The sequence below is a fragment of the Pseudovibrio japonicus genome, from assembly GCF_014651595.1.
GTDB classification, from domain to species: Bacteria; Pseudomonadota; Alphaproteobacteria; order Rhizobiales; family Stappiaceae; genus Pseudovibrio; species Pseudovibrio japonicus.
The window spans coordinates 227,411-284,101 of the sequence record NZ_BMXE01000005.1; the positions used below are offsets into that span (position 1 = coordinate 227,411).

Here is a 56,691-nt window from a genome sequence, read left to right on the forward strand (position 1 = left end):
GCTTGGGGCTGACTATGTGATCAACTACCGTGAAACCGACTTTGTGAAAGAGATTGGCAACATCACCAGCAAGCAGGGTGTGGATGTCATTCTGGATATGGTTGGTGGTGATTATGTCGAGAAAAACTGGATTGTTGCAGCCATTGAAGGGCGTATCTGCCAAATCGCGACGCTCCACGGCCCTTCGGAAAATGTCAACTTCAGCCGGTTAATGATGAAGCGGTTGACGCATACCGGTTCTACGCTTCGGCCACGGACGAACGAGTATAAAGGCCATCTTGCTGAAGCGCTTCGCGCCAAGGTCTGGCCGTATCTGGAAACAGGCCGGGTTAAGGTGGTTTTGGATAAAGTGTTTGATTTCAGCGAAGTGAGAGCTGCGCATGAAAGGATGGAAGGCTCCGGTCATATTGGTAAGATCATCCTCAAAGTCGCCTAGGGAATGTGCATAGGTTGGTTTTGAATTCTCACAGGTTTCATGAGGATGGTGGAGGCAGGTGCTGAACTGGTTTGCTTTTGAGGAAATGTGAGCGTATAGTGCGCTCAAGTTTCCCCAAAAACTCTTATGGAATTCGGCTTCGCCTCCTTTGATTAGGCTGTGGAGCACACAGGAGGGATTTATACAATGTCCAACGCACCGCTTATGCCAAAGGCAACAGCCGTATGGTTGGTAGACAACACCGCTCTGGGCTTTGATCAGATTGCTGCGTTTTGTAAGCTGCATCCGTTGGAAGTGAAGGCGATCGCTGATGGTGAAGCTGCACAGGGCATCAAGGGTATGGACCCGGTTCTTGCAGGTCAGCTGACCCGTGAAGAGATTGAAAAGGCTCAGAATAATCCAAGCTATCGGATGCAGCTTTTTGAATCGAAGGTTCGTGTTCCTGAGAATAAGCGCAAAGGGCCTCGCTATACTCCGGTTTCTCGCCGTCAGGATCGCCCGAACGCAATCTTGTGGCTTGTTCGGTACCATCCTGAGCTGCTTGATGCTCAGATCATGCGTCTTGTTGGTACAACCAAGCCGACAATTGAGGCTATTCGTACCAGAACCCATTGGAACTCTGCGAATCTTGAGCCGATGGATCCTGTGACGCTGGGGCTGTGTTCCCAGATTGAGCTGGACATTGAAGTCGAGAAAGCTGCGAAGAACGCTCCGAAGCCTATGGAAGGTGAAGAGCCGCAAACCCTTATGCCTGTTGACGAAACAACAAGCGAAGAGGCAATTGCAGCAGCGTTTGCAACTCCTGCGCCTAAGACTCGTGAGGAAGAAGAGGAAGTGGATGCAGATGCTGTGTTCGCGAACTTCAAGTCTAGCGATGATGAGAACGAAGACGAGCGCTAAGATCGTCCCTCCGACTGTCTAGGTCAGAGTGTCCTTCGGTTCGTCCGAGTACGAGAAAATTCGAGAAGCCGCTGCCAGCTTTGGGAGCGGCTTTTTGTTGTTTGCGTTGGTTTGAGACAATTTGCGCGACTTTGCGTTTTTCCCGCGTTGCTTTGCGTTGTTATGTGGCGATCGACCTTCAAAGCAGCGCTTTCTGCTAAGCTGCATGCCAGAGTGGGTGGCTCTGCAAACTCGGCGGGCATAATCTCACGGACGAAACTCGGTCAGCTTGTTTTCGGGGGAGTTACTCCCCTTGCTGTGGCTCTGGTTTATACTCTAAGTTCGATGCAATTCTTCTTGGTGCTTTTCTGTCAGGTCGGTTCTTTCATGCGGATTTTTTTCGGGGCTTTTGTTGTGCTGATGCTGGCCTGTGGGGTGTCCTTGGGCGCTTCCGGGCTGAAGAATGAAAACCTGTTGGTGAGTGTGCCTGTTGGTTACAAGATTGCTTTTTCTGATCGCAAGCCAGGGCTTCTAGTCTCCGAGATGATCCCTGATGCCCAGTCTTTGGAAGACTGGAAGGATATGCTGACTGTCCAGATTTACTATTCTCGCCAGATGAAAATGAGTGTTCTGGAGGCCGCGTATACGCAGACGGCCAATCCGGCTTGCAAGGAACACAACGGCGCCCTGGTCGGTAAAGGCCATGAGAATGGGTATGAATACGGCTTATTCATCTCTTCTTGCAGCACGACACCTGCTTCGAAAAGTGAAACGGTGCTGACCAAGGCGATCCTTGGCGAGGATAGCACGTATTTCATCATCAAATCCTGGCGCTCGGTGCCTGATAAGGATGAGATCGTGAAATGGTCTCGCTACATGAAGGGTGTGAAGGTGTGCGACAGCCGAATTGCGGAGAGAGCGTGTCCGTGAGTGTTAGTGCTGTGTAGGTTGCTTGTGGGCTGCTACTGAATGCAGGCTGATCGGCTTGGGGGTATGGGGGCCGGGATGACATCAAGCGGGGCGCACTTTCATGATCAGTCCAAGGGGCGGGTATTCATAGTGCAGCTGATGTGAGGTGCTCGCAAAATACAGGATTCTGCTGGTCTTCAAAGCGGAGTGCTGTTGCGATGCGTTAAACGTGCTTTTGTTGTGCAGTGTGGGGCTTGGGTGCCTATGCTGGCTAATGTTTTACTTCACATACAAAAGGCAGCTGCCTGATTTGAGATCAAGCGAACTGCCTTTGTTTGTTTTGTCTCCTCGCTCCTCAGTACTCCTGCACTTAGGAGAGCCGTCCTTACCGCTGTGTCAGCTTTAGCTCGATGCGGCGGTTTTTGGCGTTGGCTTCGGGGCTGGTGCCTTGTTCCAGTGGCTGGTATTCACCAAAACCGGCAGCGACCAGGCGGTCAGGTTCAACGCCTCTGGCGATGAGGTACTTGACCACGGAGATTGCGCGGGCTGCTGAGAGGTCCCAGTTGTCGCGCAGGCGACCGGTGCCGGAGAGGGGACGGGCATCGGTGTGGCCATCCACGCGCAGGACCCAGTTGATCTCTGGCGGGATTTCTCCTTCAAGTTCGATAATAGCACTTGCGAGGATATCCAGCTGGTTCTTACCTTGCGGGTTGACCTCGTCATCACCAGAGGAGAACAGCACCTCTGACTGGAACACAAAGCGGTCGCCGACCACTTCAATATCGGAGCGCTGGGCGAGGATTTCGCGCAGGCGACCAAAGAAGTCGGAGCGGTATCTGGAAAGTTCCTGCACACGCTGGGCGAGGGCCACGTTGAGCCGCTTGCCAAGATCGGCAATGCGGGTCTGGCTTTCTCTGTCGCGGGTCTCAGATGCTTCCAGCGCATCTTCGAGCACGGCGATCTGGCGGCGCAGGGCGCTGATTTGCTGGTTGAGCAGTTCTACCTGTGCCAGCGCCTTGTCGCTGATCTGCTGTTCGCCTTCCAGTTTTGCCTGAAGAGCGGCCAGTGCGCCACCTGCCTCATCGATCTGCCCTGAGCGGTCGTTGAGCAGGCTCTGAAGACGATCCCGTTCTTCAGAGGTCTGGTCCAGACCCAGTTGTAAGGAGGAGATGGTGGATTCCAGATCTCCCACATTGGCTTTTTCCAATGCCAGAAGCTCTGTGAGTTCAGCGATTTGCTGGTTGAGGCGATTGAGCACCTTATCCCGCCCAGACAGCTGCTGGCTAAGGAAGAACTGCGCAATCATGAAGATTGAGAGCAGGAAGATGAACACCAGCAGCAGCGCGGACATGGCATCCACGAAACCCGGCCAGTAATCCTCTGAGTTGTTTTGAGACCTGCGTGAGCGTACACCAGCCATGCTTTAATTCTTCTCCCGCTCTACCTCTGTGGTGAGCGTTTTCAGGAAGCGTTCAATCCGGCGCTGTTGCATGGATTGTGCCTCGGCCCATTCGCGCATCATTTTCTGCTCGGAGCGTACGTGTTGGACGAGGCCCTGAATGCCTTCTGCAAGTTTGCTCATGGCGGCGTTGGAGCTGTCGTCCGGCTCGGCGCCCTTTGCTTCCATGGACTTGCGAAGCTTATCCAGTGTGATGCGCAGGTCTGCTGCCATATCGGCGGATGTGCCGTTGCCCAGCTCGTCCGGATCGATATCGGTCAGGGTGGAGAGCCAGTCTTCCAGTTCCTGATAAAAGCGGTTTTGGGCTTGTCCTGCCTGCAGGTCGAGGAAGCCCAAAACGAGGGAGCCGGTCAGACCAAGCAACGAGGAGGAGAATGCAATGCCGAGGCCGGTCATCTGTGCGGTGATGCCGGAAACCAGATCTTCAAAGAGCACGTTTGCATCGCCGCCTGCCGCGTTCAGCGTGCTGACGGTGGTTGCCACGGCGCTCACGGTTTGCATCAGGCCCCAGAAGGTACCTACAAGACCGAGGAAGATGAGCAAGCGCGTGAGGTAACGTGAGATCTCGCGGCTTTCATCCAAGCGCATGCCGATGGAATCAAGCATGGAGCGCATGGTGGTTGGCGAGATGCTCATGTCGCCTGCTTTGTTGCTCAGCAGGGTTGCCATGGGTGCAAGAAGTACCGGTGGGCGGCGGACCTCAAGGCGTGGATCGCCGAGGCGGAAGCCGTTTACCCATGAAACTTCTGGAAAAATTCGCAGGACCTGGCGGAAGGACAGTAAGATACCCAGTGTGGCGACGCCCACGATCAGGCCGTTCAATGCCGGGTTTGCCATGAAGGCGGCTGTAATTTGCCCAATCAAGACGAAGGCGATGAAGCCCGCCAGGACTAGAAAAATAATCATGCGCCACAGGTAGACCTGTGGGCTCGACAGACTGTAGGGATCGTAGTCGCGTGCCATTATCCTGCATACATCTAAAGCAAAGCGGATTCCTTTGTCTGGCCAAGGCCATTCAACGCGGCGCCCACTTTATAGTGAATGATGTCTTTAGATAACGCGATTTTCGGCCAATAGGAAACCGCAAATCGCCGAGATCGCGTAAGAAACCCGTAAGTTTTTAAATAAGTCGCATTTTCGCGCCCCTGATGCCGTGTTTTGGACGGGATGTGGTCACGTTGGGGAAGCTCTGATTAGAATTGGGCTGCGGATGACTTGAGTTGCTCACCCCGAATATGATTGAACTTATGGCTAAAGCCTCGCGCTTTCTTATGTGATTGTTTTTTGTATTCTGTTGTATACAATTGTGGAGTGCCATCGAATTGGATGTCTATATGAGTGAACAGCGCTCCTTTGTACGAAAAGAGAGAAGACCGTAGCAATGAACGACTTGAGGACTTTTTCGGAATTTTCGACCTGCAACTACGCGGATTTTCTATCGCCGACTGCATTTATGGATCGGGGAATCAATAATTTGTGGTCCGGTGGGCCAAGGCTGGTCGGTCCAGCGTTTACGGTGAAATGCGAGCCCGGTGATAATCTGATGATGCATGCTGCGATCTATGAGGCTCCGCGTGGTTCTGTTGTGGTTCTGGATGCAGGCGATGATAAATTTGCGGTGGCGGGCGGCAACGTCTGTGCAGTTGCCAAGCAGCGGGGTATCGCGGGTTTTATTATTGATGGTGTCATTCGGGACATAGCTGAGATTCGCGATATGGAATTTCCGGTTTATGCGCGCGGGGTGGTCCCTAAACCGGGCAAAAAAGCGAAACTTGGGGAGTTGGGTGGCTCAGTTACGTGCGGGGGCATTACTGTTCAGACTGGTGACATTGTAGTTGCTGACGAAGATGGAGTTGTGATCATTGCGTGGGATGAGGCTGTTCGTGTTTTTGAGCAAACGCGGAAAAAAGTAGAGCAGGAGCGAAATCAGTCACTGGAGGAATGGCAAGGCACCCATTCGCGGAAAATTAGAGAATTAGTTTCTGAGCTTAGGGCTAGATCCCAGGCAGGCGCTTTGCTGTAAAACTTGGCTTCCCACCTTTACGCGATTGCTAGAGGTAAGCACGAAAACCTCCGATGATATTGAGCGGGAGTGTGGGAAGTTCGGCGAGGTCCGCATTAAATTGACTGCCACGGCTGGACCCCGCCACTGGTGTCATCCCGGCCACCGAGCCGGGACCCATGATGAGGTCTCGCAAATGGGAGTGTACGAATTAGGTGGGGGCGGGCGCGTTTCGGTTAAGCGTCTTCTCTTGGGGGATGCTTTTTAATATTGGATGATTGGGCGTGTGGCTCTGGGTCCCGGGTCTTCGCCCGGGATGACACTCGGGGGGAGGAGCGTGTGCTGGCGGGGTCCCAACAGCGTTGTGCTTGGGGCGTTGTCGATGGTTGTTGGGCTTCAGCGGTTGCGGCACACACCAATGCCATCCCAGCCAATGAACCGGAATTTATGATGAAATCCCTGAAATGATGATGGTGTGTTTGGGTGATTGTGGGAGCTTGTTGGGCTGGTCACACTGCTCTCATGTTTTACTTCATGTATATTTTGGCGAGTAAGCCGCGGGGGACGCTTTATACTGGCGTGACGAATGATCTTGCGCGGCGGGTTTATGAGCATAAGAACAAGATTGGGTGCCGGTTTACAGCGCAATACGGTATCTCCAAGCTGGTTTATTTTGAGGAGTTCAGAGACATAAATGATGCGATCCGTCGGGAAAAGCAGGTGAAACGGTGGCGGCGGGATTGGAAGATTGATGCGATCGAAGGCTTTAATCCGAAGTGGGATGATTTGTATCTGCGGTTTAATCACTGAGTGTACCTATGATGAATAGGTGAGTGGCTTTCAGTAATAACCTCGTTGCTGTGTATAGGCGTTACCTGTGGGTGGGGATGATGTCGAAGAGGTCCCAGTCGTCGGTGGTGGCGGTGATGAACTTCATGTCGCTGCCTTCCAGAACGGCGCAGGTGAGGCGGCCGGAGGCGTAGGCTTCGGTGTCAACGTCCATCCGGTTGGTACGGCGGTCGATGTGTTCGACAGGGGTGTGGCCGTGGACGACGAAGACGCCGAAGTCCTCCTCGTAATTGAGGAAGGGGCCGCGGATCCACATGAGCTCTTCAGGGTCTTGCTCTTTCAGCGGGACCTCGGGGCGGATGCCGGCGTGGACGAAGAGGTAGTCACCGCATCTGTATTGGAGTTGCAGGGATCTGAAGAAATCTTCGTGGGTCTTGGGCAGGTTGTCCCAGAAGAGGGCCAGAACGCTTTCTGCATCAGAAGCGCCGAGGAGTTCGTGTTCGGAAAGGCCGTAGGACAGCAGGGTTTCGAAGCCTCCCAGATCTTCCTAATGGTAGAATGTTGGTGGGTTTACCAGAAACTTCAGTAATGTGGCTTCGTGATTGCCTTTCAGGCAGATTTGCCGTGGGCTACGCTGGTGGTGATTGAGGAGGAACTCAATGACATTTCTGCTGTCCGGACCGCGGTCAATATAGTCGCCGAGGAAGATTGAAACGGGGTCCGCTACGGGCCGGTTGGCTAAATCGCTTTCTATGGCTTTGCTCATGACTTCCAGCAGGTCGTATCGGCCATGAATGTCCCCAGTTGCGTAAATACGGGTCCCTTCTGGCAGAGTTGGATAGGGGTTTTGCCTGGTGTTCACGTTGCAAATACCTGTCTGTTGCGCGGTCATTGGTGGGATCAATCTACTTTAAGAAAACGAATGAGGCGCAAACTGACAGGCTCAATTTGTTGGTTTTGCGGGTGGTTAGGATTGGGTTGGTTGGGATTGGTCGGATAAAATAGTTCGATATCGTACTTGTCTTATGTGAGTGCATGTGTTTATAGTGCGATATCGTACTAAATGGAGTTGAACGATGAACCTTTCCAGACGCAAGATGATTGGCCTTATGGGTGGTGGTGTGGTTGTGGCGGCGACTGCCTCTGCTGGTGGATTTTTGGCAACTCGCCGTCCAACGCGGGCGCTGGCTCCTTGGGCCGATGCGGGGGCCTACACTGAGCCGCGGATGAAGGCGCTATCCTACGCATTGCTTGCGCCCAACCCTCACAACCGTCAGCCATGGGTGGCAGAGCTGCGCGGCAGTGAGATGCTGGTCATACACCGCGACAAAACACTCAACCTGCCAGCGACTGATCCGTATGATCGTCAGCTAACCGTTGGCATGGGGTGTTTTCTGGAGCTTTTGCGCATGGCGGCGGCGGAAGATGGATATGATTTGCAGACGGAGTTGTTTCCACTGGGAGAAGATGGGCCAGTTGCAACAGCTTACTTTGCGAAGGGGGGCACCCCCGATCCGCTGTTCGCGCATGTTTTTGAACGGCATACCAACCGCAAGGCTTATGAGGATGTGCCTGTATCAGCAGAGGCGCAGGCGGTCTTGGCTAATTATGCCACGATCAAAAGCGAAAAAGCGGAGGTCGCAGCACTGCGGGCGCTAACATGGGCCGCTATGGATGTTGAACTAACAACGCAACATGTGTGGATGGAAAGCGTTGATTTGATGCGGTTTGGCAAAGCCGAGATTGAAGCGAATCCAGATGGCATATCGCTGAGTGGTCCATTTTTGGAAAGCCTGATGCAGGTTGGCATGTTGAGCCGCGAGGATCAGGCTGATCAGACCAGTTCAAGCTTCAAGCAGGGACGGGACTTAATCAGGAATGAGATGAACGCAACACCGGCCTATGCTGTGATCACCAGTCCGGGGAACTCGCGGGTCGACCAGATTAGAGCGGGCTACGAATGGATCAGGCTGCAGCTTGCGGCAACGCGGTTGGGCCTTTCCATGCAGCCGGTTAGTCAGGCGTTGCAGGAGTATCCTGAAATGGCAGAGCATTATTCTGCGGTGCATGAAATGCTCGCAGGTCCGGGTGAGACTGTTCAAATGCTTGCACGGTTGGGCTATGGTCCCCAAATTGATCCCAGCCCGCGCTGGCCTTTGGAAACACGAGTGACGAATGCCTGATGATACTCTCTCCCACGACCTGACACCTTATTTTTCCATGTTCGTTGAGGTGGGGATTATCAACCAGATTGGCTCGGCGTTTTTGGAAGCGCGGCTGCCAAAGGGCCTTCTGGTTTCGCATTTCGGAGTGACCAGTCACTTGAGCCGTGGGTTTGATGGTGCCACGCCGTTGGAGCTGGCTCGGGCGTTTCAGGTGGCAAAAACGACTATGACGCACACGCTTGGTGGGTTGGAGAAGCACGGCTTTGTGGAGCTGCGCCCCAACCCGGATGACGGACGGTCTAAGCGGGTGTGGTTGACACCGGCGGGGCGTGAGTTTCGCGATGATGCTGTGCGGCAGTTGGAACCGCTGTTCCAAAAAATTGCCGAGCGATTTCCGCCTGATCAAGTATCTGCGTTTCTGCCAGGGGTGAGTGAGTTTCGTGCTGTGATTGACCAGCTACGGGATGAGGAGAAGTAGCAGCACGTGCTGCTCTCCCTATCTTAAGATGTTGCCCCGGTTGTTTGCAGCAGATTGAGGCACAGTCCGGTGAGGTAAAGACCCAGCCCGAATGATAGATGGGCGATCAGGCTTCTTATTCTGGCGATCTTTGGGGCAGGCGTTTTGGCGGCGGCTATGCCAAAGCCAAAGGCAGGCTGCATAAGGAAGAAGGGGATGGCGAGGGAGAGCACACCAATCATTAGCGGCATCTGGATGGTTGGGTTTTGTAGCCAGACCGGTCCGGCCACCGCAAGCAGAATGAATGCAAACGCAACACCGATGGCGTAATGGCCAACCCAGCCGAGGGAGCGTTCAAAAGGTTGCGACGGGCTTTGCATCATGTTCTGGTGGTTGGAATTGCCCGAGAGGTATGCACAGCAGCCAGCGGCCAACCAAGCGATAATCCAGAGATGGGATTGAGAAGTAGCGTAGGCGCACCCAGGCGACCAGATCCATGAAAATTGTAGCGCCGATGCCAAGCAGAAGAGCGTTGAGGAGAAGAGTTGTGGTGAGCACGGGTTTGCCTTTCCTGATTAGGTTTTGGCGGCTACCGTGCCACTTCAAGTCGACTTGAGGTCAAGGGATCAGTATTGAAATTTAATGGATAACTTTTTTCGAAGTTTGGGTCTCACGCGGTGATGGCGGACGCGTTCATTTGGCGAGTATATGGGCGCGTGCAGGGAGGCTTTGAAACGGTTGGTGGTCCGCTGGTGCTGGCAATGTAGTTAGTTGATGCGCAGCAGGCGTTTTAACTTTGTCTGGAGGCCGCCGCGTTTTTCCTTTCGGGCCAGTTCTTCCTCTGAGATCAGGAATGTGGTTTGCACCACATAGCGTTCGCCCTTGTAGGAGGGGTGACCGTGCCAGCTGGATTCTGAGCGTTTGAAGGCGAATACGTTGCCGGCGAGGGGGGCGACTTCCTCTGCGTAGTCGTCCATGTCTGTTTTGCCGTTAAGGGCGCGGATAGCGCCGCCTTCTGCATTGTCCCAGTCATCGTTCAGGTAGATCAGCATTGTGCAGATCTTGGACTTGGAATCGTTGTGAATGCGGCCATCGCCGTGTTTGGAGAGGCGGCGGACGGTGATCATGCGGGGCTTATCCATCAGGTCCAGACCCAGCTTTTCTGAAAGGATTTCGGCAAGCTCCGGCTTTTGCAGGTCGTCAATCAGTCGCTTGAAGGCGCCGGTTGCTTCCAGCTTGGACAGGGGGAGGTATCCAGTCTGTTTGATCTTGGGGTAATCCCTGCGCACATCGGCGGCTTGCTCTTTGGTGATCACATTTTCGCTGACGATATATTGGTAGGGACTGGTGCGGGTGCTAGAGGCCCTGAGAGCATCGAAATTGATCATGTTCTGACTTCCCCGAAAACGTGCCTGCCAAGATGGTAGAAAATAGGAGTGCAAGCTGTAACACGTGGTCGGAGTGCCGAAAATTGTCAGTTCTTGGTGCAGAAAAATAGCGTTTGAGTTTTAGAGGAAGACCGGCTGAGGGCGTGCCGCCAACAAAAAAGCAGCTTGCCGGGATGTCCGGTGCAAGCCGCTTTTCAAGATTCTTGGGTGCTGGGCCTGATGGCTCAGCTAGTCAGCACTTATGCTTTGGCTTTTGCCAGAAGTTCACGCAGCTGAAGGTGGGTGAACTCGTTGCCTGCAATGATGGTGCGGGATTCGAACATGTTGTCCTTGCCGTTGGCGTCGGAGACAAAACCACCAGCTTCACGAACCAGCAGAATGCCTGCTGCCATGTCCCATGCATGCAGACCGTTTTCCCAGAATGCATCGAGGCGGCCAGAAGCAACCCATGCCAGATCCAGTGCTGCTGCACCAGCGCGGCGGATACCTGCAACTTCGCCCATGACGTGGCGGATTTCCTTCAGGGCGCGGCCATGGTCGCCAACACCGATGAATGGAATGCCGGTGCCGATGAGGCAGTCAGTCAGGTCTTTACGCGCAGCGACGCGGAGGCGGCGGTCATTACAGAATGCGCCGGAGCCTTTTTCTGCGGTGTACAGCTCGTCCATGATTGGGTTGTAGATCACGGATGCTACGATCTGACCTGCGCGTTCCAGAGCGATGGAGACACCAAAGATCGGAATACCGTGGAGGAAGTTTGTGGTTCCGTCGAGCGGGTCAATGATCCAGCGGTGCTGGCCATCTGTGCCTTCGATTTCGCCGGCTTCTTCCATCAGCAGGCCGTAGGTCGGGCGTGCTTTTTGAAGTTCTTCACGAACGATTTTTTCTGCTTTGTGATCTGCCTGGGAGACAAAGTCACCTGGGCCCTTGCGGGATACTTGCAGGTTTTCGATTTCGCCGAAGTCCCGTGCCAGAGAGCGACCAGCTTTAGTCGCAGCCTGGACCATTACGTTAAGTAGGGCCGTACGTGCCATTTTAGATTCACCGTTCCTGAATGGGAAACGAGGCAGCCGTACGCTGCCTCATCATTATTGTTTTTGACTTATTTCTCTGCGCGACGCACGTACTCAACAGTGTCGGTGTCTACAACGATCTTCTCACCGGAGGTGATGAACGGAGGCACCATACAACGTACGCCGTTTTCCAGAACTGCAGGCTTGTAAGAGGAAGACTGGGTCTGGCCTTTTACAACTGCGTCTGCTTCAACGATTTCCAGAGTGACGTGGGTTGGGAGGGAGATGCCGATTGGCTTTTCTTCGTGCAGCTCAACAGTCACGGTCATGCCGTCTTGCAGGAATGCTGCGCGCTCACCAACGAATTCTTTCTGGAGTTCCAGCTGCTCGTAGGTTTCGTTATCCATGAATACCAGCATTTCGCCTTCTTCATAGAGGAACTGGAAGTCTTTCTGCTCAAGGCGAACACGCTCAACGGACTCAGTTGCGCGGAAGCGTTCATTCAGTTTGCGACCGTCGATCAGGTTTTTCATTTCGACCTGTGCGAACGCACCGCCCTTGCCTGGCTTCACGTGCTGAACTTTAACTGCCGCCCAAAGTGTGTCCTGGTGCATAAGCACGTGACCTGGCTTAATTTCGTTGCCATTGAGTTTCATAGAACTACCAATCAGTTTGATCTGTTCAGAAGATGGCGCGTTCATTCATGGTGACGCGTCATATTCCAAACTTTTGTTTCCATACGTATCCCGATGCGAAAACCGGTTTCCACTATTCGGGTGTACGCTTTTGCAGAGGCCGACACGGATTGGCGCTGAGCCTAGGGTCGCAGCCTGTCTTGCGGTCTGTGCAACATAATTTCGCGCGATTTTCAAGGAAAAAGAGCGCATTGGGTGTCCAGAACTGGTTTAGTCCATGTTTCCACAGCCCGTTCATTATCACGGGTGGAATCCAGAGGGCTACTGCTCTGCCTGCATGACTGGAGCGGCGCCGATCTTAACGCCGATTTCAGCTGCGCGTTTGCTTGCCTCTTCTTGCTGCTCCAGAGAGAGTGAGTTGGACATTTCTTCCAAGGCACTGTCGAGAATACCTTGCCGACCTGCATGGAACTGCCATGCTGAGGCTTCAACGAGATCAATCGGACGACCGCGGCCATTGGCGTAAATGCGGGCAAGACGGTTCATGGCAATCGGGTTGCCCTTGCTTGCGGCGCGCTCGAACCAGTCGGCAGCTTCGGCCTCATTGGGGACAACGCCTTCGCCCTTAAACAGCAAGGTTCCGTAGTAGATTTGAGCCGGGACCAGCCCGCGGCGGGCGGCACGTCCCATCCAGAATGCGGCGCGGCGGTCATCGCGGATTTCATCCGGGCCGTCCTTTAGGTAGATGCCAAGGTCCAGCATGGCATCGACGTCACCGGTTTCAGAAGCCCGTTCCAACAGCGTTTTGATTTGCTCGGGATCATTGGGGAGCACCTGGCCTTCCTGATGGAGGAGGGAAAGATTGTAAAGGGCTTCCGGGATGTCGGCTGCAGCTGCTTTTTGCAGCTGCTCGGCTGCCTTTTTCTTGTCAGCCTCAACGCCAGCGCCGGACAGATAGAGCAAGCCAAGGCGCAGCGCTGCCTTCGGGTCGCCATCGTCAGAGGCAAGCTGGTACCAGCTGGCAGCCAGCTCCAGATCCTGTGGGATTCCCCTGCCGGTCTCGTAAAGAACGCCGAGCAATGTTTTGGAGCTGGTTATGCCTGCTTCAGCCTGCTTTGTGGCTAGCGAAAGAGCTGTCAGATACCATCCGCGCTGAAACGCACCATATGCGGGATCACCCTTTATGGTCTCCGGTGTCGGTGCGACCTCAGGGAGGAGAGGAGGTATTGCAAGTGTTGAGAGCAGAAGTGGTGTTCCGTTCGGATTATACGGATCATTAGATCTGGCACCTTGAGGTATGGTTCCACTGCTCGGATCTGTTTGTGCAACAGCGATGCCCTGCAATCCGAGCAGGCAGGTCATTGCTGTGACAGTTACGAGTTTTATAGAACCAGACAACTTCAATAGATTAGTCCTCAACTTCCGCCAGATTGTGCGTTGAGAGGATTGCGTTTGCCTGCTCAACGGCCACTTTTGGCCCTTCAGGGTGATTCCAGACAGCTTCGCGTACTGCCACAAATTCAGCGCCAGTTTGCGCTGCAGTGTCAACTGAGGAAACTGAGGTACCTGCCAAAACGACACATGGCGTTTCAAATACCTCAGACCACCAGCTGCCGAAATCCAGTGATTTGCGATGTGGCTCTTCTTCCTGCTTGAGTGAAAGCAGACCGAAGAACATGTAATCGACGCCCATAGAAGCAACGACCATCGCGTCGTGCCGGGTCTTTACACCTGCGTGGCCGATGATGCGATCTTCCGGGAAAGACTGCATGATGTCTTCCAGCGTTGCATCAGAACCGGACACGTGCAGACCATCCGCGCCGGAGCGGCCCATGATCTGGGTGTTGTTTTCAATCAGAACAGCAACTTCCTTGGCCTGTGCCAGCGGCACCAGACGCTTTGCAGCGGCCTGTAGCTCACCTTCGTTTGCGTCCGGCATGGTTATCAGCAGGCTCGCAATGTCGCCACCTTCCAAAGCTTGTTTGAGTTGCCCTTCGAACTCGTCGAGGTCAAAGGTTGGTGGGGTGACAAGATACAGACGCGGATGCACTTAGGTTGCTCCTAGTAAAATTCCGATAAAAAGAGATCATGGCCGTAGTGTAACCTACGCCAAGCCTCCGGCCCATTCATTGGGATTAGTTCTAAACAGCGTCTTGCTCTCTTTTTCAAGTGGCTGTGTCAAATTCTAGGCAAAAGCGAGAATAAAACGAAAAGAGGGACCAAAAAGGCCCCTCAAATCGAATTTATCTGAGAAAGAGCTGTTTTAAGCTTCCAGAGCAACAACGCCTGGTAGTGCCTTGCCTTCGAGCCACTCAAGGAACGCGCCGCCAGCGGTGGAGATGTAAGAGAAATCTTCACTCGCTTTTGCGTGGTTGAGTGCTGCAACGGTGTCACCGCCACCTGCAACAGTCTTCAGCTTGCCTTCTTTGGTGCGCGCTGCTGCGTGCTGGGCTGCTGCAACGGTTGCCTTGTCGAATGGTGCGATTTCGAACGCGCCGAGCGGACCGTTCCAAACGAGGGTCTTCGCGGTGTCGATCTTTTCTTTCACAACTTCGATGGAGGCTGCGCCAACGTCGAGCATCATTGCGTCAGCTGGGATTGCATCGAGAGCAACGGTCTCATTCTTGGTGTTAGCTGCAAATTCCCAAGCAACAACGGCATCTGCTGGCAGAACGATTTCGCAGTTTGCTTTTTCAGCGGCTGCCATGATGCGGTTTGCTGTGTCAGCCAGATCGTGCTCGCACAGGGACTTCCCAACGTTCACGCCTTTTGCTGCGAGGAAGGTGTTTGCCATGCCGCCGCCGATGACCAGAATGTCCACTTTCGACACGAGGTTTTCGAGCAGGTCGATCTTGGAGGACACTTTTGCGCCGCCGACAACTGCCAGAACAGGACGCTCTGGCGTGGAGAGCGCGGAACCGAGTGCTTCCAGCTCTGCCTGCATGGTGCGGCCTGCGAATGCAGGAAGCAGCTTTGCAATGCCTTCAGTGGAACCGTGGGCGCGGTGTGCTGCGGAGAACGCGTCGTTTACGTACAGATCGCCGTTTGCAGCCAGTGCTTTTGCGAATTCAGGGTCGTTCTTTTCTTCACCAGCGTAGAAGCGGGTGTTTTCCAGAAGCAGAACGTCGCCGTCAGCCATTGCGTCAACAGCAGCTTTCGCCACATCGCCGGTGCAATCATTGGCAAATGCAACTGGTTTGCCGAGCAGGTCTGCAACAGGGCCTGCAACAGGGGCAAGGCTCATTTCTGCGACGACTTTGCCTTTTGGACGGCCGAAGTGCGCAAGAAGGATGACCTTGCCGCCAGCCTCGGAGATTTCGCGGATGGTTGGCAGGACGCGCTCGATGCGGGTCGCATCGGTTACCTTGCCATCCTTCATTGGAACGTTGAGGTCTACGCGGACCAGAACACGTTTGCCGGAAAGTTCGGCGTCGCTAAGAGTTTTGAAAGACATAAAAATCTCCGGAATTTCTGTCTGTGACCTTATGCTGGTCGAATTCTTTACAGAAAGACTTTGCGGAGTTCGTGATCAAATCTATGGGAGTCTTCGCACTAAATGGTGCGGCTCAGGGTTTGGATCACTCCGCACTGGTATATGTGAAAAAAAGGGCCGCTTCTCAGCGGCCCCTTTCTGATTAGATGAGCTTTGCCATCGCAACGGCGGTGTCCGCCATGCGGTTGGAGAAGCCCCACTCGTTGTCGTACCAGGTGAGGATACGAACCATTGTGCCTTCCATGACCTTGGTCTGGTCCATGTGGAAGATGGAGGAGTGTGGGTCGTGGTTGAAGTCGATGGAAACGTTTGGCACGTCGGTGTAACCGAGAACGCCCTTCAGTTCACCGTCAGCTGCAGCGCGGATTGCTGCGTTGATTTCTTCAACGGAAGTGTCTTTCTTCGCGGTGAAGGTCAGGTCAACAACGGAAACGTTTGGAGTAGGTACGCGGATTGCAACGCCGTCCAGTTTACCAGCCAGCTGAGGCAGAACCAGGCCAACAGCCTTTGCAGCACCAGTAGAGGTTGGGATCATGGAAAGAGCTGCTGCGCGGCCGCGGTACAGATCCTTGTGCATTGTGTCGAGAGTAGGCTGATCACCAGTGTAGGAGTGAATGGTGGTCATGAAGCCTTTTTCGATGCCAACAGCCTTGTCCAGTACAGATACAACTGGGGACAGGCAGTTGGTGGTGCAAGATGCGTTGGAAACAACCAGATCTTCAGAAGTCAGGGTGTCGTGGTTTACGCCGTAAACGATTGTTTTGTCAGCGCCTGCTGCAGGAGCAGAAACCAGAACGCGCTTTGCGCCAGCTTCCAGGTGCAGTGAAGCTTTTTCTTTTGCGGTGAAGATGCCGGTGCATTCCATCGCGATGTCTACACCCATTTCACCCCAAGGCAATTCTTTAGGGTCACGGACTGCAGTTACTTTGATTGGGCCACGGCCAACGTCGATGGTGTCGCCGTCAACTGTCACTTTTGCAGGGAATTTGCCGTGTACGGAATCAAACTGCAGCAGGTGTGCGTTTGTTTCAACTGGGCCGAGGTCGTTGATTGCTACAACTTCAATGTCGGTGCGACCGGATTCAATGATTGCGCGAAGAACATTACGACCAATGCGACCAAAGCCATTGATGGCTACCTTGACTGCCATTTAAGAACCTCTTTCGGTAGGGCGTTTCATAACGCCCGCGTTTTTATATTCTGCCAGCTCTTGCCGGCCGTCTTCCGAGAGGCCTCTGGCTGAGAGGAGCCAGAAGCTTCGTATCATCAGCTTTAGGCGTCTTCGTTTACGCCAAGGCGCTTTTCAGCCTCTTGGACCACTGCATCTGCAGTAATCCCGAAATGCTCATAGAGCTCTTTGTATGGGCCTGAGGCTCCGAAGCCTGTCATGCCGATAAATCCACCATCGGAACCGACAAAGCGATCCCAGCCCATACGAACACCCGCTTCAACAGCGATCTTCACTGGACTACCACCAATAATGGAATTCTTGTATGCGTCAGATTGTTGCTCAAAGAGTTCGAAGCTAGGAACGGAGACCACACGAGTGGCAACTCCCTTGCCGTCGAGCTCTTTTTTCGCTTCCACTGCGATCTCAACTTCGGAGCCGGATGCGAACAGAGTAACGGTTGCGTCTTCTTCGCAGTCAGCAATGACGTATGCGCCTTTGGCACACAGGTTTTCGCTTTCGTAGTGAGGGCGAAGGGACGGCAGGTCCTGACGGGTCAGAGCCAAAACGCTAGGATTATCAGCGGCTTTCATTGCCAGCTGCCAGCATTCCAGGGTCTCTGTGATGTCCGCTGGGCGGAAGAACAGCAGATCCGGGATACAACGTAGAGCCGCGAAGTGTTCCACAGGCTGGTGGGTTGGACCATCTTCACCCAGACCGATGGAGTCGTGGGTCATCACGTGGATGACGCGCTGTTTCATCAGAGCTGCCAGACGCAGGGATGGACGGCAGTAGTCGGAGAAGATCAGGAAGCCACCAGAGTAGGGGATAAGTCCGCCATGCAGTGCCATACCGTTCATTGCTGCAGCCATTCCGTGTTCACGGATGCCCCAGTGGATGAAGCGACCGGAGAAGTCGTCCGGAGTGATTGGTGCGGTGAACTCGGTGTTGGTGTTGTTGGAACCGGTCAAGTCAGCGGAGCCGCCGATGGTTTCAGGCACAACACCTGTGACTACTTTCAGAACAGCCTGTGACGCCTTACGGGTCGCGATCTTTGGCTGGGTTTCTGCAAGCTCTTTCTTATAGGCGTCGATTGCTGCGTCAAAGCCAGCTGGCAGGTCGCCACGGTTCCGGCGTTCGAATTCGCCGCGCAGTTCCGGGTTGGCTTCGTTGAAGCGCTGTTCCCATTCTTTGCGCGCGTTTGCGGAACGCAGACCAGCGATGCGCCATGCATCGAGAATGTCGCTTGGTACTTCAAACGGCTCAGCGGACCAGCCGAGCGCTTCGCGGGTTGCCGCGATTTCTTCTGCGCCGAGAGGAGCGCCGTGCACTTTGTTCGTGCCGGACTTGCTTGGAGAGCCGAAGCCGATTGTGGTCTTGGCCGCAATCATGGTTGGCTTGTCGCTTGACTGAGCTTCGGTCAGGGCAGCTTCGATTGCTTCCGGATCATGGCCATCCACTGCGATGGTGTTCCAGCCGGAGGCCTTGAAGCGTGCGATCTGATCGGTGCTGTCAGCCAGATCAACGGAGCCATCAATGGTGATGCCGTTGTCGTCCCAGATGAGGATCAGCTTGTTCAGCTTGAGGTGGCCTGCCAGGGAAATCGCTTCCTGAGAGATGCCTTCCATCAAGCAACCATCACCTGCCAGAACGTAGGTGTAGTGGTTTACCAGATCTTTGCCGAAACGCTCTTCCTGCATACGTTCAGCAATTGCCATGCCGACTGCGTTTGCAAGGCCCTGGCCGAGAGGACCAGTGGTGGTTTCGATGCCTGCGCCATGACCATATTCCGGGTGGCCGCATGTGCGTGCGCCGAGCTGGCGGAACTGCTGAAGCTGCTCGATGGAGAAGTCTTCGTATCCCAGAAGGTAGAGTGTGGAATACAAGAGCATCGATCCGTGGCCGGCGGAGAGCACAAAGCGGTCGCGGTCAGCCCATTTCGGGGAGTTTGGGTCAAATTTCAGAAATTTGGAAAACAGGACCGTTGCGATGTCAGCTGCACCCATTGGAAGTCCAGGGTGGCCAGATTTTGCTTTTTCAACGGCGTCCATTGAAAGAAAGCGTATCGCATTCGCCATGCGAGAGTGCTTTTCGAGGTCGGTCATCTTATTCCCGCTGTCGACCCGGATGGGCAGCCGGTTCTTTACTATTAGCTAGTGTAAATTCGACGACAGTTGCCATAGTCTTTGCCCCAGACTAATGCAAATTGGCAGTTGTCTACGAACGAATAACGGAAGGAGACATAGCAGGTCAGAGAGTTGAGTCAATGAAACTGAGCTCCTCCGAAGCTGTTTATTGCGTAAGTTGAGCGCTTTTGAGTTTTGAATAACATTTGTCAACACAAGTTATGTTGCCAAGGTCTACTGAATGAGGGGATTTGCTTAGCGTAAAATACGCGTAGATTAGATTTTTGTGGTGGTGACGCTTGTATTTTGTTCATGAATGTTGCGTCGGGGAGAATTTCGAGTCGCACTCATTCTTGAGTTCGGTAAGTGCCGCTAAATGAGGTGGTTCGCACCTCTTCCTAATATATGGTGTGAATAACGGTCGACGATTCCGCCGAGCTGATGGATAATTGTCCTCCGCTTCCCTAGACGGGATAGGGTCGGGTTGCCATTTTGCGTGGCGACTGATGTTATGTGAGTACGGAAACAGGTAGATGTCAGAGGTGAAGATGGATAGTGGGCAAGATCTGGATCAGGCGCTGGATCGTATTACTGCCTCCATCACGAAGCTTGAAGGAGCGCTTCATCGCAGAACGTCCCGTGACAAGACCATTGATGCGTTAGAGAACGACTTGCAGAGAATTGGCGAGGATCGCACGCAGCTGGCTTCCAAGCTTGATCAGGCCGAGGCGCATGGTTCGCGACTTGAAGATGTTAACAAGGATGTTTCGCGTCGCCTTGTTGCTGCCATGGAATCCATTCGTACTGTTCTCGAAGGACAGGAGAGCTAAGATCAATGGCGCAGATTACAGTAACAATCAATGATCGCAGCTTTCGCATGGCGTGTGACGATGGTGAGGAAGAGCGTCTGCTCGGCCTTGCTCAGCGTTTTGACGACAGCATCAACAGCTTGAGAGAGAACTTCGGAGAGATCGGCGACCAGCGCTTAACCGTGATGGCAGGCATTATGGTGACCGATCACCTTGCAGAGGTTGAGCGCAAGCTGAAGGCTGCTGAAGCACGTATCGAAGAGCTTGGTAAAGCCGAGGCTTCTGTTGAGGAGCGTCTGGCTGCGCAGGAACAGCGCTTCTTGAGCCGTATTGAAGCGCTTGAGGAAGAGCACCGCGACAAGGAAGCCAGAATCGTGACGCGTCTGCTGGAGAGCGCAGACAAGATTGAGAAACTCGGCACAGATATCGACAACGAGCTGCGCGAGGAAGAAGAAAGCGCAGCTTAAGTTCGGTGCGTCGTTGGTTCTGGGCTAATCTTTATTTCATTTGGATTTGAGGCGTGACAGGAGTTCCTGAAAGCGTCCGGGTAGTGTGGGATCGGGCTTCCATTGAATGTCTTGCCCATCTCCTTTACTGCGCGGCACGATGTGAAAGTGTAAGTGAAAAGCATCCTGCTGCGCCTCGGCCCCATTGCTGCTGATGATCTGGACGTTGTTGATGTCTAGTTTTTCTTTGTAGATCAGACATATCTTCCGAATGGCACTGGTGAGCTTGACCAAGTCATCTTCTTCGACATCATAGATGTTGGTGGAATGCTGCCTCGGGATAACCAGCGTGTGGTACGGGGCGATCGAGCCGCGATCAAAGAAAGCAACTACGCTTTCATTTTCGAAGACGGTCGCATCAGGCTTCAATCGGCCTTGTGCAATTTCATAAAAAGTACAGTGTGCCATAATGTCAGGATAACCTAAGCTTGCGCGCTTCGCTATCGGGTTGGGTTAGGCGCACGGTTCTCAGTCTTTTCAGATCTGTTGTGCTTTTGGTAAAAAATGTGAGAGCGTGATGGGAAGTGCTGGTAATTCGATCCGCTCTGGCCTATATCAGCCTTTGCGTTGCTGCGCGGTTCGTCAGGAGACACATATCCCCGGGGCCTTACGCATTCCTTAGGGAGCTGTTCCTTCCCTCGCTCGTGGGCTTGGGGACACGGCGCCCACCTACATAGTAGGTTCTCCGGGATTGCACATTCTCCAACGGCTGTTGTGGCACGCCCTTTCTTTTTTGTCAGCGCCGGTTTCCCTTGGGGCGCAGACAATACCCATTCTCGGACAATTTGGTTCAGCTGGTTTTCTGAGCGGACATGCCTAACCTTGACGATTGGTGGGGGTGCAATGAGCATTTTCATGCAATTGCTTATGGGCTTCTGAAGAGAACGCCTTTTGATCAAATTGTTTATTGAATTGTTGAGATATCAACGCCTAAAGAACCCGATCAAACAATAATAATCAGGCGTTTTACTCATGAATACTCTTGGTATCATTAAAGTTTGTTGTCTTGGTGGCTTTCTAGCTGGCTGTATAGGCGTGGGAGGAAGCGAATTGGCACAAGCAGATGTTACAGGACAGTTGGAAAATGGGCGCGAGACCTTCACTGGCCAAGTGGTGGGTGGTGACTTGACCCTAAGGGGTAGCAGTGGCCGCACCTGCCAAGGAAGTGTAGACAATCTTTACTACGCGATTCTTGTCAGCTGTAGTGATGGAACGTCTGGATCAATATCAATGCAATTTGTCACTGCACGCGATCAGGGAGCGATTGCTACAGGCACCATTGGCGACCAAAATGTAAACCTGTCGGTTGGTCCTTTTTCCTGCCCTAATGCAGACGGCATCGTGACTGGCTGCACTTTGGCGGTCGCGGATCGCTATGGTAATCGCACGGTAAATATCATTGGTGGTTAAAGCAGTGCTTATTCGCGCTAGATTCGAGCAAAGACCTCAAGGCATAAAAAGTGGCGCTCCGGCAATCGTGCGCGTCAGAAAATGACTTCCGAAACGAGACCGTTGATAACGGGTTGAATACTCGGCCTTTCTTTCTGTCAGCTTCGATTTTGGCCTTGGGGCTCAGACAACGCCAATTCAAAGACTATTTGGTTCAGCTGGTTTCTTGATCGGATATGGTGGACACTTAGATTTTGCTGGCGGCTTAGTTGCAATGAGATACTGTTGATCATTGCTTTGCGCTTTTTGAGGGCGTGAAAGGCAAAGCGGTATTGCTGCCACGGCCAATCGATGTTGCCGGGTGGTAATTCTGGCCGTGTTTTGCCCCTATGTCGCCAAGGCCGAGAGAACAGCTGCCACGCTCTGATCCATTCAGGTGGATCTAACCAGATGACGCAGTCTGCTCTGGGTAAAGCGTGATGGAGCAGGCTCGGGCCGCCTTCGAGAATCCATTGGTCCTTTGCAATTGTGCTGAGCAGTGCTTGTTCGATTTCTGGTTCTGAGCGCTGCACCCAGTTTTGGGTTAGCTTTATTGAATCGAACGAGATTACCGGCAGGTCCGGCCGCTGTGTTGCAAAGCGGTGGGCTAAATGGCTTTTGCCTGTACCGTTTGCGCCAGTGATGATGACACGTTGCAAAGGCTCTCTCAATAAATGATATGTGCTTTGGGAAACTAGCCCTCCCGAACGAGTATTTCCAGCCTTCATCTATAAGTGCCGAGAGTAAGTGGCGCTGAGGAGGCTTTCTTTCTCCCCTCCGCTTGTGGCAAGATACCTCCCGGAATCTTTGGAAATTCAAGTGGAAACGAGTGGGTTTTGTCAAAAGCAGAGAATGTTGCCGGATCGCTGGTTGAGGTCAAAAAGGCAGTTCGTAAGGCTGGGCTTTCGGCGCGAGGGACGCTTTCGCCTGTGGAGCGGATTGAACACTCGCTGGGTCTTGTTGAGTTTGTAGCTGAGCTTGAGGTGGAACCGGGGTCTGTGGTTGCAGGGTTCTGGCCTATCCGGGATGAGATTGATCCGCGGCCTTTGATGGATGCGCTCGCGCAGGCCGGATGTTCTTTGTGTCTTCCGATTGTTCTTGGTGATGATCTTGAGTTTCGCCTTTTGCAAAAGGACGGTCCATTGGTGCCTGCCAGCTTTGGAAGTATGGCACCGGGGCCGGAGGCGGAGGTGGTGCATCCCAACTTTGTGCTGGTGCCGCTCTCGGCGTTTGACCGGCGTTGCAACCGGATCGGCTATGGCAAAGGTTTTTACGATCGTGCATTGAGTGAGCTGGAAAAACTTACCAATCTCACCGCGATTGGGGTTGCATTTGCTGTTCAAGAGGTAGAAGAGGTTCCGATGGAACCGCATGATCGTCGGCTGGATGGCATCCTGACAGATCGTGGGCTTCTAAGAACTGGTGATTAGAGCGACTTGCAGGGGTTTGAGCATCAGCGTTTCTTTTAAGAAACCAGCGCGATGTCTGAGCCTCTTGTTTTATGGTCATCCTTATCCGCAGGACCGTTGGGCACTTGCGGGGGATTGGCTTTAAAGCTGGCGGGGCTGCTTTGGTCCAATAGATGTGCGCGTATTCTTTCATCATTGAGCTTTGGGTCTGGAGTACGCGGCGGAGCATGTCTGCGTTTTTGTGAAATGACGCGTCATGCTCCTCGTTTTGTTTTATGCGTATCCTGATAGAAAGCCGAGCGGGCGTTTCGGGGGTACGCTTGAAAGGGTTTATAGATGCAGCTGCTGTTTCTTGGTGATCTGGTTGGGCGCGCTGGCCGCAATGCCGTGACTGACGAACTGCCTCAACTGATTGAAGACAACCAGTTGGACTTCGTTGTTGTGAATGGCGAAAACTCCGCAGCAGGCTTTGGTATTACCGAAGAAATTCTCGAAAACGTGTTGGATGCGGGTGCAGATGTTGTCACCACGGGTAACCACATCTGGGATCAGCGCGATACGCTTGTTTACATTGAGCGGCAGGAGCGGTTGCTTCGCCCGGCAAACTATCCGTCCGGCACTCCGGGCAAGGGCGCAAACCTGTACCGTGCCCGTAATGGTGCTGATGTGCTGGTCGTAAATGTGATGGGCCGTGTTTACATGGATGCGCTGGATTGTCCGTTCACGGCTATTGACAAAATTCTGGCTGACTGCCCGCTGGGCGCTATGGCTGATGCGGTCATTATTGATATGCATGCTGAGGCGACCAGTGAGAAGCAGGCGATGGGGCATTTCTGCGATGGTCGTGCAACGCTGGTTGTTGGCACGCACACGCACGTTCCAACTGCTGATCATCAGGTTCTGGTGGGTGGCACGGCGTATATGTCCGATGCGGGTATGTGCGGCGACTACGATTCTGTTTTGGGTATGGATAAGGAAGAGCCAGTCAACCGGTTCCTGCGCAAAATGAATGGTGCCCGTTTTACGCCTGCGCTGGGTGAGGCCACGATCTGCGGTGTTGCGGTTGAAACGGATGATCGTACTGGTCTGGCCAAACATGTGTCACCAGTGCGTATCGGCGGGCGTTTGTCGCAGATTATTCCGCCATTCTGGCCAAGTGCAGCTAACGGCTAACTCAGATAATATGTGCTGCTTGCATGGCGAATGGTGAGGAAGAGTGAGGCCGCGTTGTATCTGGCGGTTTCTTGCTCTGGATTTTGTCGTGTAAGCGTCTTATAAGCATTCAACAAATTGGCTCGACGTTATGCGACATTCCTGTCGGGGAGAGCGCTGTCCAAGCTATCAGCGGCTTGGTGAGCGCTCCTTTGGGCCCTACGTTTTATTCTAAACACAAGCCGGGAAGACCAATGGCCGGACATTCAAAATTCAAAAACATCATGCACCGCAAGGGACGTCAGGATGCTGTACGTTCCAAGCTGTTCTCTCGTCTTTCTAAAGAGATCACCGTTGCTGCGAAAATGGGTGATCCTGACCCGGACAAAAACCCGCGCCTGCGCCTCGCTGTACAGAACGCGAAGGGTCAGTCCATGCCAAAGGACAACATTGCCCGCGCGATTGCAAAGTCTCAGGGTGGTGATGGTGCTGATTACTCCGAGATCCGCTATGAGGGTTATGGCCCAGGCGGCACCGCGATTATTGTTGAAGTGCTGACTGACAACAAAAACCGCTCTGCTGCGAATGTGCGCTCCTACTTCACCAAGTACGGTGGGTCCATGGGTGAAACGGGTTCCGTTTCCTTCATGTTCGACCGTGTTGGCGAGCTTGTTTACAAGCCTGAAGCTGGTGATGCGGACGCTGTTATGGAAGCAGGCATTGAAGCTGGTGCTGATGATGTTGAGAGCGACGAAGATGGTCACACCATCATCTGTGCTTTCGAAGATCTTTCCGAAGTCTCCAAGGGACTGGAGGAGGCGCTGGGCGAAGCTGAGTCTGTGAAGACCATCTGGAAGCCGCAGAACCTTGTGGAAGTGAACGAAGAGAAAGCTGGCACCATCATGAAACTGATGGATGCGCTGGAAGATGATGATGACGTGCAGAACGTCTACTCCAACTTCGATATCTCTGAGGAAATCATGGCCAAGCTCGGCTAAGCTAACTTCTTGATCAAGTTTTAAAGGCGGTGCGTTTTGCGTGCCGCCTTTTTTTTGCCCACCTGCTTGTGGAGGGTCGCCCCTGATTTCAATGGAATTGGCTTCATGAGTGCACTGTGAAACGCTTTTGTGGTCAGGATTTTGGTTGAGGCAGGCTGGTGAGTGACGAAAGCGATAAGGTTCGTGTGATCGAACATGCAATTGACTCGGCATGGCGACTGCATCTGCTTGCGATTGCCTATGCGGCTCTGCTGGTGATTGGAGCAGTGCTGGAGACACCTTCCGGTGTGTGGGAGGAGAGGGCGCCTCTGGTTGTGCGGGCCTATGGGTTCTGCGTTATGAGTGCGCCCTATGTGCTTGCCGTTGCCGGTTTGCTGACCGCGCTGTACCTGCGGCAGGCGGTGAACATTGCGCGAACCATGAAGGATCGCTGTTTGCTTGCGACCACGGCGATCCTGACGATGCCGATCAACGGGTTTCATAAGGGAGACTGGTGGGTGTCGCTGTGTTCGGTCACGGTGACGGTTTTCCCGCCACTGCTCTACATCGGGCTTGTCTCACTGGGACAGCCCCTCTCCATCCTAGGATTGGGGCTTTGTATTGGTGCCTACCTATTTTGCCTTTATCAACGGCAGATGCTGCTTATCGCTCAAAACAGCAACTTTCTTCAGGAGCGGATCTCCGAGCTTGTCAGTATGGCACAGATCGTGACAGGCAAGAGCAAGAACAACGATGTTCCATAGGGCCGTTGTGGTCTAATCGCTTTCGACGATGGCCTCCAGATGCTGCAGTGGGAGCGGGCCGTTTGCCTTGAGCGTGCGGATCGCGAAGTTGGAGCGCACGTCTTCAACGCCATCGAGTGTCATCAGGAAGTCAGAGAGGAAGACGTCATAGGCTTCCAGTGTTGGAACAACGATTTCAGCAAGAATATCGGACTGACCGGAGACAAGGTGGCAGGAGACGACCTCTGGCTGGGAGGTGACGCGATCGATGATGGACATGATCTGCGCTCTGCTTTGCTTGCCCACGCGCATCTCAACAAAAACTGTCATGCCAAGGCCAACTGTTTTGCGGTTGACGGAGGCCTGATAGCCGTTGATCACGCCGCTGTCTTCAAGGTTTTTGACGCGGCGCAGGCATGGGGAGGGAGACAAGGCAACCTTGCCTGCCAGCTCTACATTGGTCAGGCGTCCGTCTTCCTGAAGGCTTTTCAGGATCTCTAGGTCAATCTTGTCGAGCGATGATTTTGGCATAAAAATATGATTTTCGTCTGTTTCGAGGGGCATTATTGCGGAAGCTACGGCGTTTATACCAGTTCCGCAAGCTGTGTTAACTGTTCAGAGCGTCTTTCGATCTTCGTTCATGTGGGCTGTTTCTGGCTCATCTAAAAATTCCATTCAAAACTGACAGGTTCGTCACAACAGTTTCGGGTATGTACCGTGGTTGCGCGCACCTTCAAGAAGGTCGGGTTAAAACGATCTGATTGGAAGGATTATAAATTACGAAGGTGCCATCCTCCAATCGGGACGATCGGCTGAATTGTCGAGAATTTCTCAATGACTTTGCTTAGGGAAGCTTCTTTTCCTGCTCAACTATGAAGAATTACTAGGGTTAGTCAGGGCTGTTGGGGATGAACTGGTGGGACGTTTGGCTATGGTGTGTGTTCAGGGGATGATCTGTACAGCGAGGCGATTGGCCCGTTTCTGGTGCGGGTCTGACAAGACTGTGCCTCAAACCAGTGAGACGAATGGTTTTGGTGTCCGGACACAACCCAAACGTGGGGAGTGTTGCTGAGACTTCAATCATACCGAGATCTTGCCAGTAGCTTTTGCAGGAACGCGTGGATTACTCCTGAATTTGTGCGCATTAGGCGATTGGTCGAGGTTACCGGCTAGCGTCTGCGGAGATTTTTCGTTACCGGTTTGTTCTATGGATCATTCAATTCGAATCATGGGTGTGGACCCAGGTCTGCGCAACACCGGTTGGGGCATTCTTGATGCCAAAGGCAATCGCGTCAGCTTTGTTGCAAGTGGCACCATCCGCTCCAACAGCAAGTCCTCCCTCGCAGAACGTCTCAAGCAGTTGTACAGTGGCTTGCAGGAGGTGATTGAACGTCATGATCCGGCAGAGGCTGCCGTAGAGAATACGTTTGTGAACAAGGATGCAGGTGCAACGCTTAAACTGGGACAGGCGAGGGGGATCGCTCTGCTTGTGCCATCCCTGCATAATCTCGTGGTTTCAGAATACGCTCCCAATCTGGTGAAGAAGACTGTGGTGGGCACGGGGCATGCTGATAAAGAACAGATCCGTATGATGGTGAAAGTGTTGATGCCGAAAGCGACGTTTAATTCGGACGATGCGGCGGATGCGCTGGCGATTGCAATCTGCCATAGTCACCACAGAGGTAGTATAACGGGCCGTCTGGCCGCAGCGGAGGCGCTTTTGAAATGATCGGAAAACTCAAGGGTGTCGTTGACAGTTACGGCGATGATTTTGTGCTGCTGGACGTGCATGGTGTTTGCTATCAGGTGCATTGCCCGTCGCGCGTGCTGCAGCAGTTGCCGCGTGTGGGCGAAGCTGCCGTGTTGGCTATTGAGACCATGGTGCGTGAAGACATGATCAAGCTCTTCGGTTTCTCCGAGGACAGTGAGCGTGAGTGGTTCCGTATCTTGATGACAGTTCAGGGTGTTGGTGCAAAGGTTGCGCTGGGCATTCTGGGCATCATGAAGGCGTCTGAAGTGGCGAATGCGATTGCGCTGGGCGATAAGACCGCGATCACGCGGGCGCCGGGTGTTGGCAAGCGTGTGGCAGAACGCATCGTGACGGAGCTGAAAGATAAGGCACCGGCCTTTGCCTCCGTTGAAGATGACACCATTGCTGTTTCCCAAAGCGTTGCGGAAAATGTGGCGTCCCGTCCGGTGGCAGATGCAGTGTCTGCCCTTTCTAATTTGGGCTACCAGCCCGCTCAGGCTTCTGCTGCTGTAGCAGCTGCTGTGAAAACAGCGGGTGAAGATGCGAGCGCTGAAATACTTATTCGCCTCGGCCTTAAGGAACTTGCATAATGAATGAGGGTGAGGATCGCCTTGTTACTCCGGAAATTCGGGGCGACGAAATCGACAGTGGTATACGTCCGCAATCGCTGGATGAATTTACCGGACAGGCGCAGGCGCGTGAGAACCTGAAGATTTTCATCGGCGCGGCCAAGGCACGGAACGAAGCGCTGGACCATGTGTTGTTCGTGGGGCCTCCGGGTCTTGGTAAGACGACGCTGGCGCAGATCATGGCGCGTGAGCTTGGTGTGAACTTTCGCGCGACCTCCGGTCCTGTGATTGCAAAGGCTGGTGACCTTGCTGCTTTGCTGACCAATCTGGAAGACCGGGACGTTCTGTTTATTGACGAAATCCACCGTCTCAACCCTGCGGTTGAAGAGGTGCTGTATCCGGCCATGGAAGATTATCAGCTCGACCTGATCATCGGTGAGGGGCCTGCTGCGCGGTCGGTGAAGATCGATCTGGCTAAGTTTACGCTGGTTGCTGCGACCACTCGTATCGGCTTGTTGACCACGCCATTGCGCGACCGCTTCGGTATTCCGGTTCGTCTGGAGTTTTATACGCCGCAGGAGCTTGAGCTGATTGTAAAGCGTGGCGCGCGTCTGCTTGGAATCGGCATGAGCGATGATGGTGCGACAGAGATTGCCAAGCGCTCGCGTGGTACGCCGCGTATTGCTGGCCGGTTGCTGCGCCGCGTGCGTGACTTTGCGATTGTGGCGGGTGATGCTGACATTGATTCAGGTCTTGCAGACCGGGCTTTGGGGCAGCTGGAGGTGGACAGTGCTGGCTTTGACAGTCTGGATCGCCGCTATCTGAAGCAGATTGCCATGAATTTTGGTGGTGGTCCAGTTGGCATTGAGACGATTGCCGCTGCGCTTTCTGAACCACGAGATGCGATTGAAGAGATTGTTGAGCCCTATCTGATCCAGAATGGGTATTTGCAACGCACGCCACGCGGGCGAATTTTGACGCCAATCGCCTTCAAGCATCTTGGTTTGGCGGTGCCGGATAATCCAAATGCGCCGCAAATGGCCCTCTTTGAACATGATGAAGACTAATCGACAGCCATGAGCCAGAAAAAAACTGAGACAAATTGGCCCGATCTGACAGGGCGGATTGACGGCAACGAGCATATTTTGCCGGTGCGTGTGTATTACGAGGATACAGACTTCTCAGGGGTGGTCTACCATGCGGCCTATCTGAAGTTCATGGAGCGTGGACGGACCGAGCTGTTGCGCATGCTGGGTGTCCATCATCATGAGTTGGATGCAGGCAAGCACGGGGAGCCTTTGGCCTTTGCAGTGCGTCACATGGATATTGATTTTCTCAAACCTGCTCGAATCGACGATGTGCTGGAAGTGCATACGGTCATTAGCGAAATAAAAGGTGTCCGGTTGATTATCAGGCAGCGCGTGATGCGTGGTGACGAAATTTTGATCAAAGCCTGCGTGACTGCTGTGGCTATTTCTGAAGAGGGAAAACCGCGCAGATTGCCGAAAGCCATGATTACGCAAATGAAGGGCGAATAAGCCCAGAAACCCTTGTCAAAAATCACCGATATTTATTCAAAGTAATAGGGACTAGTCGTCTTTTAATCCTTCAGTAACCTTAAGCAGGTCTTTTCATTTATGCCTTCAATGCTGGCTGTAGTCGAAGTTTCGCCAAATTCGACAGGCAGGAAGGCTACTAAATGTTTAATAGACTGGTTGTGTTCATGGCAGGGGTACTACCGTGAGCCGGTCTTTGGGTTATCAGGGCAAGAGGTCCTTATTACATGAACTGTAAGGTGATGAAACTCGTTGTGGCCGTGAGCACAGCGCTGGCAAGCACTATGCCATTGGCAGCAATGGCGCAGGGCGTTGAGTCCGTTGAGCTGGGCGCAGCTCCTGGTGCGGGCTTGTCCTATATCTCGCTCTTTATGGAAGCAGACATTGTCGTCAAGCTGGTGATGATCGGTCTGATTGCTGCTTCTGTATGGAGCTGGGCGATTATCTTTGACAAGATCGTCCTTTATTCCCGTTCCCGTCGCCAGATGAGCCGTTTTGAGAACGTGTTCTGGTCCGGTCAGTCTCTTGAAGAGCTGTATAAGTCCTTATCATCGCGCGCAAACAACGGTATGTCCGCCTTGTTTGTGGCGGCGATGCGTGAATGGAAGCGCTCCCACGAAGGTGAGCACCCTGCGATTGCCAGCCTGCAGCAGCGTATCGACCGTGTGATGGATCTGACCATCTCCCGCGAAGTTGAACGTCTTGAGAAGCGTCTGTTGTTCCTTGCGACCATCGGCAGTGCGGCTCCGTTTGTCGGCCTGTTTGGTACGGTTTGGGGCATCATGAATGCGTTTACTTCCATCGCCGCTTCAAAGAACACGAACCTTGCTGTTGTGGCACCGGGTATTGCCGAGGCGCTTTTTGCGACCGGTTTGGGCCTGATTGCCGCTATTCCGGCGGTTATTGCCTATAACAAGCTACAGAGTGACTCCGGGAAGCTGGCTGCGCGCATGGAAGGGTTCGCAGACGAGTTTTCTGCAATCTTGTCCCGCCGTATCGATGAGCGAGCATAACCCATGGGTATGAGCACAGGAGCGGCCGGTGGTGGACGTGCAGGCGGCAGACGTGGTCGTCGCAGGCACTCTCATGCACCGATGAGCGAGATCAACGTAACGCCGATGGTGGACGTGATGCTGGTGCTGCTGATCATCTTTATGGTGGCGGCTCCCTTGCTGACAGTTGGCGTGCCGATTGATCTGCCTGAAACCCGCGCTAAGGCGATGGAAGGCGATACCGAGCCGATAGCGATTTCGGTGAAGTCTGACGGGGCCGTGTACATTCAGGACACTGAGATCCCGGTTGATGAGCTGATCGCGAAACTCGGGGCAATTGCCGAGAATGGTTACAACGAGCGTATCTATGTGCGCGGTGATCAGGACGCTGATTATGGGATCATCATGAAAGTCATGGGCCAGATCAATGCTGCCGGATACAAGCGCATTGGGCTCGTCACTCTAGAGGAGCAGGGTTAACCGGGAATGCGTGCAGGCCTTATCGCATCGCTAGTTGTTCACGTGGTCGTGCTTGTTGCCGGAGCGGTGTCGCTCAATTTCGGCAAAGAGTTGGTCACGACCCCGGTGGATTCACTGCCTGTGGATCTGGTGCCCGTCAGCGAGCTAACCAAGCTGCAGCTGGGTACAACAGAGGCGAAGGAAATCAAAGAAGCTGCGTTGCAGCCAACCAAGAAGCCTGCAGAGAAGCCAGAGCCGGAGAAAAAGACCGGTGAAGCCAAGAAAGAGGTGAAGAAGGTTCAGGAAGCCGCGAGGGAAGTGCAGCAGGCAGAAGCGCCGCCGCCGCCTCCACCTGAACCTGCGGAACCAGAGCCAGCCCCAAAGGAACAGCCAAAAGAGAAGGCTCCTGCGGAAACTGCAGAACTTGGTCCTGAGGTAGAGAAAGTCGAAGAACCGAAGAAACTCGTCACCGTTCGTCCTCGCACCAAACCGACTCCTCCAGCGCGCCCAAAGGTGGAAAAGAAGGAAGAGCCGAAGAAAAAGGACGACTTCAATACGAAGATGGCGGCTTTGCTAAACAAGACCAATGAGAAGTCGAGCGGGACTGCAAAGTCCACCAAACCGGCTTCCCTCGGGTCTGAACAGGGTCATACCAACGTGACGATGAGCCAGTCTGAACTGGACGCGCTTCGCGGGCAGGTCGCACAGTGCTGGAACCCTCCTATGGGGGCAGCTGGAGCGGAAGATCTGACCGTTCGTCTACAATTCAACCTGAGCCGCACCGGTGAGGTTGAGGGGCAGACGCGGGTGCTGAACTCAAGCAATAACCCTGCATTCAACGCAGCTGCAAGCAGTGCAGAGCGCGCAGTTTACCGCTGTGGTCCGTATTCTCTGCCAGCGGCGAAGTATGAAGCATGGGAAACAGTTATCCTGAATTTTGATCCTCGCGAGATGCTTGGATACTGACGGAGTGGCTATGGAAATGGAGCGAGCTGGCAAGGCAGGTAAGGTTAGGATTGGGCTGGGCCTGATGCTCTCTGGAGGCGTTCTGGCTGGCTGCAGCGTAACGGGCGGGGTTGGCTATTTCACCTTCTCTACGGACGGTGAGGAAGTCGCGGCTCTTCGTAATCAAGTTGCTCGTTGCTGGGTCCCTCCGCTCAACGCTGATGAAGAGGTCCAGCTGCGCTTCGATCTTAACCGGTCAGGAGAGCTTGTAGGAGTTCCAACGGTATTGAGCTCGGGCACTACGCCTGAGGACGAGGCCGTCGAAGATAGTGCAGTGAGAGCTCTAGTTCGCTGTGCGCCATATTCCCTTCCGGCTGAAACGTATGAGTCTTGGAAGACGATTACACTGAGTTTTGATCCTCGCGATTTGCGTGGATACTAGGAATTGAGATTGAAAGGAGTTTAGGTCGATGTCCTTTGTGATGGGGCTTAACCCAAAGCGTACAACAGGAATCAAACAGCTGTGGCGTCGTGCGTGCGGCCTTGTGGCTGCTGTAGTTGCTGTTGCTGCGATCTCTCAACCTGCATACGCCCTGATTGAGCTTGATATTACTCAGGGCAACGTTGAACCGATGCCGATTGCAATCTCTCCCTTTGCTGGCTCCGGCGTGCAGGAAGATATGGCGGGGCAGATTTCTGAAGTGGTTGCCGCTGATTTGCAGCGCTCTGGGCTGTTCCGGCCCATCGACAATGCAGCGCATATCCAGCAGGGCATGAACGTTGGCACTATGCCGCGCTTTGGTGACTGGAGAACCATCGGCTCTCAGGCTTTGGTGACCGGTTCTATTGCGCAGCAGCCGAATGGGCAGATTCGCGCGGAGTTTCGGTTGTGGGATGTGTTTGCAGGTCAGCAGCTGATCGGCCAGCAGTTCTACACCTCACCTGAGAACTGGCGCCGTCTGGCGCATATCATTTCTGATGCGGTTTACCAGCGTCTGACGGGTGAAAAGGGCTACTTTGATACTCGTGTTGTCTTCATTGACGAGAGCGGTCCAAAGGATGCTCGCCGGAAACGTCTGGCGATTATGGATCAGGACGGCGCGAATGTGCGGTATCTGACACGTGGTGATGATCTGGTGCTGACACCGCGGTTCTCTCCTGTGTCACAGGAAGTCACCTACATGTCATATGTGGGCGGTAATCCGCAGGTTTACCTGTTCAACATCGAGACCGGACAACGTGAAGTTCTGGGCAACTTCCCCGGTATGACGTTTGCGCCGCGCTTTTCGCCGGATGGCCAGAAGGTGATCATGAGTTTGCAGCAGGGCAGCAATGCGAACCTCTATCTTATGGATCTGCGGACACGCCGGACAACCCGTCTGACTAATACGGCTGCGATTGATACCAGCCCGTCCTTCTCTCCCGATGGACGCCGGGTGGTGTTTGAGAGTGACCGTGGCGGCTCGCAGCAGCTTTATGTGATGAATGCGAATGGCAGCGGTGCGGAGCGTATCTCCTTTGGGCCGGGTCAGTATTCCACACCTGTGTGGTCTCCTCGCGGTGACTTGATTGCCTTTACCAAGGTGCACCAGGGCCGCTTCATGATCGGCGTTATCCGTCCTGACGGTAAGGGGGAACGTATCCTCACAGAGGGTTATCACAATGAGGGACCAGCCTGGTCTCCAAACGGGCGTGTCCTAACCTTCTTCCGCGATACGATGGGTGAACAGGGTGGACCTCAGGTCTGGACTGTTGATCTGACCGGCTACAACGAACAGGTGGTTCAGACACCAAACTTTGCATCAGATCCAGCGTGGTCACCGCTGCTCGACTAATCGTGAAGTTAGACCCCCCAAATTCTTACGGGATTTTGGGGGGATTAGGACTTCATTAACCAGTGAAATCAAGTTACCCTGATCCAAGATGGACTAGGGCTTTGTTAGACCCTCGGGGTTTGAGGGACAGGAGATTCAATAAATGTCAAAGACACAGTTCGCGCGCGGAGCGCGTTTTGCCGCTGTCGTGGGTCTGTGCCTCGTTGCTGCAGCTTGTGCGCAGACGCGCCCTGAACTTAATGGGACTAATAGTTCCGTTGCGGCTGGCTCCGGCCAGGACTTCGTTGTGAATGTTGGGGATCGTGTATTCTTCCTGAACAACCAGAGTTCTCTTAGTGCTGCTGCTCGCGGTGTGCTCGACAAGCAGGCCCGTTGGCTGGAACACTACAAGAACTACTCTATCACGATTGAAGGTCACGCTGATGAGCGCGGCACCCGCCAGTACAACATTGCACTGGGTGCACGTCGTGCTTCTGCTGTTCGGGAATACCTTGTTGCTAAGGGCATTGACCCGTCCCGCATCAAGACAATCTCTTACGGTAAAGAGCGTCCGGTTGCAGTATGTAACGCGGCTTCCTGTTGGAGTCAGAACCGTCGTGCTGTGACCGTTCTGAATGGTCAGTAAGTGGTTTCGATAGGCTAATATAAGGATAGGCCTCTCCAATCTTGGGGAGGCCTTTCTGATCAAACTCCTGCACAGTTGTGGGAGAACTGGAATTGGCCGGGGAGAAGCCGCAAATAGGCGAGAAACACTGAGTTTGTGCCCTATTTTCGTCTTTTCCTCTTGCCAAGAGATGAGAAGATCCGACCCGGACTCTTAAGGGTGTCTCAGGAGAAAATTGATGGCTCTTTACCGACGTATTGCAACAGGTGTTGTTGTTCTGGCGATTGCAACCTCTACAAGTTTACCTGCGTCTGCGCAGCTGTTTGGCGGTTCCAAAAATCAGGAAACTGCTCAAAATACTGCACGTCTTGGTCAGCTTGAGGAGCAAATTCGTCTGCTGACAGGCCAGGTTGAAGAGCTCAATCATAAGCTGCGGCTGACAGAAGATCAGTTGCGCCGCTCACGGGAAGATGTGGACTATCGTTTGCAACAGTTGGAGAACCCGGGGCAGACGCCACGTGTTGTTCAGCCTCCTGTTGTTGAAGCGCCAAACACCGCTCCTCCTGCTGATCGTAGCCAGCAGCTTTCTACGCTGAACACTCCGGCACAGGGCACCAATGGCGGGCCGCTTGACCTTTCCCAGATCGCACGTGGCAATACGACTGCTTCTACGGGATCAACAGCTGCTGCGCCGGGCTCTGGCACACTGCAGTTTTCCGGAAGTGTAAACTCGCTACTGACTGGTGAGCCAACAGCGGACTATAATGCGATTTATGGCTTGATGGTTGATGGCAACTACCCGGCTGCCACCGAAGGGTTTGATACTTTTGTGGGTATGTATCCGGACCACGAGCTGACTGCAAATGCACAGCATTGGCTTGGCGAAAGCCTGTTGGCGCAACGTCAGTACGAGAGTGCGGCACAGGCCTTCCTGAAGAGTTATGCTGATTTTCCCGAGAGTGAGTTGGCTCCCGAGAGCTTGCTGAAACTGGGTACTGCCCTTACAGGTATGGGGAATGCGTCCGCTGCCTGTGAAACCTATGAGCAGCTTCTCGCTACTTTCCAGTTTGCAGCACCAGCTGTGCTGGAGCAGGCCAAGGCTCAGCAAAAACGTGACAACTGCGTCTAATCAACCAAGTGGTTTCTCCTCCGAAGAGCTTAATGAGCTTTTCGGGGACTATAAGTCTTTCCGTCGGATCGCCGTTGGTGTGTCCGGCGGTGTTGATTCTATGGCGCTGCTTTATCTTCTGAAGCAGTGGACGGAGGAGTTGGGTGCTTCTGCTCCCGAGCTTTATGCCTTTACGGTCAATCACGGTCTGAGGGCTGAGGCGGTTACTGAAGCTGCTGGTGTCCGACAATATTGTACGCACCTTGAAGTGCCCCATGAGACTTTGGAGTGGATTGGCGAGAAGCCATCTTCCAACATCCAGTCTGAAGCGCGCAATGCGCGGCACGCTCTTTTGCGGCAGGCTGCTGAAGATCATGGGTGCGCAGCACTGTTTCTGGCACATCATCTGGAAGATCAGGCCGAGACGTTCCTGACGCGTCTGGCGCGGGGCAGTGGGGTCTATGGGCTTGCGGGCATTCGCAGGGATCGCGAGCTGGATGGGTTCCACATTTGTCGTCCGCTTCTCACTGTCAGCAAGGTGCGGCTCAAAGCGCTGCTTCAGGCTGAGCAGGTGCCATGGTTTGATGACCCTTCTAACGAGGATGAACAATTTACTCGGGTGAAGTTTCGCCAAGCGCAGGCAGAGCTGGATGAACTTGGTCTGACTGCGACGAAGCTTTCTGACACAGCGCGGCGCATGGCGCGCGCAGCCGATGCGATTGATGTTTGGGTTGATGAGGTGGCTGAGAAGTCCTGCACGTTTCACAGTGCAGGGCCGGTGCGGTTTGACAGTTCCTGCCTTGAGTATGTTCCAGATGAAATCGGCCTGAGACTGGTTGGTAGGCTTGTTCGTTATATCTCCGGTGCTGCGTATATGCCCCGTCTTGCCAAGCTGGAGGGGCTCTATGACGTCCTGAAAGCGGGCGAGGGCGCCAGAGCTGCCACACTGGGTGGTGTCAGGTTTGCATTGTCTAAGCCTCATGAGGCTGCCATGTGGTTTTGCTTCCGAGAGGCCGGTCGAAACGGCATGCCGGAGGTTGATGTGAAGCCGGGGGACGAGGGAATTTGGGATGCGCGCTGGCGCTTCAAAGCGGCGCATTCGGCCAAGGAATTTCGAATCACATCGGTTCAAAAGGAGTTTTGTGGAGATTTTGACCTTGGAATCCCCGCGAACTGGCCGAAAACAGCATTTCAGACGGCTCCGCTTATTGTTTTTGCCGACGGGGTATCCTACATGCCTTGGAAGAAGATTGGTCACACTGCTGCCGATGCAGAGGTGAGATCACGGACCTACGGAATTTCGATGGTCCCAGTAAGCAGAACATTTTGAATAAATCTTGGTTTTGCTGGCGTTCTGTTAAATCTATGCATTTATGCTTTATGGGAATGCAAACCGAACGTTGGGGCTGGTAATGTCGGAATTAGCGGAGCTTCAATCCTGAATTATCAGGGGTGACCGACAAAATTCCGTTGGCCTTAAGAAAACTGAGAAAGAATCTGTGTCATTCTCAGGAAAACATAGAAAGCTCGTTAGGGTTCGCTATGATCTTGATAGAGACACGTGCGAGGATCGCCGCCACCTTGCGGTAAAGGGATCGAAATGAACACCAATTTCCGGAATTTTGCCCTCTGGGTGATTATCGGTCTGTTGCTGATAGCGCTGTTCCAGCTCTTTCAGAATCCGACCTCACGAAGCAATACGAATGAGATTGCCTATTCTCAGTTCATCAATCAGGCTGAGCAGGGTGATATCCGTGAGGTCACGATTCAAGAGCAAGAGATCACCGGCAAGTACAGCAATGGCGGTACGTTCCAGACTTATGCGCCTAGCGATGCTGAATATGTAAATGTGTTGCAGGACAAAGGTGTTCTGATCAACGCGAAACCACCTGCTGATAATTTCTCCTTGCTGGGCGCGCTGATCTCATGGCTGCCTATGCTGTTGATCCTCGGTATCTGGATCTTTGTGATGCGTCAGATGCAGGGTTCTGGTGGTAAAGCAATGGGCTTTGGTAAGTCTAAAGCTAAACTGCTGAACGAAGCTTCTGGCCGTGTGACTTTCGAAGATGTTGCCGGTATTGATGAAGCGAAGGAAGACCTTCAGGAGATTGTTGAGTTCCTGCGTGACCCGCAGAAGTTCCAGCGTCTTGGTGGTCGTATTCCTCGCGGCGTGCTGCTTGTTGGTCCTCCAGGTACTGGTAAGACCCTGACCGCCCGTGCGGTGGCTGGTGAGGCGAACGTACCGTTCTTCACCATTTCCGGTTCTGACTTCGTTGAAATGTTTGTTGGTGTTGGTGCATCGCGTGTTCGTGACATGTTTGAACAGGCGAAGAAGAACTCCCCATGCATTATCTTCATCGATGAGATCGATGCCGTTGGCCGTCATCGTGGTGCAGGCCTTGGCGGTGGTAACGATGAACGCGAACAGACCCTTAACCAGCTCCTTGTTGAGATGGATGGCTTTGAAGCCAATGAGGGTGTGATCATAATCGCGGCAACCAACCGTCCTGACGTTCTTGACCCAGCGCTTCTGCGTCCGGGCCGCTTTGACCGTCAGATCGTTGTGCCAAATCCGGATGTGATGGGCCGTGAGAAGATCCTCAAAGTCCACATGCGCAAAGTGCCTCTGGCTCCGGATGTGAATGTGCATACGCTTGCTCGTGGTACTCCGGGCTTCTCCGGTGCTGACCTGATGAACCTTGTGAACGAAGCTGCGCTTCTTGCTGCACGCCGCTCCAAGCGTCTGGTCACCATGGCTGAGTTTGAAGATGCAAAAGACAAGGTGATGATGGGTGCGGAGCGTCGTACGCTGGTCATGACCGAAGAAGAGAAGAAGCTGACTGCTTATCACGAAGCTGGCCACGCGTTGGTTGCGATGCATATGCCTGCTTCTGATCCGGTTCACAAAGCAACGATTATCCCTCGTGGTCGGGCGCTTGGTATGGTGATGCGTTTGCCTGAGAAGGATCAGGTTTCTCTGACCCGTGCGAAGTGTAAAGCTGACCTTGCTGTTGCCATGGGTGGTCGTGTGGCTGAAGAAATGATCTTCGGCTACGAGAAAGTGACCTCTGGTGCATCTGGTGACATCCAAATGGCGACCAAGCTTGCAAAAGCGATGGCTACCCAGTTTGGTATGTCTGATAAGCTTGGCCCGCTGCTGTATGGCGAAAACCAGGAAGAGGTCTTCCTCGGTCACTCCGTTGCAAAGAGCCAGAACGTGTCTGATGAAACTCAGAAGATGGTTGATGCGGAAGTTAAGAGCTTCGTGAACCAGGGTTATGAGACCGCAAACAAGTTGCTGCGTGAACATGAGGATCAATTGCATTTGATCGCACAAGGCTTGCTTGAATATGAAACTCTCTCCGGTGACGAAATCCGTAAGATGCTTGACGGTGAGCAACCTGTGCGTGACACGGGTGATGATACGCCTTCGACACCGCGTTCGACTGGTGTGCCGACCGCTGGCGCTAAAAAGCACGGTGGTGGTGAGTCGTCTGATGGACTTAAGCCACAGCCGCAGAGCTAATATCCAGCCTTTTAGCGGCGCTTAAGAGAATTGAAATGCCCGGCTGTTAAGTCGGGCATTTGTCATTTTAGTTCAGATGTTTGGATTTCTGTTGGGGTGAGGCTGGGAGTGCTGTGCCGCGAATTTCGGTTGATCCGTAACAATCAGACACATGATTTGACGGGACCAAATGTGAGCGAAGGTGTATCACGGTTTCAACTAGAGATATGGAGAGCTGTGCGCTCCGCCTTTGAGAATTCAGGGAAACGATAAATGTCGCAAAAATACTTTGGCACTGATGGGATACGCGGAGCTGCGAACAAGTGGCCTATGACCGCCGAAGTGGCGCTTAAAGTTGGGATGGCAGCAGGTGTGGTTTTCCGGCGTGGAAAGTATCGACACCGGGTGGTAATCGGTAAGGATACGCGTCTTTCCGGTTATATGATTGAGAATGCTCTGGTGGCTGGTTTTACAGCTATGGGAATGGATGTGTTCTTACTCGGCCCGACGCCGACACCAGCCGTTGCAATGCTGACACGATCTATGCGGGCTGATATTGGTGTGATGATTTCGGCAAGTCACAACCCGTTCCAGGATAATGGCATCAAGTTCTTTGGCCCCGATGGCTATAAGCTTTCCGATGAAGTCGAGCTGGAAATTGAGCGCCTGATCGACAGTGATATGAGTGCGAACCTGTCGCCCCCTGATGCGATTGGCCGCGCGACGCGCATTGATAGTACCCGTGACCGCTACATTGAATTTGCTAAACATTCTTTGCCTCGTCACCTTTCGCTGGAAGGCATGCGGATTGTGATCGACTGTGCGCATGGCGCTGCGTACAAGGTTGCCCCCGAGATTCTTTGGGAGCTTGGTGCCGAAGTGTTCCCGATGGGTGTGGAGCCTAATGGTATCAACATTAATAGCGGGTGTGGGTCTACCAAACCCGAGAAGCTTGCGCGGAAAGTTCACGAAGTGCGTGCGGATATCGGTATCGCACTGGATGGGGATGCGGACCGCGTGATCATCGTGGACGAGAACAGCAAGGTGGTCGATGGCGATCAGCTTATGGCAGTGATCGCTGAGTTCTGGAAAGATGAGGGCCGCCTCTCTGCACCGGGCATTGTGGCTACTGTGATGTCAAACCTGGGTTTGGAACGTTATCTGAAGAGCCTCGGACTTGCTCTCGAACGTACCAAGGTTGGCGACCGCTATGTTGTTGAGCGTATGCGGGAAGGCGGCTTCAATGTGGGTGGTGAGCAGTCCGGGCACATTGTTATGTCTGACTTCGGTACAACGGGTGATGGCCTCGTTGCAGCGCTGCAGATTCTCGCGTGTGTGACGAAGATGAAAAAACCGGTGTCAGAGGTGTGTAATCGGTTCGTTCCTGTGCCTCAGGTGCTTAAGAATGTGCGTTACGAGAGCGGAGAACCGCTCGCGGACAAGGCGGTTAAGGCGGCGATCAAGGCTGGTGAGGAAAAACTTGCTGATCAGGGGCGCCTTGTTATCCGCGCCTCCGGTACCGAGCCGCTCATTCGTGTGATGGGCGAGGCGGATGATGCACGGCTTCTGAATAAGGTTGTCGACAGTATCGTTGATGCCGTCCAGAAGGCGGCAGCCAATTAACTGAAATTATTGAACTTTATAGAGTAAGAAGGCAAGCATGTGCACATGCTTGCCTTTTTTGGTTTGTAATCTGCGAGATGCATAAGTAAACGTAAGTTAACTATTGGTGGTTTGCTATTTGCGTGCCGTTAGTTATTTGTTAGTAATAAATATTAGGGTTAAAAATACTAGTTAATTTATAGGTAATTCTTTCCCTGTAAAAAATGCTTAGGTTTTATTTAATGGCTACTGTCTTGCTGGGCGGGTGCCGTTTGAGAGGACATAAGCATGAAGTATTTTAGTAATTTGCTGTCTTTGACCGCAGCTGCGGTGGTTTCGTCTACAGTTGCTTATGCGGCCGATCTTCCTGCACCTGTTTTCGTGGAAGAGCCGGAGCTGCCACAAGTGGAAATCGGCGGTGGCTGGTACCTGCGTGGAGATATTGGGTACAAGATCTATAAAAGTCCGAAGACAAACTTTGCCAGCATTAACTTCAAGGATGAAGAGCTTGATCCAACTGGTGTGGTTGGTGTCGGTGTTGGTTACCGTGTAAATGATTTTCTCCGCACGGATGTCACGCTGGATTACGAATGGGATTCGGATTTTACCGGGCATGTTGACTGTCCAGGGTTGTGCGACAGTTCCTCCGGTCGCTCTGATGAATTTGCTACGTTGGATGTGTGGACAGTTCTTTGGAATGCTTATGCTGATCTGGGCTACTACAATGGCTTTACCCCTTATGTGGGGGCAGGCATTGGTGCATCTTATGTGAATGTGAAGAATGTACGCGCGACCAACGCCGACGGGCGCCGTGTCGAGTATCCGAAAGGACACAACTGGAATTTATCCTGGGCACTCATGGCAGGTACGTCCTACGAGATTGACGAGAACTGGAAGATTGATGCTGGTTATCGTTATCTCCATATCGGAGAAGTTCAAACCAAGTCATTTGACAGCTCTGGCTACGTGACTGGGATTAAGTACGACAAACTTGCAGCACATGAAGTCCGTGTGGGTCTACGTTACGAATTTGGTGGCTCTGCGGACGGCGGCTACAGTGATGTTGGGTACGACGATACGCTCGTTACAAAATACTAGGTCACATACTGGAGCGCCTCCAGTTTAAGCGTTGACCGTACGACTTGAGAGCCTGTTCTGTAACAGGCTCTTTTTTTTGCGCAAACCAGATTGAAATATTGGTTATCCACCGAGCCACACGGCGAATATTTCTAACTGTACGTTGCGTTTTATCGGTTGATTGTTGCTTTGCAAAAAAACATTTGTTGACGGGATAAGGTGTTTCGCTTAGACCCGTCGGCGGGACACCCCTCCCCAACGAGGGGCGCCTATCTGAGAGGGTAGTCATAATGACAGATACGAAGATGCCGGCCACAAAACCGGCAAACCCGAACTTTTCTTCGGGTCCATGTGCCAAGCGTCCGGGCTGGACACCTGCAGTACTAACAGGTGCGCCTCTTGGCAGATCTCACCGTGCAAAAATTGGTAAGGCGAAGCTGAAAGAAGCTATCGAGTTGACGCGTGAAGTCCTCGAAGTGCCTGCTGATTACAAAATCGGAATTGTTCCTGCATCTGATACCGGTGCCGTTGAAATGGCACTCTGGTCGCTGCTTGGTGCGCGCCCAGTGGATATGGTTGCGTGGGAAAGCTTTGGTTCCGGCTGGGTTAGCGATGTTATGAAGCAGCTCAAACTTGCGGATGCCCGTAAGATTGAAGCTGGTTATGGCGAACTGCCGGACCTGAATTCCATCAATTTTGACCACGACGTGGTCTTCACTTGGAACGGCACCACCTCAGGTGTTCGCGTTCCAAATGGTGATTTCATTCCAGCTGACCGTAAAGGTCTGACCATCAGTGATGCGACTTCTGCTGCTTTTGCGCAGGAGCTGGAATTCGACAAGCTGGATGTGGTGACTTTCTCCTGGCAGAAAGTGTTGGGCGGTGAAGCTGCTCACGGCATTCTGATCCTGTCTCCACGTGCTGTTGAGCGTCTTGAGAGCTACACACCTGCGTGGCCTCTCCCGAAGATCTTCCGCCTGACCAAAGGCGGAAAGCTGATTGACGGTATCTTTGAAGGTGCCACCATCAACACACCGAGCATGCTTTGCGTTGAAGATTATCTGGATGCTTTGGGTTGGGCCAAAGAGCTGGGTGGTCTGAAAGCACTTATCGCTCGCGCCGATGCCAACACTGCTGCGATCACCGACTGGGTTCAAAATACCGATTGGGTAGATTTCCTCGCAGTCGATCCGGCAACCCGTTCCAACACTTCTGTTTGCCTGAAGATTGTTGATCCGGAGATCACGAAGCTTGATGAAGGTGCACAAGCTGCCTTCGCAAAAGCAATCGTGGGCCTGCTGGACAAGCAAGAAGTGGCATTTGATATTGGTGCGTACCGTGATGCGCCGTCCGGTCTTCGGATCTGGTGTGGGGCGACGGTTGAAACGGCCAATGTGGAAGCGCTAATTCCTTGGTTGGATTATGCTTTTGCCGCTGAAAAAGCGAAGCTGGTTTCTGCTTAAACCTCCTTTTCCAAGTGAGAAAATTCCGGTCGCCTCGTGTGACCGGTTAACCTGACGCAAGAAGTGTATCTGGCGCCCCTAAAAAAGAGAATGGGCGGGTACCTTCGTTGACTTGAAAGGTTAGCCCGATGGCTCCTAAAGTTCTTATTTCCGACAAGCTCTCCGAAAAAGCAGTTCAGATTTTTAAAGATCGCGGCTGCGACGTAGATTTCCTGCCTGACGTTGGCAAGGACAAAGAGAAGCTGGAAGAAATCATCGGCCAATACGATGGTCTGGCGATCCGCTCTGCGACCAAGGCAACCGAGAAGATTATCAAAGCAGCGACCAACCTTAAGGTTATTGGCCGCGCTGGTATCGGTGTCGATAACGTTGATATTCCGGCGGCAACTGCCAAAGGTGTCGTTGTCATGAACACCCCGTTCGGCAATGCGATCACCACGGCGGAACATGCCATTGCAATGATGTTTGCAGTGACTCGTCAGATCCCTGCTGCGGATGTGTCTACGCAGGCTGGTAAGTGGGAGAAGTCCCGCTTTATGGGTAACGAAGTCACCTCCAAGACATTGGGTCTGATCGGCTGCGGTAACATCGGTTCTATTGTAGCTGACCGCGCAATTGGCCTAAAAATGAAGGTGCTTGCGTTCGACCCGTTCCTGTCTCCAGAACGTGCGATTGATCTAGGCGTTGAGAAGGTTGAGCTGGAGGACCTGTTCAAGCGCGCGGACTTCATTACTCTGCATACGCCACTGACCGACCGTACCCGCAACATCGTTGATGCAGACGCAATCGCGATGATGAAGGACGGTGTTTACCTCATCAACTGTGCCCGCGGTGGTTTGGTTGACGAAACTGCTCTGCGCGCTGCGCTTGACAGCGGCAAGGTTGCAGGTGCTGCGGTAGACGTGTTTGCCGAAGAGCCAGCAAAAGAGAACGTTCTGTTTGGTGCACCAAATCTTGTTTGTACACCGCACCTTGGTGCGTCGACCTCTGAAGCTCAGGAAAACGTTGCGCTTCAGGTGGCTGAGCAGATGTCCGATTATCTGGTCAACGGCGCAGTCACCAACGCATTGAACATGCCATCGATCTCCGCAGAAGAGGCGCCTCGTCTTGCTCCGTTTGTGAAGCTGGCTGAACAGCTTGGCTCCTTTGCAGGTCAGGCGACAGAGACTGGCATCAAGGGTATTCGTATTGAATACGAAGGTGATGTTGCCGAGATGAACGTGAAGGCGATGACCGCCGCTGCGCTCACCGGTGTTCTGCGTCCTTTGCTACAGACCGTGAACATGGTCTCTGCTCCTGAAGTTGCGAAAGAGCGTGGCATTGTCATTGAAGATGTTCGCCGTGAGCAGCATGGTGCTTATGAAAACTACATCCGCCTGACTGTTATCACCGAGCGTCAGGAACGTTCTGTTGCTGGTACTGTCTTTGGTGACCAGAAGCCACGTATCATTCAGATCAAGGGCATCAACATGGAAGCCGAGCTTGGTGAGAACATGCTCTATGTGACCAACCAGGATAAGCCGGGCTTCATCGGTCAGCTGGGTTCCATCCTTGGTGATGCGCAGATCAATATTGCGACGTTTAACCTTGGCCGTAAGGTTGAGGGCGAGGAGGCGATCTGTCTCGTTGAGATTGATGGCGAGATCTCCGAGGAGAGCGTGAACGAGATCGCTGCGATTGAGCAGGTGAAACAGGCGAAGCTTCTGCACTTCCCTCAGCAGGGCTAAGCTATTTAGCGAAAATAGATGAATTAAAGGCGGCCTTTGGGCCGCCTTTTCTTTTTCCCTAGGTCATATTGCTGACAGAAATTGCTTATGTTTTAGAGGGAAGCCATGATGTGCAGTGATTCCAATTTAAAGTAGAAAGCCATTATGAATATTGATTTGCTACGTCGCCTCTGTGAAACCCCAGGCGTCCCTGGGCATGAGCATCGAGTGCGTGATCTTATTCTGAAGGAAATCGAAGGCGTGTTTGACGATGTTCAAACGGATGCCATGGGTTCCCTCATTTGCCGCCGTGATGCACGCAAACCTTCCCCAAATGGTGAGAAGCCGAAGAAGGTTATGCTGCTTTGTCATATGGATGAGATTGGTTTTCTGGTCTCTCATATCACAGACAAGGGGTTCGTTTACGTCCAGCCAGTTGGCGGATTCGATCCACGTAATCTGTTTTCCCGCCGTATTCTGGTTTCGACCGATGAAGGCGACCTGAAAGGGGTTATGAACCCAGCAGGCCGGCCTGTTCATATTGCTACGCCGGAAGACCGCAAAAAAATCCCGGAAGTGACCGAGTTCATTATCGATATGGGCCTTGGTGAAAAGACCAGGGATGTGGTCAAGGTTGGCGACATGGTGACCCTTGATGAGCCACTAATTGAGGTTGGTGAAAAGGTTGTATCCAAAGCGCTTGATAACCGGGTGGCGTGCTGGCTTGGCATTGAGGCTATGCGGGCTCTGGGGGATGCGGATCATTCCTGCGAGATTTATGTTGCCTTTACCAGTCAGGAAGAAGTTGGTTTGCGCGGCGCGAAAACTGCTGCCTATGCCATCAAGCCTGATATCGGATTGGGCATTGATATTACGCTTGCTTGCGATACGCCGGGTGTTCCTGAACAGGATCAGACAACCGAGCAGGGCAAGGGTTTTGGGCTTCATGTGAAGGACAGTTCTTTCATTGCTGATCTACAGCTTGTGAAAGATATCGAAGAGCTGGCCAAGTCAGAAAAGATTCCTTATCAGCGCACCATGCTTCGCTCTGGTGGTCAGGACGGAGCTGCGGCACAGCAGGCTGCAGCTGGCGCAAAGGCTATCGGTATTGTGGTTGGTACACGTTATGTACACACTGTGACCGAGATGATTGATAAGGGCGATCTGATTGCTGCACGCGACATTCTGGCAGCCTATCTGAAGCACAACTGATTTCCTCAGTCGTTGCTTGAAAAGTTTTGCCTCCAGGCCCCAATCTCAACGGGTCTGGAGGCTTTTTTGTTAGGCGGGTACCTTTGCTTTGCCTGTCAATCTTTTGGTGAGGCGACCATCAATGAGCAGGAGGGCCGTGAAGATGGCGGCCATGCCGATCCAGTGATTGGATTCCAATCGTTCATTGAGGAAGATCGCGCCCAGAATGATTGCGCTGACCGGGATGACCAGAGTTACGGAGGCTGCGTTGGTGGCTCCGGCGAGTTTGAACAGCTGGATGTACAAAATGAAGGCAAAGCCGGTGCATGCGAGTGCGAGAATGAGGACGCTTGCCCATGTAATCGCAGAAGCCTGCATTAGTTGCTGGGCTGGTGCCACATAGAGGACTGCGGGTATCAGCAGGATTGTGGAGGCTGTGAGCTGGCCGGTTGCTAGTGCGGTAGGTGGCAGCTTGCGCAGGCGCATAATGACAAAAGCGCCGAAGGCATAACACAGGGCTGCTCCCAAAACTGCGATTTGTGGCAGGACTTGGCTGCTGGCTCCACTGAGTGCATCTGCGCCAACCATGATCGCCACTCCGATAATTCCAATCGTGGCTGCAACGAGCTTGGTTGCGGTCAACTTTTCTTCGTTACTTAGCACCTGCATGACAAGCATCGTGAAGATTGGGGTGAAAGCGTTGAGAACGGATGCAAGTCCGGCTGCGATGTATTGCTGGCCCCAGAAGATGAGCGAGAAGGGGACGACGTTATTGATGAAGCCTAGCAGGAGGAAGCTGCCAATCCACTTTGCCGAAAGCGGGATGGATTGTTTTGTAATGAGCAGGTAACCCCACATGCCCACTGCTGCAATTCCTACCCGAAGGAAGACGAGAGTGATGGGAGCAATTTCTTCCAGTGCAACTTTAGCAAAAAAGAATGAGCCGCCCCACAGGGTGCCCAGCAGCAAGAGAATAGACCAGCCGAGCCAGTCAAGTTTTTGTGCATTCATAAAGTACATTCATCTTGGTGAAATTTCTTGCAGTATGTGCAAAAAAAAATGAGTGATAGGACCTGAACTTAGTAATAACACTGGGTCTTGTTCGTGTGCCACCCGTTTTGCGAGAGAAACAATCAACAGAGGTTCACCGCGAGCGCAAAATTTATTGGTCACAGCCCAATTTTGAAGGAAAAAGGCTCGTATTTGAGGGATTGACAGATTATAAGGCGCTGTAACTGCGCCCCGGCTTTTACGCTGGGGTTTCTTATGTTGTCTCTCACGATTTGCGTTCTGAGCTGACAAGCCACTTTAAACGGAAAAGCAAATCGTATGACGGCGTATTTCAGAAATACGCTGGCAGCCGCAGGAGGGCTGAAGAATCATGGCCAACGTTGTCGTAGTTGGGTCACAATGGGGTGACGAAGGTAAGGGTAAACTTGTCGACTGGCTCTCCGAGCAAGCCGACGTTGTTGTACGCTTCCAAGGCGGGCACAATGCAGGCCATACGCTTGTTATTGACGGCACGAGCTACAAGCTGGCACTGCTGCCATCTGGTGTTGTTCGTGGGAAACTCTCTGTCATTGGTAATGGCGTTGTGATTGACCCTCATGCTCTGGTGGCCGAGATTGCGCGCCTTGAAGAGCAGGGCGTTAAAATCTCCCCGGAAATCCTGCGCGTTGCTGACAATGCTACGCTTATTTTGAGCCTGCACCGCGAGCTTGACGCTTTGCGTGAAGATGCAAGCCCAGCTGGCACCAAGATCGGCACCACCAAGCGCGGTATTGGCCCAGCTTATGAAGATAAAGTCGGTCGCCGCGCTATCCGCGTGATGGATCTGGCAAACATGAGCACACTGCCAGCGAAGATTGACCGTCTGCTGACCCACCACAACGCTATTCTGCGTGGTTTGGGCCGTGACGAGATCGCTCCAGAGACCATCTACAAGGAACTGGAAAGCGTTGCTGACAAGATCCTGCCGTACATGGATAAAGCTTGGTACATGCTGGATAAAGCGCGCCGCGAAGGCAAGCGTTTGTTGTTTGAAGGTGCACAGGGTGCGCTGCTGGACAACGACCACGGCACTTATCCGTTCGTAACTTCCTCCAATACAGTTGCAGGTCAGGCTGCAGCTGGTAGTGGTCTTGGTCCAAACTCAATCGATTACGTGCTTGGCATCACCAAAGCCTACACCACTCGTGTTGGTGAAGGCCCGTTCCCGACTGAACAGGAGAACGAAGTTGGTGAGTTCCTCGGTACCCGTGGACACGAGTTTGGAACGAACACCGGTCGTCGTCGTCGATGTGGCTGGTTTGACGCTGTGATTGTTCGTCAAACAGTTTGCACCAGCGGAATCAATGGGATTGCATTGACAAAGCTTGACGTTTTGGACGGACTGGATGAAATTAAGATCTGTGTTGGTTATGAACTCGACGGTGAGCGAATCGATTACCTTCCGGCATCCCAGGGTGCGCAGGCGCGGGTTGTTCCAATTTATGAAACCCTGCCTGGTTGGAAAGAATCGACCAAAGGCGCTCGTACCTGGGCGGAATTGCCTGCACAGGCAGTGAAATACGTGCGGCATGTTGAAGAGCTGATTGGCGCGCCAGTTGCTCTGTTGTCAACAAGCCCTGAACGTGATGACACAATCCTGGTTCAAAATCCTTTCCAGGATTAAGTCGTAGGATAAAGCTCTGGGAGCAATGGGCAGTTAAATGGCGGACTATAATTCCGTTCTGAAAAAGGCGGTAGCTGGTTTACAAGAGAACACTGGTTCTGCACGGCGTGCAGTTTATCAGCGTGCGCGAAACGCAATTGTAAAGCAACTCAAGAGTTACGACCCACCACTGTCACCCTCCCAGATTACTGAGGAGCAGCTGAAGCTTGAGGAGGCCATTCGTAAGGTCGAAGCCGAAGCTGCTCGTGAGTCTCTCGGGTTGGGGCGGCCTAAAACCACCCCAGCTCCAAGTGCGCCGCCGCCCGCGGCCACTGAGGCAGCTCCTGCTCCGTCGGCAGATGAAAAGCCCAAAGCGGGCCGTAAGCCGAAAGCTCCAGCTAAGGAAGAGCCGAAAGCGCCTGCCTCTAAAGCAGATGTGTTTAAAGAGGCCGTTCGCGCTGCGCAGGATCTTGGTAGTGCCGCGCATCAAGCCAACCAGATGGCGCGCGATCAGTTACCAGAAACGCCTGGTGAGCCGAAAGCGCCCAAAGAGCGCAAAGAGCCAGAACTTGGCGCTGCCAGCGGGAGTGTTTCGGATGAGCCCGCCGGTGTACTGCCGACCAAGGGTACTGTTGAGACAAGCGCTGAAGAGCGCGCCTGGGTGCCAGGTGAGGCTCGTCGTTCCAAGAAGGAAACAAAAGGCAAGTCGGTTCCCGAGATTGACGAACCTGCCAAGGTTAAGCCAAAATCACCCCGCAAACCTGCTTCTTCCCGCAAACCTGTTCTCGCACAGCGTGTTGGCGATGGCATTGAGCAGGAAGAGGGGCTGAAGCCATCCAACGCACGCCGCTTTGTGACTCTGATCATTGTGGCTGTCGTTATTCTTGGTGTTGCAGCAGGCGTTTACAGCCAGCGCGACACAATTCTCTCTTTGATCCTGCCGGTTGAGACAAGCGACAGCGGCGGCGCTGACGGCGTGACACCGAGTGCGGATGAACCGCTCCGGGTAGAGCCAGAGCGCACGCCAAAGAAAAACACTGATCGTTTGTTGCCATCTGACGAAGAAGCCAAAGTTGCTCCGGATGCAACGCGTGTTACAACGACCCGGATCACCCGGAACTCTTCGAGCGCGTCACAAGCAGAAACTTCAGCACAGCCGTCCGTGGTGCAGGCTCCTGATATTCCAGCTGTTCCTGTAGAAGAAGCGCCAGCTGCTCAGGTTCTACCGGTTTCAGAGCCGGAACAGCAGGTTACTGCTGTAGAGACTAATTCGGTCCCGCCAGCGGAGAGCGTTGGAACGAAAGCTGCGATCTCTCCTATGGCGCAGCAGAGCATTCTTTATGAGGAAGCTTTGAGTCAGGGCGGAGCAGGTTCTGCATCGCGTGGGAATGTGGTCTGGACACTGGATGAAGCGGATGGGGTTTCGGTCATCAAAGCGGTGGCGACGCTTCCAGCCCGGGATCTTGCGGTCGAAATGACGCTGAAGCCAAACAAAGACCAGTCCCTTCCTGCAAGCCATCTGCTTGAGCTGAACTTCCTCTTTCCCCCAGGATTTGATGGCAAGGGTGTTGAACAGGTTCCGGGCCTAATCCTCAAGACCAGCGAGTCTGCGCCTGGTGAACCTCTTGATGGTGCTGCTGTGAAGGTCTCTGACACGCTCTTCTGGATTGCGCTTTCTGATCGGGCTGAAGATCGCGAAAAGAACCTGAAGCGACTCGTGGAGCGTGAATGGATTGATGTGCCGCTGCTTTACAACACTGGTCGCCGGGCGATGCTGACCTTTGAAAAGGGTACGACCGGTAACAAGGTGATCGCTCAGGCTATCAAGAACTGGCAGTAAGCCGATTTTCTTTATTTCACTTGAATTTCAAGGGTCTTGGTTCTCTCGGAGCTGAGGCCTTTTTTCTTATATCGAATTTGCTTATCGGAAAATTTCCTTGCAAACACGCGTGGAAACGCGCATGGTCTGGCTAATCCGAGGGGTGCTTTTCTTCAAGAAAAGCTGAGATTGCGTTGAGCTAACCCTTTGAACCTGATCCGGGTAATGCCGGCGAAGGGACGGGACCTGAGCTATTTTCCCCGGATCTCCATTTCTGCATTTCTGTAGTGGGAGATCTTGCGCGGAAAATTCCAGAAATTAAGTCAAGCTCCGTTCTTCCGCCCGTTTTGATGCCCAATGCCATTGTTGGGAGCTGACATGCTGAAGCGAGCTGTAAAACGAATTCTTCGAAGTTTGTTCGGGATTTTGCTTTTTGTCCTCCTCTGGGAAAGTGTGGTTCGGATTGGAGAGTTTCCTCCGTTTCTGTTGCCAGGTCCGGCGGCGGTTTGGGCCGCTTTTCTCAATCAGGGTGCGTTTTTGTTGTATCACGCAGGGATTACTGCCTGGGAAACTGTTCTGGGCTTTATCTTTGGCGTGAGTGCAGGGGCATTGCTGGCCATTTTGCTGTCTATGTCCCAACGGGTGCGTTCATTTCTGCTTCCGCCCATTGCGGCAATTCAATCTCTTCCGGTCTTTGCGATTGCGCCACTGCTGGTGCTGTGGTTCGGCTTTGGGCTGTCTTCCAAGGTGGTGATGGCTGTGATTGTGATCTTCTTTTCTGTTACCTCAACCTTCTTCGATGGCTTGCGGAGGACGGATCAGTCGCTGCTTGATCTTGGAAAGCTTCATGGCCTCAATCGTTGGCAGATGCTGCGGTATATCCGCATTCCGGCTGCCTTGCCGTCGCTGGCGTCAGGCATGCGGATTGCAGCGGTTTTTGCGCCGATCGGAGCGGTGATTGGAGAGTGGGTTGGTGCAAAGGGAGGACTGGCTTTCATCATGTTGCAATCCAATGCGCGTATGCAAACGGCGACTATGTTTGCGGCGTTGATCCTGCTTGCATTGATGGTGCTGAGCCTGCGGGCGGTTGTTGAGTTTGCCACTTCTCGGATGATTTATTGGCAAAAAGAGAGCTAGCTCTCAGAGTGTGAGGACATAACCTTATGAAAAAACTAGGTATGCTGTTTGGTGCGGCGATGCTTGCAAGCACAGTTCAGGTGCAGGCGGCGGATAAGCTGACTGTGTTGCTGGACTGGTTTGCAAACCCGGACCATGCACCAATTGTGGTGGCGAAGGCGCGCGGCTTTTTTGAGAAGGAAGGTCTTGATGTTGAGCTGATTGAGCCGGCTGATCCGTCCATGCCGCCAAAGCTTGTTGCAGCGGGGCAGGGGGATATTGCCGTTTCCTATCAGCAGACGCTGCATCCGCAAATTGATGAGGGCATGCCGTTGATGCGTATCGGGACGTTGGTGTCAACGCCTCTGAATACTCTTATCGTTCTGGAAGATGGGCCGATCAAGACAATTGCAGACCTGAAGGGCAAGCGGATTGGCTATTCCACATCCGGTTTTGAGAGCGCCATGCTTGGCAAGATGCTTTCCACTGCTGGCCTGAGCTCAGATGATGTGGAGATGATCAATGTGAATTTCTCGCTGTCTCCTTCCTTGATGACAGGTCAGGTTGATGGGGTGATTGGTGGTTACCGCAATTTTGAGCTGAACCAGATGGAGATTGAGGGCGCAAAAGGGCGTGCGTTCTATCCGGAAGAAAATGGTGTGCCGGTTTATGATGAGCTGATTTATGTGGTGCACAAAGATAAACTTGATGACCCACGGCTGAAGAAGTTTATGAACGCTATTGAAGCGGCAACCGTTTACCTGCTGAATAACCCGCAGGATTCATGGCAGGGGTTCCTTGAGGTCTACCCAAATCTTGATGATGAGCTGAACAAGCGGGCATGGGCTGACACGCTTCCACGCTTCGCGAGCCGTCCGGCTGCGCTGGACGTTGGGCGTTATGAGCGGTTTGCGAACTTCCTGATAGCACAGGGGCTCATTAAAACAGCGCCCCCGGTTGAAACTTACGCGGTTGAACTGCGCTAACCCATATAGGTCTAAACTAATTTGAGAGCCTCCGAGTTTCGGGGGCTCTCTTTATTTGTTTGCCAAATGCTATTACTGCGCTGCATCCTTGATCGCTTCGTGCTCAGCCAGATCGCTGAAGATGTATTTTTCAAAGGCGGCGTAGATGGAGTGGTATTCCCCCTCAGAGAGTGATTTACATTCATCCATCAGGGTGAGCGCCTTTTTCTTATCGTTCTCCTCGAAGAGTGCGTAGACCATGCTGCAATGGGTGTTCTTGAGCTTGAGGAAGCTTTCCGAGAAGGCCAGAGAGGGATCTCCCAGCAACGCAAAGGAACGCATCTCGTAGCGACTGGTTTTGACGGGAATGGTCTCCAGCATGGCCAGTTCCTGCATCTGGCCCCGAGTGGTTTCGCAGATAAGGAGGTTGTGGCCTGCTTCTTTGCAGTGGCGGGCCAGATCGTCGGCCAGATCAACGCATTTGCCAAGCGGGGCGTATCTGAAATGCCGCCGTGTGCCGGTTTCGCCAAGTGTGGCTAATCCGGTTGCGATGCCGATGTCGAGGGTGACCGCGTGGTCTTTCATATTCTTATGATTGAAATTGAAGCGGTCCTTAAGGTTGAAGCGTTTCATCTGCTTCAGCATTTCGAATGCCGTACGGCAGGCGTGGGATGCGTGGAAGGGATCATCAAGCGGAGCGTTCCAGTAGGCGCTCAGGCCAGCGGTACCCATAGTGTTCAGTGTGCCATCGTGCACATGTACCTCGTCCAGATGGGCGCTTTGGAAGCCGTTGGAGAAGCCTGCAAGGTCCTGAGGAGATAAACCCTCATAGTAGCGGTGAAAGTGCCTGATATGGGTCGAGAGGCTCGTGATCTCGCGCTGTTGGCCTTCCAGGGGTAACGGGTCGGCGTTTGAGAGCAGGCGCTGCATTTGTTTTGGTGAGAGGATGCCCGTAAACCGCTCAGTGGTTTGGGTGCGGTGGCTCTTGAAGGTAACCCGCCTGATTGTGCTGGAGAGCGTGAAGATGAGCAGAATGATAAGCGACGGATAGAAGGGTTCGAGAAGCCTGTTCTCAAGTGCAAACTGGTGGAATGCGGCGGCGTTTATTGTGAAGAGAGCGAGCAGGGTGAGGGTGAGAGCCGTCCGGAAACTCTGCCTTGCTGAAATGACGGCAATGACGCCTCCAAACAGGAATAGTGCGGCAATTTCAGCGTACTGTGCCCATGATGGGATGGCGACGAAGTTGCCGGTGTGCAGTGTGTGGAGTGCCTGTGCGTGTCGCTGTGAGCTTCTGGATTGTGTGCCGATGACAAAGATGCTGCCCTCGGCAGGGGGCCAGTTTTTGAGGGTGGCACTGTCCGTCAGGATTTGCTCGGCGCTGAGGATATAATCAGAGGCTGCTCGCGGATTGAAGATCATCATTTCGCTGTTTGCGCTGACAGGAATGTCGAGTGACGGGCTTTCCAGTTGATAGCCTTGTGCAGTCTTGGTGAGTTGGAATTGCTGCGCTGCAGATGGGTTTGCCTGCTTCCAGGCTTGTAAGGCGAGCGAGGCGTGATGCTCTGTTTTACCTTTGAATTGAAGAGGGTAGAGCAGGGCGGAAGAGCCATGTACATAGTCATCGTTGCTCTGGTATCCAACCGCTTGGGAGAACCTTAAGTAGTTGGAAAGAGGCGGTTTTTTTGCGACTGCCTCAGCTTCAGGCCGGTTCAGAATGACTGGGTAATGCGAGATTATGGTTTGCAGGAGTAGGTCGTGATTTGGGTAGGTCGCCCTTAAGGAGGGCTGTAGCGTGTCGTAGATTCGGCTTCGCAGAGTGGGCGAGGCAAGATCAGCTTTTCTGAGGTCAGCATCGATGATCAGAAGCTTGGGATTATGCTCCCCCAGCTTTTGAAGGATTTGCGCGAGCTGCAGACGCTGATACACCGGCTCCTGCGCTGGATCGGCTGATTCCGGGCTTAGGTAAATTGTGTAGACTGGTGCGCCTGACGTGGTGTTGGGCCACGCCAATTGCAGTGCAGTTTGGCTGAAGTATCCGACATTCTCTAATACCTGCGGGTAGAGGATGCGGACAAGTATAGCTATTGCTATGAGTATAAAGGATAGGACCGCAGCGAGTGCGCGGTTGGTCTTTGATAGCCAGCCAGAGCCGAACATGTCATTTCCCCCCAAGAGGGGAAGCGACCCTACTCACCTAACATCCCCTCATTAATTAACCTTAGGAGAGGCCTGAGGGTACGACAAGCTTGGCTGTTTATTTAAAAGCGCGTTCTTACAAGTTATTTGTATTTTAGATTAATTCAATTCAACTTTTATGCATTTGCGCCACTTAAAGCCTTTTGCAGGCTTCTGGGCCTGACAAACTGCTTTAAGGTTTGTCTCTGTGTGTAGTTGACAGTAACCCGATCCCCCGTAGGGGAGCAGGTATTATGCGCCCGCTTGCTGACCAGCCATGGCCATTGCGCTTTCCTGAACGGCCTTTTGAACTTTTTCGAAAGCTCGCACTTCAATTTGGCGTACGCGTTCGCGGCTAACACCAAACTCGGTTGAGAGTTCTTCCAGAGTAATCGGGTTCTCGGAAAGGCGGCGTGCCTCGAAGATACGTGTTTCACGCTCGTTCAGAACGCTCATTGCACTTTTCAGCATATCGCGGCGCACGTCGTATTCTTCCTTTTCAGCCAGAATAGCTTCCTGACTTTCGGATTCATCGACGAGCCAATCCTGCCATTCACTGGATTCACCCTCGCTGGAGCGCAGTGGTGCGTTCAGAGAGGAGTCACCACCCAGGCGGCGGTTCATGGAAACGACTTCTTTTTCGGTCACGCCAAGCGTTGTCGCAATCTGCTCGACCTGATCGGGACGCAGATCACCATCCTCAAACGCCTGAATCTTGCCTTTGACGCGACGCAGGTTGAAGAACAGGCGTTTTTGATTGGCAGTGGTGCCCATTTTCACGAGCGACCATGTGCGCAGGATATATTCCTGAATGGATGCCTTGATCCACCACATGGCGTAGGTTGCCAGACGGAAGCCTTTGTCCGGCTCAAAACGTTTTACAGCCTGCATGAGGCCTACGTTACCTTCGGAGATGACTTCGCCCAGTGGCAAGCCATAACCGCGGTAACCCATTGCGATTTTAGCAACGAGGCGCAGGTGAGAATTTACAAGCCTTTCGGCAGCTTTAGGTTCGTCGTGTTCCCGGTAGCGCTTGGCGAGCATGTACTCTTCCTGCGGCTGAAGCATCGGGAATTTTCTAATCTCATCTAAATAGCGGCTTAGACCGCCTTCGCCACCCGTGAGGGCTGGTAGGTTACGGGCCATAAAGCACCCCTCCTTGCTTAGTGTTCCCGCCTGATCGGAGGATCAGGCTTTTCGGCAAACACACTGGTGCCTTCAGATAAAGCGCACCTGAAGCTTTTATATGGGAACATTGTGGCCAAAACGCTACCAGATTGGTAATTTTTTTGGCCTAAATTTTTCGTAATGATTCAAGAATTCCAGCAAAATCAGCGGGTAAGGCCGATTCAAACTTCATGAATTCCTGCGTTCTTGGGTGTGCAAACGCCAGAAGACCTGCATGAAGGGCCTGACGCTTGAATTCCTCTAACTGGCTTTTCAATGGTTCCTGAAATTTATTATATTTTGTTCTGAAGCCAGATCCGTAATCCATATCACCTATTAGCGGATTTCCGATATGGGACATGTGCACCCGAATTTGGTGGGTTCGGCCCGTTTCCAGACGGCATTCAATCAGGCTTGCGACTGGCACTTCATCTTGCGGACCAAATCTCTCTTGAACCTGCCAGTGGGTGATTGCATGGCGTCCACCTGTC

Annotated in this window: 57 protein-coding genes, 1 other RNA gene and 1 riboswitch (2 of these 59 only partly in view); of the genes, 38 read left to right on the forward strand and 20 right to left on the reverse strand. The window is 53.1% G+C overall.

The genetic code is table 11. The features are described 5' to 3' along the window. The 3 genes from IE076_RS15295 to IE076_RS15305 all read left to right on the forward strand — a co-directional run. On the forward strand, window positions 1–436 hold the 3' end of the coding sequence (locus tag IE076_RS15295; protein WP_189437647.1) for an NAD(P)H-quinone oxidoreductase. Its footprint begins 572 nt before the window's first position; 436 of the gene's 1,008 nt are visible here — the last part of the coding sequence; the start codon falls outside the window, past its left edge; its stop codon occupies window positions 434–436. Window positions 437–622: 186 nt separating this feature from the next. Beyond that, entirely contained in the window at window positions 623–1,336 is a 714-nt protein-coding gene (locus IE076_RS15300) for a DUF1013 domain-containing protein (protein WP_189437648.1), read from the forward strand. 366 nt (window positions 1,337–1,702) lie between these two features. Further along, the gene (locus tag IE076_RS15305) at window positions 1,703–2,245 is read left to right on the forward strand and encodes a hypothetical protein (RefSeq protein ID WP_189437649.1); all 543 of its coding nucleotides are present in this window, start codon (window positions 1,703–1,705) and stop codon (window positions 2,243–2,245) included. 364 nt (window positions 2,246–2,609) lie between these two features. Here IE076_RS15305 and IE076_RS15310 read toward each other — a convergent pair whose 3' ends face one another. Beyond that, window positions 2,610–3,644, reverse strand: coding sequence for a peptidoglycan -binding protein (locus tag IE076_RS15310; RefSeq protein WP_189437650.1), 1,035 nt, complete (start codon window positions 3,642–3,644; stop codon window positions 2,610–2,612). 3 nt (window positions 3,645–3,647) lie between these two features. After that, a complete protein-coding gene (locus IE076_RS15315) occupies window positions 3,648–4,646 on the reverse strand; it encodes a flagellar motor protein MotA (RefSeq protein WP_189437651.1) in 999 nt (332 codons plus the stop codon). 418 nt (window positions 4,647–5,064) lie between these two features. Here IE076_RS15315 and IE076_RS15320 point away from each other — a divergent pair, with 418 nt between their 5' ends. The 3 genes from IE076_RS15320 (at window position 5,065) to IE076_RS22705 (ending at window position 7,063) form a co-directional block, all read left to right on the forward strand. Beyond that, complete coding sequence (locus tag IE076_RS15320) at window positions 5,065–5,706, forward strand: RraA family protein (RefSeq protein WP_189437652.1); 642 nt, start codon at window positions 5,065–5,067, stop codon at window positions 5,704–5,706. A gap of 513 nt (window positions 5,707–6,219) precedes the next feature. Further along, a complete protein-coding gene (locus tag IE076_RS15325) occupies window positions 6,220–6,495 on the forward strand; it encodes a GIY-YIG nuclease family protein (protein ID WP_308936436.1) in 276 nt (91 codons plus the stop codon). A gap of 67 nt (window positions 6,496–6,562) precedes the next feature. Then, window positions 6,563–7,063 (forward strand): hypothetical protein, encoded by a 501-nt coding sequence (locus IE076_RS22705; protein ID WP_209009157.1) that lies wholly within the window; start codon window positions 6,563–6,565, stop codon window positions 7,061–7,063. Here the strand turns inward: IE076_RS22705 and IE076_RS22710 are convergent. Further along, entirely contained in the window at window positions 7,022–7,366 is a 345-nt protein-coding gene (locus IE076_RS22710; RefSeq protein WP_209009158.1) for a metallophosphoesterase, read from the reverse strand. The two genes, IE076_RS22705 and IE076_RS22710, sit on opposite strands and share 42 nt — an antisense overlap. A gap of 184 nt (window positions 7,367–7,550) precedes the next feature. Here IE076_RS22710 and IE076_RS15335 point away from each other — a divergent pair, with 184 nt between their 5' ends. Beyond that, window positions 7,551–8,657 (forward strand): Acg family FMN-binding oxidoreductase, encoded by a 1,107-nt coding sequence (locus tag IE076_RS15335; RefSeq protein ID WP_189437654.1) that lies wholly within the window; start codon window positions 7,551–7,553, stop codon window positions 8,655–8,657. Continuing rightward, window positions 8,650–9,117 carry a MarR family winged helix-turn-helix transcriptional regulator gene (locus tag IE076_RS15340; protein WP_189437655.1) on the forward strand — a complete coding sequence of 156 codons (468 nt, stop codon included), beginning with the start codon at window positions 8,650–8,652 and terminating at the stop codon, window positions 9,115–9,117. The genes IE076_RS15335 and IE076_RS15340 overlap by 8 nt, the downstream gene beginning before the upstream one ends. 23 nt (window positions 9,118–9,140) lie before the next feature. Here IE076_RS15340 and IE076_RS15345 read toward each other — a convergent pair whose 3' ends face one another. The 10 genes from IE076_RS15345 to tkt form a co-directional block, all read right to left on the reverse strand. After that, window positions 9,141–9,479 carry a DUF2938 family protein gene (locus IE076_RS15345; protein ID WP_209009159.1) on the reverse strand — a complete coding sequence of 113 codons (339 nt, stop codon included), beginning with the start codon at window positions 9,477–9,479 and terminating at the stop codon, window positions 9,141–9,143. Continuing rightward, window positions 9,451–9,654, reverse strand: coding sequence for a DUF2938 family protein (locus tag IE076_RS22715; protein WP_209009160.1), 204 nt, complete (start codon window positions 9,652–9,654; stop codon window positions 9,451–9,453). Before IE076_RS22715 ends, IE076_RS15345 begins: the two co-directional genes overlap by 29 nt. A 209-nt stretch (window positions 9,655–9,863) precedes the next feature. After that, complete coding sequence (locus IE076_RS15350) at window positions 9,864–10,484, reverse strand: 2OG-Fe(II) oxygenase (RefSeq protein WP_209009161.1); 621 nt, start codon at window positions 10,482–10,484, stop codon at window positions 9,864–9,866. A gap of 239 nt (window positions 10,485–10,723) precedes the next feature. Continuing rightward, a complete protein-coding gene (locus IE076_RS15355) occupies window positions 10,724–11,518 on the reverse strand; it encodes an inositol monophosphatase family protein (protein ID WP_189437656.1) in 795 nt (264 codons plus the stop codon). A 68-nt stretch (window positions 11,519–11,586) separates the two neighbouring features. After that, on the reverse strand, window positions 11,587–12,153 hold the full coding sequence (gene efp, locus IE076_RS15360) for an elongation factor P (protein ID WP_189437742.1): 567 nt from the start codon (window positions 12,151–12,153) through the stop codon (window positions 11,587–11,589). Between the two features lie 300 nt (window positions 12,154–12,453). Then, complete coding sequence (locus IE076_RS15365; RefSeq protein ID WP_209009162.1) at window positions 12,454–13,536, reverse strand: tetratricopeptide repeat protein; 1,083 nt, start codon at window positions 13,534–13,536, stop codon at window positions 12,454–12,456. A 4-nt stretch (window positions 13,537–13,540) separates the two neighbouring features. Then, window positions 13,541–14,182 carry a thiamine phosphate synthase gene (locus IE076_RS15370; RefSeq protein ID WP_189437657.1) on the reverse strand — a complete coding sequence of 214 codons (642 nt, stop codon included), beginning with the start codon at window positions 14,180–14,182 and terminating at the stop codon, window positions 13,541–13,543. A 213-nt stretch (window positions 14,183–14,395) separates the two neighbouring features. Next, a complete protein-coding gene (locus tag IE076_RS15375) occupies window positions 14,396–15,586 on the reverse strand; it encodes a phosphoglycerate kinase (protein WP_189437658.1) in 1,191 nt (396 codons plus the stop codon). Window positions 15,587–15,767: 181 nt separating this feature from the next. Continuing rightward, window positions 15,768–16,775, reverse strand: coding sequence for a type I glyceraldehyde-3-phosphate dehydrogenase (gap, locus tag IE076_RS15380; protein ID WP_189437659.1), 1,008 nt, complete (start codon window positions 16,773–16,775; stop codon window positions 15,768–15,770). Window positions 16,776–16,897: 122 nt separating this feature from the next. Then, a complete protein-coding gene (gene tkt / locus IE076_RS15385) occupies window positions 16,898–18,898 on the reverse strand; it encodes a transketolase (RefSeq protein WP_189437660.1) in 2,001 nt (666 codons plus the stop codon). Between the two features lie 554 nt (window positions 18,899–19,452). On the opposite strand from tkt, the gene IE076_RS15390 reads away from it, so the two are divergent. Together IE076_RS15390 and IE076_RS15395 are read left to right on the forward strand one after the other, a co-directional pair. Beyond that, window positions 19,453–19,749, forward strand: a complete 297-nt coding sequence (locus tag IE076_RS15390) for a DUF4164 domain-containing protein (RefSeq protein WP_189437661.1) — start codon at window positions 19,453–19,455, stop codon at window positions 19,747–19,749. Window positions 19,750–19,754: 5 nt separating this feature from the next. Beyond that, complete coding sequence (locus tag IE076_RS15395) at window positions 19,755–20,195, forward strand: cell division protein ZapA (RefSeq protein ID WP_189437662.1); 441 nt, start codon at window positions 19,755–19,757, stop codon at window positions 20,193–20,195. Between the two features lie 36 nt (window positions 20,196–20,231). Here IE076_RS15395 and IE076_RS15400 read toward each other — a convergent pair whose 3' ends face one another. Continuing rightward, window positions 20,232–20,642 (reverse strand): HIT family protein, encoded by a 411-nt coding sequence (locus tag IE076_RS15400; protein ID WP_189437663.1) that lies wholly within the window; start codon window positions 20,640–20,642, stop codon window positions 20,232–20,234. A gap of 156 nt (window positions 20,643–20,798) precedes the next feature. Here IE076_RS15400 and ssrS point away from each other — a divergent pair. Both ssrS and IE076_RS15410 read left to right on the forward strand, forming a co-directional pair. Beyond that, a non-coding RNA gene (gene ssrS, locus IE076_RS15405) (6S RNA) lies at window positions 20,799–20,958 on the forward strand. A 248-nt stretch (window positions 20,959–21,206) separates the two neighbouring features. Next, window positions 21,207–21,644 (forward strand): hypothetical protein, encoded by a 438-nt coding sequence (locus IE076_RS15410; RefSeq protein WP_189437664.1) that lies wholly within the window; start codon window positions 21,207–21,209, stop codon window positions 21,642–21,644. 137 nt (window positions 21,645–21,781) lie between these two features. Here the strand turns inward: IE076_RS15410 and IE076_RS15415 are convergent, their stop codons facing one another. Next, complete coding sequence (locus IE076_RS15415) at window positions 21,782–22,321, reverse strand: AAA family ATPase (RefSeq protein WP_189437665.1); 540 nt, start codon at window positions 22,319–22,321, stop codon at window positions 21,782–21,784. 177 nt (window positions 22,322–22,498) lie between these two features. On the opposite strand from IE076_RS15415, the gene IE076_RS15420 reads away from it, so the two are divergent. The 4 genes from IE076_RS15420 to IE076_RS15435 all read left to right on the forward strand — a co-directional run bounded on the left by IE076_RS15420 (window position 22,499) and on the right by IE076_RS15435 (window position 25,964). Next, complete coding sequence (locus tag IE076_RS15420) at window positions 22,499–23,092, forward strand: 5-formyltetrahydrofolate cyclo-ligase (protein WP_189437666.1); 594 nt, start codon at window positions 22,499–22,501, stop codon at window positions 23,090–23,092. Window positions 23,093–23,407: 315 nt separating this feature from the next. Next, on the forward strand, window positions 23,408–24,244 hold the full coding sequence (locus IE076_RS15425) for a TIGR00282 family metallophosphoesterase (RefSeq protein WP_189437667.1): 837 nt from the start codon (window positions 23,408–23,410) through the stop codon (window positions 24,242–24,244). Between the two features lie 233 nt (window positions 24,245–24,477). Further along, window positions 24,478–25,221 carry a YebC/PmpR family DNA-binding transcriptional regulator gene (locus IE076_RS15430; protein WP_189437668.1) on the forward strand — a complete coding sequence of 248 codons (744 nt, stop codon included), beginning with the start codon at window positions 24,478–24,480 and terminating at the stop codon, window positions 25,219–25,221. 158 nt (window positions 25,222–25,379) lie between these two features. Then, window positions 25,380–25,964: a hypothetical protein gene (locus IE076_RS15435; protein WP_209009163.1), complete on the forward strand. Its 585-nt coding sequence runs from the start codon at window positions 25,380–25,382 to the stop codon at window positions 25,962–25,964. Window positions 25,965–25,976: 12 nt separating this feature from the next. Here the strand turns inward: IE076_RS15435 and IE076_RS15440 are convergent, their stop codons facing one another. Then, entirely contained in the window at window positions 25,977–26,474 is a 498-nt protein-coding gene (locus tag IE076_RS15440; protein ID WP_189437669.1) for an Lrp/AsnC family transcriptional regulator, read from the reverse strand. 676 nt (window positions 26,475–27,150) lie between these two features. Between IE076_RS15440 and ruvC the strand changes: the two genes are divergently transcribed. From ruvC to IE076_RS15530, 18 genes are all read left to right on the forward strand, one after another. Continuing rightward, window positions 27,151–27,672 carry a crossover junction endodeoxyribonuclease RuvC gene (gene ruvC / locus IE076_RS15445; RefSeq protein WP_189437670.1) on the forward strand — a complete coding sequence of 174 codons (522 nt, stop codon included), beginning with the start codon at window positions 27,151–27,153 and terminating at the stop codon, window positions 27,670–27,672. Next, complete coding sequence (gene ruvA, locus IE076_RS15450; RefSeq protein ID WP_189437671.1) at window positions 27,669–28,283, forward strand: Holliday junction branch migration protein RuvA; 615 nt, start codon at window positions 27,669–27,671, stop codon at window positions 28,281–28,283. Before ruvC ends, ruvA begins: the two co-directional genes overlap by 4 nt. Then, a complete protein-coding gene (ruvB, locus tag IE076_RS15455) occupies window positions 28,283–29,329 on the forward strand; it encodes a Holliday junction branch migration DNA helicase RuvB (RefSeq protein WP_189437672.1) in 1,047 nt (348 codons plus the stop codon). The genes ruvA and ruvB overlap by 1 nt, the downstream gene beginning before the upstream one ends. A 9-nt stretch (window positions 29,330–29,338) precedes the next feature. Continuing rightward, window positions 29,339–29,800, forward strand: a complete 462-nt coding sequence (gene ybgC / locus IE076_RS15460; RefSeq protein ID WP_189437673.1) for a tol-pal system-associated acyl-CoA thioesterase — start codon at window positions 29,339–29,341, stop codon at window positions 29,798–29,800. A 245-nt stretch (window positions 29,801–30,045) separates the two neighbouring features. Beyond that, window positions 30,046–30,831 (forward strand): protein TolQ, encoded by a 786-nt coding sequence (gene tolQ / locus IE076_RS15465; protein ID WP_189437674.1) that lies wholly within the window; start codon window positions 30,046–30,048, stop codon window positions 30,829–30,831. A gap of 3 nt (window positions 30,832–30,834) precedes the next feature. Then, window positions 30,835–31,290 (forward strand): protein TolR, encoded by a 456-nt coding sequence (gene tolR / locus IE076_RS15470; RefSeq protein WP_189437675.1) that lies wholly within the window; start codon window positions 30,835–30,837, stop codon window positions 31,288–31,290. A gap of 6 nt (window positions 31,291–31,296) precedes the next feature. Next, entirely contained in the window at window positions 31,297–32,235 is a 939-nt protein-coding gene (gene tolA, locus IE076_RS15475) for a cell envelope integrity protein TolA (RefSeq protein WP_189437676.1), read from the forward strand. Window positions 32,236–32,245: 10 nt separating this feature from the next. Then, on the forward strand, window positions 32,246–32,656 hold the full coding sequence (gene tolA / locus IE076_RS15480; RefSeq protein WP_189437677.1) for a cell envelope integrity protein TolA: 411 nt from the start codon (window positions 32,246–32,248) through the stop codon (window positions 32,654–32,656). 28 nt (window positions 32,657–32,684) lie between these two features. Continuing rightward, window positions 32,685–34,049, forward strand: a complete 1,365-nt coding sequence (gene tolB / locus IE076_RS15485) for a Tol-Pal system beta propeller repeat protein TolB (protein ID WP_189437678.1) — start codon at window positions 32,685–32,687, stop codon at window positions 34,047–34,049. A 142-nt stretch (window positions 34,050–34,191) separates the two neighbouring features. After that, on the forward strand, window positions 34,192–34,674 hold the full coding sequence (gene pal, locus IE076_RS15490; RefSeq protein ID WP_189437679.1) for a peptidoglycan-associated lipoprotein Pal: 483 nt from the start codon (window positions 34,192–34,194) through the stop codon (window positions 34,672–34,674). A gap of 217 nt (window positions 34,675–34,891) precedes the next feature. After that, complete coding sequence (ybgF, locus tag IE076_RS15495) at window positions 34,892–35,782, forward strand: tol-pal system protein YbgF (RefSeq protein WP_189437680.1); 891 nt, start codon at window positions 34,892–34,894, stop codon at window positions 35,780–35,782. Next, window positions 35,766–37,091 carry a tRNA lysidine(34) synthetase TilS gene (gene tilS, locus IE076_RS15500; protein WP_189437681.1) on the forward strand — a complete coding sequence of 442 codons (1,326 nt, stop codon included), beginning with the start codon at window positions 35,766–35,768 and terminating at the stop codon, window positions 37,089–37,091. Before ybgF ends, tilS begins: the two co-directional genes overlap by 17 nt. Window positions 37,092–37,361: 270 nt before the next feature. Then, window positions 37,362–39,287, forward strand: coding sequence for an ATP-dependent zinc metalloprotease FtsH (ftsH, locus tag IE076_RS15505; RefSeq protein WP_189437682.1), 1,926 nt, complete (start codon window positions 37,362–37,364; stop codon window positions 39,285–39,287). A gap of 252 nt (window positions 39,288–39,539) precedes the next feature. Further along, window positions 39,540–40,889 (forward strand): phosphoglucosamine mutase, encoded by a 1,350-nt coding sequence (gene glmM, locus IE076_RS15510; RefSeq protein ID WP_189437683.1) that lies wholly within the window; start codon window positions 39,540–39,542, stop codon window positions 40,887–40,889. Between the two features lie 267 nt (window positions 40,890–41,156). Further along, window positions 41,157–41,966 carry an outer membrane protein gene (locus IE076_RS15515; protein WP_189437684.1) on the forward strand — a complete coding sequence of 270 codons (810 nt, stop codon included), beginning with the start codon at window positions 41,157–41,159 and terminating at the stop codon, window positions 41,964–41,966. Window positions 41,967–42,235: 269 nt separating this feature from the next. Then, complete coding sequence (locus IE076_RS15520; protein ID WP_189437685.1) at window positions 42,236–43,408, forward strand: phosphoserine transaminase; 1,173 nt, start codon at window positions 42,236–42,238, stop codon at window positions 43,406–43,408. Between the two features lie 128 nt (window positions 43,409–43,536). Continuing rightward, entirely contained in the window at window positions 43,537–45,135 is a 1,599-nt protein-coding gene (gene serA, locus IE076_RS15525) for a phosphoglycerate dehydrogenase (RefSeq protein ID WP_189437686.1), read from the forward strand. 144 nt (window positions 45,136–45,279) lie between these two features. Beyond that, window positions 45,280–46,326 (forward strand): M42 family metallopeptidase, encoded by a 1,047-nt coding sequence (locus IE076_RS15530; RefSeq protein ID WP_189437687.1) that lies wholly within the window; start codon window positions 45,280–45,282, stop codon window positions 46,324–46,326. 69 nt (window positions 46,327–46,395) lie between these two features. On the opposite strand, the gene IE076_RS15535 is transcribed toward IE076_RS15530, so the two are convergent. Beyond that, complete coding sequence (locus tag IE076_RS15535; protein WP_189437688.1) at window positions 46,396–47,316, reverse strand: DMT family transporter; 921 nt, start codon at window positions 47,314–47,316, stop codon at window positions 46,396–46,398. Window positions 47,317–47,686: 370 nt separating this feature from the next. Here IE076_RS15535 and IE076_RS15540 point away from each other — a divergent pair, with 370 nt between their 5' ends. The 4 genes from IE076_RS15540 (at window position 47,687) to IE076_RS15555 (ending at window position 52,879) form a co-directional block, all read left to right on the forward strand. Continuing rightward, window positions 47,687–48,979, forward strand: a complete 1,293-nt coding sequence (locus IE076_RS15540; RefSeq protein ID WP_189437689.1) for an adenylosuccinate synthase — start codon at window positions 47,687–47,689, stop codon at window positions 48,977–48,979. A 37-nt stretch (window positions 48,980–49,016) separates the two neighbouring features. After that, on the forward strand, window positions 49,017–50,798 hold the full coding sequence (locus IE076_RS15545) for a hypothetical protein (RefSeq protein WP_189437690.1): 1,782 nt from the start codon (window positions 49,017–49,019) through the stop codon (window positions 50,796–50,798). A gap of 128 nt (window positions 50,799–50,926) precedes the next feature. After that, window positions 50,927–51,034, forward strand: a riboswitch (TPP riboswitch). 169 nt (window positions 51,035–51,203) lie between these two features. Then, window positions 51,204–51,914: an ABC transporter permease gene (locus tag IE076_RS15550; protein WP_189437745.1), complete on the forward strand. Its 711-nt coding sequence runs from the start codon at window positions 51,204–51,206 to the stop codon at window positions 51,912–51,914. A gap of 26 nt (window positions 51,915–51,940) precedes the next feature. Continuing rightward, window positions 51,941–52,879 carry an ABC transporter substrate-binding protein gene (locus IE076_RS15555; RefSeq protein ID WP_189437691.1) on the forward strand — a complete coding sequence of 313 codons (939 nt, stop codon included), beginning with the start codon at window positions 51,941–51,943 and terminating at the stop codon, window positions 52,877–52,879. A 72-nt stretch (window positions 52,880–52,951) separates the two neighbouring features. Here the strand turns inward: IE076_RS15555 and IE076_RS15560 are convergent, their stop codons facing one another. The 3 genes from IE076_RS15560 to IE076_RS15570 form a co-directional block, all read right to left on the reverse strand. Beyond that, complete coding sequence (locus tag IE076_RS15560; RefSeq protein WP_189437692.1) at window positions 52,952–55,015, reverse strand: adenylate/guanylate cyclase domain-containing protein; 2,064 nt, start codon at window positions 55,013–55,015, stop codon at window positions 52,952–52,954. Window positions 55,016–55,285: 270 nt separating this feature from the next. Further along, the gene (rpoH, locus tag IE076_RS15565) at window positions 55,286–56,179 is read right to left on the reverse strand and encodes an RNA polymerase sigma factor RpoH (RefSeq protein WP_054665527.1); all 894 of its coding nucleotides are present in this window, start codon (window positions 56,177–56,179) and stop codon (window positions 55,286–55,288) included. Window positions 56,180–56,327: 148 nt separating this feature from the next. After that, a protein-coding gene (locus IE076_RS15570) for an RluA family pseudouridine synthase (protein ID WP_189437693.1) crosses the window boundary here: on the reverse strand, window positions 56,328–56,691 show its end. 686 nt of this gene lie beyond the right edge of the window; 364 of the gene's 1,050 nt are visible here — the last part of the coding sequence; its start codon lies beyond the right edge, outside the window; it ends in the stop codon at window positions 56,328–56,330.

Coding starts and splice junctions, on each gene's coding strand:
- IE076_RS15515 (WP_189437684.1), top strand. CDS start 41,157: ATGAAGTATTTTAGTAATTTGCTGTCTTTGACCGCAGCTGCGGTGGTT.
- tolA (WP_189437676.1), top strand. CDS start 31,297: ATGCGTGCAGGCCTTATCGCATCGCTAGTTGTTCACGTGGTCGTGCTT.
- IE076_RS15520 (WP_189437685.1), top strand. CDS start 42,236: ATGACAGATACGAAGATGCCGGCCACAAAACCGGCAAACCCGAACTTT.
- IE076_RS15310 (WP_189437650.1), bottom strand. CDS start 3,644: ATGGCTGGTGTACGCTCACGCAGGTCTCAAAACAACTCAGAGGATTAC.
- IE076_RS15390 (WP_189437661.1), top strand. CDS start 19,453: ATGTCAGAGGTGAAGATGGATAGTGGGCAAGATCTGGATCAGGCGCTG.
- rpoH (WP_054665527.1), bottom strand. CDS start 56,179: ATGGCCCGTAACCTACCAGCCCTCACGGGTGGCGAAGGCGGTCTAAGC.
- IE076_RS15340 (WP_189437655.1), top strand. CDS start 8,650: ATGCCTGATGATACTCTCTCCCACGACCTGACACCTTATTTTTCCATG.
- ruvA (WP_189437671.1), top strand. CDS start 27,669: ATGATCGGAAAACTCAAGGGTGTCGTTGACAGTTACGGCGATGATTTT.
- IE076_RS15560 (WP_189437692.1), bottom strand. CDS start 55,015: ATGTTCGGCTCTGGCTGGCTATCAAAGACCAACCGCGCACTCGCTGCG.
- IE076_RS15305 (WP_189437649.1), top strand. CDS start 1,703: ATGCGGATTTTTTTCGGGGCTTTTGTTGTGCTGATGCTGGCCTGTGGG.
- IE076_RS15545 (WP_189437690.1), top strand. CDS start 49,017: ATGGCGGACTATAATTCCGTTCTGAAAAAGGCGGTAGCTGGTTTACAA.
- IE076_RS15345 (WP_209009159.1), bottom strand. CDS start 9,479: ATGATGCAAAGCCCGTCGCAACCTTTTGAACGCTCCCTCGGCTGGGTT.
- ftsH (WP_189437682.1), top strand. CDS start 37,362: ATGAACACCAATTTCCGGAATTTTGCCCTCTGGGTGATTATCGGTCTG.
- ruvB (WP_189437672.1), top strand. CDS start 28,283: ATGAATGAGGGTGAGGATCGCCTTGTTACTCCGGAAATTCGGGGCGAC.
- IE076_RS15355 (WP_189437656.1), bottom strand. CDS start 11,518: ATGGCACGTACGGCCCTACTTAACGTAATGGTCCAGGCTGCGACTAAA.
- gap (WP_189437659.1), bottom strand. CDS start 16,775: ATGGCAGTCAAGGTAGCCATCAATGGCTTTGGTCGCATTGGTCGTAAT.
- IE076_RS15375 (WP_189437658.1), bottom strand. CDS start 15,586: ATGTCTTTCAAAACTCTTAGCGACGCCGAACTTTCCGGCAAACGTGTT.
- IE076_RS15530 (WP_189437687.1), top strand. CDS start 45,280: ATGAATATTGATTTGCTACGTCGCCTCTGTGAAACCCCAGGCGTCCCT.
- IE076_RS15430 (WP_189437668.1), top strand. CDS start 24,478: ATGGCCGGACATTCAAAATTCAAAAACATCATGCACCGCAAGGGACGT.
- pal (WP_189437679.1), top strand. CDS start 34,192: ATGTCAAAGACACAGTTCGCGCGCGGAGCGCGTTTTGCCGCTGTCGTG.
- IE076_RS15535 (WP_189437688.1), bottom strand. CDS start 47,316: ATGAATGCACAAAAACTTGACTGGCTCGGCTGGTCTATTCTCTTGCTG.
- IE076_RS15395 (WP_189437662.1), top strand. CDS start 19,755: ATGGCGCAGATTACAGTAACAATCAATGATCGCAGCTTTCGCATGGCG.
- IE076_RS15555 (WP_189437691.1), top strand. CDS start 51,941: ATGAAAAAACTAGGTATGCTGTTTGGTGCGGCGATGCTTGCAAGCACA.
- tolR (WP_189437675.1), top strand. CDS start 30,835: ATGGGTATGAGCACAGGAGCGGCCGGTGGTGGACGTGCAGGCGGCAGA.
- IE076_RS15325 (WP_308936436.1), top strand. CDS start 6,220: ATGTATATTTTGGCGAGTAAGCCGCGGGGGACGCTTTATACTGGCGTG.
- IE076_RS15410 (WP_189437664.1), top strand. CDS start 21,207: ATGAATACTCTTGGTATCATTAAAGTTTGTTGTCTTGGTGGCTTTCTA.
- serA (WP_189437686.1), top strand. CDS start 43,537: ATGGCTCCTAAAGTTCTTATTTCCGACAAGCTCTCCGAAAAAGCAGTT.
- IE076_RS15350 (WP_209009161.1), bottom strand. CDS start 10,484: ATGATCAATTTCGATGCTCTCAGGGCCTCTAGCACCCGCACCAGTCCC.
- efp (WP_189437742.1), bottom strand. CDS start 12,153: ATGAAACTCAATGGCAACGAAATTAAGCCAGGTCACGTGCTTATGCAC.
- IE076_RS15315 (WP_189437651.1), bottom strand. CDS start 4,646: ATGGCACGCGACTACGATCCCTACAGTCTGTCGAGCCCACAGGTCTAC.
- IE076_RS15400 (WP_189437663.1), bottom strand. CDS start 20,642: ATGGCACACTGTACTTTTTATGAAATTGCACAAGGCCGATTGAAGCCT.
- IE076_RS15335 (WP_189437654.1), top strand. CDS start 7,551: ATGAACCTTTCCAGACGCAAGATGATTGGCCTTATGGGTGGTGGTGTG.
- IE076_RS15440 (WP_189437669.1), bottom strand. CDS start 26,474: ATGCCAAAATCATCGCTCGACAAGATTGACCTAGAGATCCTGAAAAGC.
- tolB (WP_189437678.1), top strand. CDS start 32,685: ATGTCCTTTGTGATGGGGCTTAACCCAAAGCGTACAACAGGAATCAAA.
- tolA (WP_189437677.1), top strand. CDS start 32,246: ATGGAAATGGAGCGAGCTGGCAAGGCAGGTAAGGTTAGGATTGGGCTG.
- IE076_RS15425 (WP_189437667.1), top strand. CDS start 23,408: ATGCAGCTGCTGTTTCTTGGTGATCTGGTTGGGCGCGCTGGCCGCAAT.
- tkt (WP_189437660.1), bottom strand. CDS start 18,898: ATGACCGACCTCGAAAAGCACTCTCGCATGGCGAATGCGATACGCTTT.
- ruvC (WP_189437670.1), top strand. CDS start 27,151: ATGGATCATTCAATTCGAATCATGGGTGTGGACCCAGGTCTGCGCAAC.
- glmM (WP_189437683.1), top strand. CDS start 39,540: ATGTCGCAAAAATACTTTGGCACTGATGGGATACGCGGAGCTGCGAAC.
- IE076_RS15320 (WP_189437652.1), top strand. CDS start 5,065: ATGAACGACTTGAGGACTTTTTCGGAATTTTCGACCTGCAACTACGCG.
- ybgC (WP_189437673.1), top strand. CDS start 29,339: ATGAGCCAGAAAAAAACTGAGACAAATTGGCCCGATCTGACAGGGCGG.
- tolQ (WP_189437674.1), top strand. CDS start 30,046: ATGAACTGTAAGGTGATGAAACTCGTTGTGGCCGTGAGCACAGCGCTG.
- IE076_RS15300 (WP_189437648.1), top strand. CDS start 623: ATGTCCAACGCACCGCTTATGCCAAAGGCAACAGCCGTATGGTTGGTA.
- IE076_RS22710 (WP_209009158.1), bottom strand. CDS start 7,366: ATGACCGCGCAACAGACAGGTATTTGCAACGTGAACACCAGGCAAAAC.
- ybgF (WP_189437680.1), top strand. CDS start 34,892: ATGGCTCTTTACCGACGTATTGCAACAGGTGTTGTTGTTCTGGCGATT.
- IE076_RS15540 (WP_189437689.1), top strand. CDS start 47,687: ATGGCCAACGTTGTCGTAGTTGGGTCACAATGGGGTGACGAAGGTAAG.